At 73.7% G+C, this 54,307-nt stretch carries 55 protein-coding genes (1 of these 55 only partly in view); 20 read left to right on the top strand and 35 right to left on the bottom strand.

Annotated features, from left to right (window positions below; translation table 11 throughout):
- Window positions 1-109: 109 nt before the first annotated feature.
- A complete protein-coding gene (otsB, locus tag ACZ4UX_RS30415) occupies window positions 110-979 on the bottom strand; it encodes a trehalose-phosphatase (RefSeq protein ID WP_465708989.1) in 870 nt (289 codons plus the stop codon).
- Between the two features lie 87 nt (window positions 980-1,066).
- Window positions 1,067-1,306, bottom strand: coding sequence for a DUF3263 domain-containing protein (locus ACZ4UX_RS30420; RefSeq protein WP_329489143.1), 240 nt, complete (start codon window positions 1,304-1,306; stop codon window positions 1,067-1,069).
- A 104-nt stretch (window positions 1,307-1,410) separates the two neighbouring features.
- Here ACZ4UX_RS30420 and ACZ4UX_RS30425 point away from each other — a divergent pair, with 104 nt between their 5' ends.
- Complete coding sequence (locus tag ACZ4UX_RS30425) at window positions 1,411-1,755, top strand: cupin domain-containing protein (protein WP_329489142.1); 345 nt, start codon at window positions 1,411-1,413, stop codon at window positions 1,753-1,755.
- 31 nt (window positions 1,756-1,786) lie between these two features.
- On the opposite strand, the gene ACZ4UX_RS30430 is transcribed toward ACZ4UX_RS30425, so the two are convergent.
- Window positions 1,787-3,058 carry an extracellular solute-binding protein gene (locus ACZ4UX_RS30430; RefSeq protein WP_465708990.1) on the bottom strand — a complete coding sequence of 424 codons (1,272 nt, stop codon included), beginning with the start codon at window positions 3,056-3,058 and terminating at the stop codon, window positions 1,787-1,789.
- 311 nt (window positions 3,059-3,369) lie between these two features.
- On the opposite strand from ACZ4UX_RS30430, the gene ACZ4UX_RS30435 reads away from it, so the two are divergent.
- Both ACZ4UX_RS30435 and nagA read left to right on the top strand, forming a co-directional pair.
- Complete coding sequence (locus ACZ4UX_RS30435; RefSeq protein WP_329489140.1) at window positions 3,370-4,317, top strand: ROK family protein; 948 nt, start codon at window positions 3,370-3,372, stop codon at window positions 4,315-4,317.
- The gene (gene nagA, locus ACZ4UX_RS30440; protein WP_465708991.1) at window positions 4,314-5,516 is read left to right on the top strand and encodes an N-acetylglucosamine-6-phosphate deacetylase; all 1,203 of its coding nucleotides are present in this window, start codon (window positions 4,314-4,316) and stop codon (window positions 5,514-5,516) included. Before ACZ4UX_RS30435 ends, nagA begins: the two co-directional genes overlap by 4 nt.
- A 67-nt stretch (window positions 5,517-5,583) precedes the next feature.
- On the opposite strand, the gene ACZ4UX_RS30445 is transcribed toward nagA, so the two are convergent.
- Window positions 5,584-6,606, bottom strand: coding sequence for a carbohydrate-binding protein (locus ACZ4UX_RS30445; protein ID WP_329489138.1), 1,023 nt, complete (start codon window positions 6,604-6,606; stop codon window positions 5,584-5,586).
- Window positions 6,607-6,780: 174 nt separating this feature from the next.
- Window positions 6,781-8,580 (bottom strand): GGDEF domain-containing protein, encoded by a 1,800-nt coding sequence (locus ACZ4UX_RS30450; protein ID WP_465708992.1) that lies wholly within the window; start codon window positions 8,578-8,580, stop codon window positions 6,781-6,783.
- A gap of 367 nt (window positions 8,581-8,947) precedes the next feature.
- Between ACZ4UX_RS30450 and ACZ4UX_RS30455 the strand changes: the two genes are divergently transcribed.
- Window positions 8,948-9,475, top strand: a complete 528-nt coding sequence (locus tag ACZ4UX_RS30455; RefSeq protein ID WP_329489136.1) for a flavin reductase family protein — start codon at window positions 8,948-8,950, stop codon at window positions 9,473-9,475.
- 14 nt (window positions 9,476-9,489) lie between these two features.
- Here ACZ4UX_RS30455 and arfB read toward each other — a convergent pair whose 3' ends face one another.
- The gene (gene arfB / locus ACZ4UX_RS30460) at window positions 9,490-9,921 is read right to left on the bottom strand and encodes an alternative ribosome rescue aminoacyl-tRNA hydrolase ArfB (protein ID WP_329489135.1); all 432 of its coding nucleotides are present in this window, start codon (window positions 9,919-9,921) and stop codon (window positions 9,490-9,492) included.
- 83 nt (window positions 9,922-10,004) lie between these two features.
- Between arfB and ACZ4UX_RS30465 the strand changes: the two genes are divergently transcribed.
- Both ACZ4UX_RS30465 and ACZ4UX_RS30470 read left to right on the top strand, forming a co-directional pair.
- Window positions 10,005-10,502, top strand: a complete 498-nt coding sequence (locus ACZ4UX_RS30465) for a hypothetical protein (protein WP_380393001.1) — start codon at window positions 10,005-10,007, stop codon at window positions 10,500-10,502.
- A gap of 125 nt (window positions 10,503-10,627) precedes the next feature.
- On the top strand, window positions 10,628-11,203 hold the full coding sequence (locus tag ACZ4UX_RS30470; RefSeq protein ID WP_329489133.1) for a TerD family protein: 576 nt from the start codon (window positions 10,628-10,630) through the stop codon (window positions 11,201-11,203).
- Between the two features lie 175 nt (window positions 11,204-11,378).
- On the opposite strand, the gene ACZ4UX_RS30475 is transcribed toward ACZ4UX_RS30470, so the two are convergent.
- The 7 genes from ACZ4UX_RS30475 to ACZ4UX_RS30505 all read right to left on the bottom strand — a co-directional run bounded on the left by ACZ4UX_RS30475 (window position 11,379) and on the right by ACZ4UX_RS30505 (window position 18,025).
- Window positions 11,379-12,563, bottom strand: a complete 1,185-nt coding sequence (locus ACZ4UX_RS30475; protein ID WP_465708993.1) for a hypothetical protein — start codon at window positions 12,561-12,563, stop codon at window positions 11,379-11,381.
- Window positions 12,564-12,685: 122 nt separating this feature from the next.
- On the bottom strand, window positions 12,686-13,177 hold the full coding sequence (locus ACZ4UX_RS30480; RefSeq protein WP_329489130.1) for a DUF3180 domain-containing protein: 492 nt from the start codon (window positions 13,175-13,177) through the stop codon (window positions 12,686-12,688).
- 236 nt (window positions 13,178-13,413) lie between these two features.
- On the bottom strand, window positions 13,414-14,013 hold the full coding sequence (folK, locus tag ACZ4UX_RS30485; RefSeq protein ID WP_329489129.1) for a 2-amino-4-hydroxy-6-hydroxymethyldihydropteridine diphosphokinase: 600 nt from the start codon (window positions 14,011-14,013) through the stop codon (window positions 13,414-13,416).
- A gap of 58 nt (window positions 14,014-14,071) precedes the next feature.
- Window positions 14,072-14,431 carry a dihydroneopterin aldolase gene (gene folB / locus ACZ4UX_RS30490; RefSeq protein WP_329492204.1) on the bottom strand — a complete coding sequence of 120 codons (360 nt, stop codon included), beginning with the start codon at window positions 14,429-14,431 and terminating at the stop codon, window positions 14,072-14,074.
- A 246-nt stretch (window positions 14,432-14,677) separates the two neighbouring features.
- Window positions 14,678-15,160 (bottom strand): nuclear transport factor 2 family protein, encoded by a 483-nt coding sequence (locus tag ACZ4UX_RS30495; protein WP_329489128.1) that lies wholly within the window; start codon window positions 15,158-15,160, stop codon window positions 14,678-14,680.
- A 31-nt stretch (window positions 15,161-15,191) separates the two neighbouring features.
- On the bottom strand, window positions 15,192-16,097 hold the full coding sequence (gene folP, locus ACZ4UX_RS30500; RefSeq protein WP_329489127.1) for a dihydropteroate synthase: 906 nt from the start codon (window positions 16,095-16,097) through the stop codon (window positions 15,192-15,194).
- 89 nt (window positions 16,098-16,186) lie between these two features.
- A complete protein-coding gene (locus tag ACZ4UX_RS30505) occupies window positions 16,187-18,025 on the bottom strand; it encodes a phosphatidylglycerol lysyltransferase domain-containing protein (protein WP_465708994.1) in 1,839 nt (612 codons plus the stop codon).
- 373 nt (window positions 18,026-18,398) lie between these two features.
- On the opposite strand from ACZ4UX_RS30505, the gene ACZ4UX_RS30510 reads away from it, so the two are divergent.
- On the top strand, window positions 18,399-19,559 hold the full coding sequence (locus tag ACZ4UX_RS30510) for an alpha/beta hydrolase (RefSeq protein ID WP_465708995.1): 1,161 nt from the start codon (window positions 18,399-18,401) through the stop codon (window positions 19,557-19,559).
- Window positions 19,560-19,690: 131 nt separating this feature from the next.
- Window positions 19,691-20,479, top strand: coding sequence for a ferritin-like domain-containing protein (locus ACZ4UX_RS30515; RefSeq protein WP_465708996.1), 789 nt, complete (start codon window positions 19,691-19,693; stop codon window positions 20,477-20,479).
- A 59-nt stretch (window positions 20,480-20,538) separates the two neighbouring features.
- Here ACZ4UX_RS30515 and folE read toward each other — a convergent pair whose 3' ends face one another.
- From folE to dacB, 6 genes are all read right to left on the bottom strand, one after another.
- On the bottom strand, window positions 20,539-21,144 hold the full coding sequence (gene folE, locus ACZ4UX_RS30520; RefSeq protein WP_329489123.1) for a GTP cyclohydrolase I FolE: 606 nt from the start codon (window positions 21,142-21,144) through the stop codon (window positions 20,539-20,541).
- A gap of 109 nt (window positions 21,145-21,253) precedes the next feature.
- Entirely contained in the window at window positions 21,254-23,305 is a 2,052-nt protein-coding gene (gene ftsH / locus ACZ4UX_RS30525; RefSeq protein WP_329489122.1) for an ATP-dependent zinc metalloprotease FtsH, read from the bottom strand.
- A gap of 231 nt (window positions 23,306-23,536) precedes the next feature.
- Window positions 23,537-24,091, bottom strand: a complete 555-nt coding sequence (gene hpt, locus ACZ4UX_RS30530; RefSeq protein WP_030059589.1) for a hypoxanthine phosphoribosyltransferase — start codon at window positions 24,089-24,091, stop codon at window positions 23,537-23,539.
- A gap of 71 nt (window positions 24,092-24,162) precedes the next feature.
- Window positions 24,163-25,287 (bottom strand): tRNA lysidine(34) synthetase TilS, encoded by a 1,125-nt coding sequence (gene tilS / locus ACZ4UX_RS30535; protein ID WP_465708997.1) that lies wholly within the window; start codon window positions 25,285-25,287, stop codon window positions 24,163-24,165.
- A 327-nt stretch (window positions 25,288-25,614) separates the two neighbouring features.
- Window positions 25,615-26,790 carry a zinc-dependent metalloprotease gene (locus ACZ4UX_RS30540; RefSeq protein ID WP_465708998.1) on the bottom strand — a complete coding sequence of 392 codons (1,176 nt, stop codon included), beginning with the start codon at window positions 26,788-26,790 and terminating at the stop codon, window positions 25,615-25,617.
- Window positions 26,791-26,950: 160 nt separating this feature from the next.
- Window positions 26,951-28,621: a D-alanyl-D-alanine carboxypeptidase/D-alanyl-D-alanine endopeptidase gene (gene dacB, locus ACZ4UX_RS30545; protein WP_465708999.1), complete on the bottom strand. Its 1,671-nt coding sequence runs from the start codon at window positions 28,619-28,621 to the stop codon at window positions 26,951-26,953.
- A 76-nt stretch (window positions 28,622-28,697) separates the two neighbouring features.
- Here dacB and ACZ4UX_RS30550 point away from each other — a divergent pair, with 76 nt between their 5' ends.
- Window positions 28,698-29,189 (top strand): inorganic diphosphatase, encoded by a 492-nt coding sequence (locus ACZ4UX_RS30550; protein WP_329492202.1) that lies wholly within the window; start codon window positions 28,698-28,700, stop codon window positions 29,187-29,189.
- Window positions 29,190-29,413: 224 nt separating this feature from the next.
- On the top strand, window positions 29,414-30,085 hold the full coding sequence (locus ACZ4UX_RS30555; RefSeq protein WP_329489118.1) for a biliverdin-producing heme oxygenase: 672 nt from the start codon (window positions 29,414-29,416) through the stop codon (window positions 30,083-30,085).
- Between the two features lie 115 nt (window positions 30,086-30,200).
- Here ACZ4UX_RS30555 and ACZ4UX_RS30560 read toward each other — a convergent pair whose 3' ends face one another.
- Both ACZ4UX_RS30560 and ACZ4UX_RS30565 read right to left on the bottom strand, forming a co-directional pair.
- Window positions 30,201-31,868 carry an HtaA domain-containing protein gene (locus ACZ4UX_RS30560; RefSeq protein WP_465709000.1) on the bottom strand — a complete coding sequence of 556 codons (1,668 nt, stop codon included), beginning with the start codon at window positions 31,866-31,868 and terminating at the stop codon, window positions 30,201-30,203.
- 40 nt (window positions 31,869-31,908) lie between these two features.
- Window positions 31,909-33,429, bottom strand: coding sequence for an HtaA domain-containing protein (locus ACZ4UX_RS30565; protein ID WP_465709001.1), 1,521 nt, complete (start codon window positions 33,427-33,429; stop codon window positions 31,909-31,911).
- 155 nt (window positions 33,430-33,584) lie between these two features.
- On the opposite strand from ACZ4UX_RS30565, the gene ACZ4UX_RS30570 reads away from it, so the two are divergent.
- From ACZ4UX_RS30570 to ACZ4UX_RS30580, 3 genes are read left to right on the top strand one after another with little or no spacing between them, the layout of a single operon-like run.
- Window positions 33,585-34,616: a heme/hemin ABC transporter substrate-binding protein gene (locus ACZ4UX_RS30570; protein WP_465709002.1), complete on the top strand. Its 1,032-nt coding sequence runs from the start codon at window positions 33,585-33,587 to the stop codon at window positions 34,614-34,616.
- A complete protein-coding gene (locus tag ACZ4UX_RS30575; protein ID WP_465709003.1) occupies window positions 34,613-35,680 on the top strand; it encodes a FecCD family ABC transporter permease in 1,068 nt (355 codons plus the stop codon). Before ACZ4UX_RS30570 ends, ACZ4UX_RS30575 begins: the two co-directional genes overlap by 4 nt.
- Window positions 35,677-36,498 carry a heme ABC transporter ATP-binding protein gene (locus ACZ4UX_RS30580; protein WP_465709004.1) on the top strand — a complete coding sequence of 274 codons (822 nt, stop codon included), beginning with the start codon at window positions 35,677-35,679 and terminating at the stop codon, window positions 36,496-36,498. Before ACZ4UX_RS30575 ends, ACZ4UX_RS30580 begins: the two co-directional genes overlap by 4 nt.
- A gap of 9 nt (window positions 36,499-36,507) precedes the next feature.
- Here the strand turns inward: ACZ4UX_RS30580 and ACZ4UX_RS30585 are convergent, their stop codons facing one another.
- From ACZ4UX_RS30585 to ACZ4UX_RS30595, 3 genes are all read right to left on the bottom strand, one after another.
- On the bottom strand, window positions 36,508-36,723 hold the full coding sequence (locus ACZ4UX_RS30585; RefSeq protein WP_329489112.1) for a dodecin: 216 nt from the start codon (window positions 36,721-36,723) through the stop codon (window positions 36,508-36,510).
- A gap of 142 nt (window positions 36,724-36,865) precedes the next feature.
- The gene (locus ACZ4UX_RS30590) at window positions 36,866-37,825 is read right to left on the bottom strand and encodes an asparaginase (protein ID WP_465709005.1); all 960 of its coding nucleotides are present in this window, start codon (window positions 37,823-37,825) and stop codon (window positions 36,866-36,868) included.
- 76 nt (window positions 37,826-37,901) lie between these two features.
- Window positions 37,902-38,522, bottom strand: coding sequence for an RsiG family protein (locus ACZ4UX_RS30595; protein WP_465709006.1), 621 nt, complete (start codon window positions 38,520-38,522; stop codon window positions 37,902-37,904).
- Window positions 38,523-39,001: 479 nt separating this feature from the next.
- On the opposite strand from ACZ4UX_RS30595, the gene dtd reads away from it, so the two are divergent.
- The gene (gene dtd, locus ACZ4UX_RS30600) at window positions 39,002-39,451 is read left to right on the top strand and encodes a D-aminoacyl-tRNA deacylase (RefSeq protein WP_329489109.1); all 450 of its coding nucleotides are present in this window, start codon (window positions 39,002-39,004) and stop codon (window positions 39,449-39,451) included.
- 25 nt (window positions 39,452-39,476) lie between these two features.
- Here the strand turns inward: dtd and ygfZ are convergent, their stop codons facing one another.
- From ygfZ to ACZ4UX_RS30615, 3 genes are all read right to left on the bottom strand, one after another.
- On the bottom strand, window positions 39,477-40,439 hold the full coding sequence (ygfZ, locus tag ACZ4UX_RS30605; RefSeq protein ID WP_465709007.1) for a CAF17-like 4Fe-4S cluster assembly/insertion protein YgfZ: 963 nt from the start codon (window positions 40,437-40,439) through the stop codon (window positions 39,477-39,479).
- 10 nt (window positions 40,440-40,449) lie between these two features.
- Window positions 40,450-40,914, bottom strand: coding sequence for a Fur family transcriptional regulator (locus ACZ4UX_RS30610; RefSeq protein WP_329489107.1), 465 nt, complete (start codon window positions 40,912-40,914; stop codon window positions 40,450-40,452).
- A 164-nt stretch (window positions 40,915-41,078) separates the two neighbouring features.
- Window positions 41,079-41,681, bottom strand: coding sequence for a heme-binding beta-barrel domain-containing protein (locus ACZ4UX_RS30615; protein WP_329489106.1), 603 nt, complete (start codon window positions 41,679-41,681; stop codon window positions 41,079-41,081).
- Between the two features lie 288 nt (window positions 41,682-41,969).
- On the opposite strand from ACZ4UX_RS30615, the gene ACZ4UX_RS30620 reads away from it, so the two are divergent.
- A complete protein-coding gene (locus tag ACZ4UX_RS30620) occupies window positions 41,970-42,353 on the top strand; it encodes a DsrE family protein (RefSeq protein WP_329489105.1) in 384 nt (127 codons plus the stop codon).
- Here ACZ4UX_RS30620 and ACZ4UX_RS30625 read toward each other — a convergent pair.
- The 7 genes from ACZ4UX_RS30625 to ACZ4UX_RS30655 form a co-directional block, all read right to left on the bottom strand.
- On the bottom strand, window positions 42,347-42,595 hold the full coding sequence (locus ACZ4UX_RS30625; RefSeq protein ID WP_380385530.1) for a hypothetical protein: 249 nt from the start codon (window positions 42,593-42,595) through the stop codon (window positions 42,347-42,349). The genes ACZ4UX_RS30620 and ACZ4UX_RS30625 overlap by 7 nt on opposite strands.
- Window positions 42,596-42,779: 184 nt before the next feature.
- A complete protein-coding gene (locus ACZ4UX_RS30630; RefSeq protein ID WP_093861460.1) occupies window positions 42,780-43,070 on the bottom strand; it encodes a DUF1416 domain-containing protein in 291 nt (96 codons plus the stop codon).
- A 40-nt stretch (window positions 43,071-43,110) separates the two neighbouring features.
- On the bottom strand, window positions 43,111-43,944 hold the full coding sequence (locus tag ACZ4UX_RS30635; RefSeq protein ID WP_352293668.1) for a sulfurtransferase: 834 nt from the start codon (window positions 43,942-43,944) through the stop codon (window positions 43,111-43,113).
- A gap of 220 nt (window positions 43,945-44,164) precedes the next feature.
- On the bottom strand, window positions 44,165-44,245 hold the full coding sequence (locus ACZ4UX_RS30640; RefSeq protein ID WP_350517234.1) for an Ms5788A family Cys-rich leader peptide: 81 nt from the start codon (window positions 44,243-44,245) through the stop codon (window positions 44,165-44,167).
- A 298-nt stretch (window positions 44,246-44,543) separates the two neighbouring features.
- Window positions 44,544-45,260: an LmeA family phospholipid-binding protein gene (locus ACZ4UX_RS30645; protein WP_465709008.1), complete on the bottom strand. Its 717-nt coding sequence runs from the start codon at window positions 45,258-45,260 to the stop codon at window positions 44,544-44,546.
- A 226-nt stretch (window positions 45,261-45,486) separates the two neighbouring features.
- A complete protein-coding gene (locus ACZ4UX_RS30650; protein ID WP_465709009.1) occupies window positions 45,487-47,058 on the bottom strand; it encodes a hypothetical protein in 1,572 nt (523 codons plus the stop codon).
- A 5-nt stretch (window positions 47,059-47,063) separates the two neighbouring features.
- Window positions 47,064-47,357, bottom strand: a complete 294-nt coding sequence (locus tag ACZ4UX_RS30655) for a MoaD/ThiS family protein (protein ID WP_465709010.1) — start codon at window positions 47,355-47,357, stop codon at window positions 47,064-47,066.
- A gap of 718 nt (window positions 47,358-48,075) precedes the next feature.
- On the opposite strand from ACZ4UX_RS30655, the gene ACZ4UX_RS30660 reads away from it, so the two are divergent.
- The 5 genes from ACZ4UX_RS30660 to ACZ4UX_RS30680 all read left to right on the top strand — a co-directional run bounded on the left by ACZ4UX_RS30660 (window position 48,076) and on the right by ACZ4UX_RS30680 (window position 53,683).
- Entirely contained in the window at window positions 48,076-48,807 is a 732-nt protein-coding gene (locus ACZ4UX_RS30660) for a response regulator transcription factor (RefSeq protein WP_329489099.1), read from the top strand.
- Between the two features lie 124 nt (window positions 48,808-48,931).
- Window positions 48,932-49,990, top strand: coding sequence for a LacI family DNA-binding transcriptional regulator (locus tag ACZ4UX_RS30665; protein WP_359803847.1), 1,059 nt, complete (start codon window positions 48,932-48,934; stop codon window positions 49,988-49,990).
- A gap of 106 nt (window positions 49,991-50,096) precedes the next feature.
- Window positions 50,097-51,239, top strand: a complete 1,143-nt coding sequence (locus ACZ4UX_RS30670) for a S1C family serine protease (RefSeq protein WP_465709011.1) — start codon at window positions 50,097-50,099, stop codon at window positions 51,237-51,239.
- A 162-nt stretch (window positions 51,240-51,401) separates the two neighbouring features.
- Window positions 51,402-52,175, top strand: a complete 774-nt coding sequence (locus tag ACZ4UX_RS30675) for a response regulator transcription factor (RefSeq protein ID WP_465709012.1) — start codon at window positions 51,402-51,404, stop codon at window positions 52,173-52,175.
- Window positions 52,172-53,683: a sensor histidine kinase gene (locus ACZ4UX_RS30680; RefSeq protein WP_465709013.1), complete on the top strand. Its 1,512-nt coding sequence runs from the start codon at window positions 52,172-52,174 to the stop codon at window positions 53,681-53,683. Before ACZ4UX_RS30675 ends, ACZ4UX_RS30680 begins: the two co-directional genes overlap by 4 nt.
- Before the next feature lie 72 nt (window positions 53,684-53,755).
- Here the strand turns inward: ACZ4UX_RS30680 and ACZ4UX_RS30685 are convergent, their stop codons facing one another.
- Window positions 53,756-54,307, bottom strand: partial view of a bifunctional metallophosphatase/5'-nucleotidase gene (locus tag ACZ4UX_RS30685; protein WP_465709014.1) — the end only. 1,242 nt of this gene lie beyond the right edge of the window; 552 of the gene's 1,794 nt are visible here — the last part of the coding sequence; its start codon lies beyond the right edge, outside the window; its stop codon occupies window positions 53,756-53,758.

Raw genomic sequence — 54,307 nt, forward strand, 5'->3', positions numbered from 1 at the left:
CCCCTCCCCCCCCCCCCCCGCCTTCCCCTCCCCCCCCCCCCCCCCCCCCCCCCCCCCCCCCCCCCCCCCCCCCCCCCCCCCCCCCCCCCCCCCCCCCCCACGGCCGACTCTAGGAGCCCTGGGCCCGGTCCCCGAGCGCCGCTCCCAGCGCCGTCAGCAGCCCCACCACGCCGGCCGGGCCGGCGACCACCAGGTCCGCCCGGTCGGCGAGCTCCCGCACCGGCGCGTCGCCGTCGACCGTGCCGCTGCACACCAGCAGGCCGGCCAGCCCCTCGCCGCGCAGCTTCTCCACGGCCGCGAAGGCCGCCACGTCCCCCAGGTCGTCCCCCGCGTAGAGCACCGCCCGGGCGCCCCGCTCCCGCAGGAACCCGGTCAGCGCGGCGCCCTTGTCCACCCCCGGCGGCCGCAGCTCCAGCACCAGCCGGCCCGGCTCCACCACCAGCCCGTGCTCGGCGGCCAGCGCCTCCACCGGGGCGCGCAGCAGCTCGAACGCCTCCTCCGGCGCCTCCGTCCGCCGGGTGTGGACGGCCAGCGAGCGCCCCTTGTCCTCCACCCACGTCCCGGCCGGCGCTCCGACCCGCGCCAGTACGCCGTCCAGCGCGGCCCGCGCCCGTGCCACTCCCGGGTGCGCCGGCGGCGCCGTCAGCTCGCCGCCCTCCCAGCGCTCGGCCCCGTAGTGCCCGAGCACCACCACGCCGTCGACGTCGCCGAACCCGCCGTACTCCACCGCCAGGGCGGCCGGCCGGCCGGTCACCACCACGATCGCGCCGACCCGGGGCGCCAGCTCCGCCAGCGCGCCCGCCGCCCCCGGATGCGCCCGCGCCCGGCTCGGATCCGCCACGATCGGCGCCAGCGTCCCGTCGAAGTCGAGCGCCACCACCGCCTCCCGGGGCGCCCGGAGGATCGCCTCCAGCCCCGCCCGTCCGGCCTCGTTCCCCGGCTCCGCCATCTCCTCAAGACCCATGTGCTCAAGACCCATGTCCGGAACCTACCCAGCCTTCCGGGCCCGACCCGCCCCCGGCCCCGGGAACGCCCCGGCAGCCCGAGCGGCCCGGGACCGCCCGGGCTACCGGGCCGCGCGCCGTGCCTCCCGCACCCGCCGCAGCCGGTTCACCAGCACCGGCGCGTGCGCCAGCGCCGCCGGCCGGTCCAGCAGGGCGTTCAGCAGCTGGTAGTAGCGCGTGCTGGAGAGCCCCAGCTCCTCGCGGATCGCCCGCTCCTTGGCCCCGGCCGTCCGCCACTGCCGCCCTTCGAGCTCCAGCACCGCCGTGTCCCGCTCGTCGAGCCCGTCCGTCCCCGCACCCATCCGCGACCCACCTCCGTCCAGCACTACGGAGTGTCATTCTCCCCCGGCGAGGCGACACACCTTGCGCCCCCGCCGGCGTCCCCGCCCGGGCTAGCGTCACCCCCATGACGCCCAGCTTCGCCGTGCACATCCCGACCGCCGAGCTCGAACCCGACCCGCTCGACCCGGCCCAGATCGTCTCCGGCACCCCCGAGGTCTCCGGCCGCGTGCTCTCCGAGTCCCCCGACGGCCGCCAGCTGCGCGGCATCTGGCAGATCACCCCCGGCGTGGTCACCGACGTCGAGGCCGACGAGATGTTCGTGGTGCTCAGCGGCCGGGCCACCGTCGAGATCGACGGCGGCCCGACCCTGGAGGTCGGTCCGGGCGACTGCGCCGTCCTGCGGGCCGGCGACCGCACCACGTGGACGGTCCACGAGACCCTCCGCAAGGCCTACGCCATCACCCTCTGACGTCCGCACCCGCCGCCCGGCCCGGGATCCGTCACTTGCGGACCCGGGCCGCCTCCTTCACCGCGGACTCCTGGAGCCCCTCCAGCACCTGCTTGGCGTCGCCCGTCACGGCGCCGCCGATCCCCGCCTTGATCCGGTTGCTGACGTCCGCCCAGGCCGGGTCCCCGAAGGGGTAGAAGCTCGCGTTGGTCAGCCCGGCCGCGAACTGCTTGAGGTCCTCGTGCCTCCCGTCCTTGGTCACCGCGGTGAAGGCGTCCTGGGTGACCGGCAGCAGGTTGTACGTCTCGTCGAACTTGAGCTGGTTGTCCTTGGCGTACACGAAGCTGAGGAACTTGCGGATCTCGTTGCGGTGCCCGTTCGCCTTGAACGCCATCATCCAGTCGGCCACCCCGAGGCTGCCGGTCTTCGCCAGCCCGTCCTTCTTCGGGATCGGCGCCGTGCCGAAGTCGATCTTGCCCTTGGCCGCCATCCGCAGCAGCGTCGGGTGCCCGTTGAGCATCGCGACCTTCCCGGCCGCGAAGTCGGTGAACATCGGCGTGCGGTTGGTCTTCCCGGGGTCGGGGTTGGTCAGCTTGGTGTCGACCAGGTTGGTGCGCAGCCAGCTGAAGGTGGCCTGGTTCTCCGGGCTGTCGATGGTGTAGTTGCCGACGTCGTCGGAGAGGCTGCCGCCACCGCTCAGCGTCCACAGCATCGACTCGGCCGGGGCCTCCTCGGGGCCGAGCGGCAGCCCGTACGGCGTGACCCCCGGCACCTTGGCCTTGATCTTCTCGGCGGCCTGCCGGAGCTCGTTCCAGGTGGCCGGCGGCTGGGTGATCCCGGCCTTCTGGAAGACCGCCTTGTTGTAGAACAGCACCCGGGAGGAGGAGACGAACGGGATGCCGTACTGCGTCCCGAGCACCTGGCCGGCGTGCGCGAACGACTCCATGATGTTGGCCTGGGTCTCCAGCGAGAGGACGTCACCCGCCGGGTACAGCCGGTTCGCCACCGCCTGGTCGGCGAAGCCGCCGGTCTGCAGCAGGTCGGGCGACTTGCCGCCGGCCACCAGGTCGTCGACCCGCTTGCCGATGTCGGTCCAGCTCGTCACCTCGACGTCGATCCGGATGTCCGGGTTGGCGGCCTCGAAGCGGCGGGCGACGTCGTCCCAGTACAGCTTGGAGCTGGTGGCCGCGTCCTCGCCGTAGTCCGCCGCCACCAGCTTGAGGGTGACGGTCTTGTCGTCCTGGCCGCCGCAGCCGGTGAGCAGCAGCGCTCCGGCCAGCGCGGTGCCGAGCAGCCGGGTGGGGGCCTGGGCGCGCCTGATCAACGCGGGTACCGCCTTCGGGGGGTGAAAGGAAGCGGGGGGCCGGAGGGGGGAATCCGGCGGAGGGGAGGCGGCAACCCTGCCAAATGCGGTGCACAGTGGTCCACACCTGTGGGCCGTCCCCGCCGGGTAGTTATCGAAGTGCGGAGGTCATTGCACGATGCGCAATGAATCGGCGTGAAAACCGCCCTCTCCGGGCGGCCGCAAAGTGCCGCACACCACATGGTTCTGCGACAAAGCTCACCTACTTTGGACCAGACCAATCCGACAACTGGACTAGACCTCTCCGACCCAGCCAAGGGAAACTGTCCTCCGTGAAGCACGTCATCGCACTCGATGTAGGCGGCACCGGCATGAAGGCCGCGCTGCTCGCCCAGGACGGCTCCGTGCTGTTCGAGGCACGCCGACCGACCGGGCGGGAGCACGGCACTGATGCCGTCGTCGCCGCCATCCTCGACTTCGCCGCCGACCTGGCGGACGAAGGTCGCAGCCGCTTCGGCGTCGCCCCGCTGGCGGCGGGCGTCGCCGTCCCGGGGACGATCGACGAGAAGAACGGCATCGCGGTCTTCTCCGCCAACCTCGGCTGGCGGGACCTCCCGATGCGCGAACTGCTGGGCGCGCGCCTGGCCGGGGCGGGCGGCACCGCGATGCCGGTCGCGCTCGGCCACGACGTGCGCTCCGGCGGGCTCGCCGAGGGCCGCCTCGGCGCCGGGCGGGGTGTGGAGCGCTTCCTGTTCGTCGCGCTGGGCACCGGGATCGCCGGCGCCATCGGCATCGGCGGCCGGATCGAGGCCGGCGCCCACGGCTACGGCGGCGAGATCGGCCACGTCGTGGTCCGCCCGGGCGGGCCGCAGTGCGGCTGCGGCGCCCGGGGCTGCCTGGAGACCCTCGCCTCCGCCTCCGCCGTCTCCCGGGCCTGGGCCGCGGCCAGCGGGGACCCCGACGCCGACGCGGCATCCTGCGCCGTCGCGGTGGACGCCGGGGACCCCCGCGCGGTCGCGGTCTGGCAGCACGCGGTGGACGCCCTCGCCGACGGCATCGTGCTCGCCCAGAGCCTGCTCGACCCGTCCACGGTGATCGTCGGCGGCGGCCTCGCCGAGGCCGGCGACACCCTCTTCACACCCCTGCGCGCGGCGGTTTCCGAGCGGCTGACCTTCCAGATGCCCCCCGAGGTCGTACCCGCCATGCTCAAAGACACCGCCGCGTCCCTGGGCGCCGGCCTGCTCGCCTGGGATCTGCTCTCCATGGAGGTGACCGCGTGACCACCGCGCGAATCGAATCGGCGGCCCGGCCCGCGGGCATCGCCCTGGCCGGCGCCCGGCTGGTCCTGCCGGGCGGTGTCGTCGAGGGCGACCGGCTCACGGTCGAGGGCGACCGGATCGCCGGCATCACGGGCGGCGCAGCGCGGCCGGGCGATCTCGACCTGACCGGGTACACCGTCGTCCCCGGCTTCGTGGACCTGCACGTCCACGGCGGCGGCGGCGCCTCCTACGCCTCCGGGATCGCCGAGGAGGCCCTGCGGGCCGCCCGCGTCCACCTCGAACACGGCACCACCACCACGGTCGCCTCCACCGTCACCGGCGAGATCGACGAGGTCGCCCGCCAGGCCGGCGTGCTGTCCGAACTCGTCGAGGACGGCGTCCTGGCCGGCATCCACTTCGAGGGCCCGTTCATCTCCCACAACCGCTGCGGCGCGCACCGCCCCGACCTGCTCCGCGACCCGGACCCGGCGCTGGTCCGCAAGCTCGTCGACGCGGCCCGCGGCCACGCCAAGATGGTCACCCTCGCCCCCGAGCTGCCCGGCGGCCTGGAGTCGGTGCGGATGCTCGCCGACCTCGGCGTGATCGCCGCCGTCGGCCACACCGACTCGGACTACGCCAAGACCCTCGAAGCCGTCGACGCCGGCGCCACCGTCGCGACCCACCTGTTCAACGCCATGCCCGGCATCGCCCACCGCGCCCCGGGCCCGATCGTGGCGCTGCTGGAGGACGAGCGGGTCACCGTCGAGCTGATCAACGACGGCGTGCACCTGCACCCGTCCGTCCTCGACCTCGCCTACCGCACGGCCGGCGCCTCCCGGGTCGCGCTGATCACCGACGCCATGGGCGCCGCCGGGATGGGCGACGGCCTCTACCCCCTCGGCCCGCTCCAGGTCGAGGTCAAGGACGGCGTCGCGCGGCTGGTCGAGGGCGGCGCGATCGCCGGCTCGACGCTCACCCTGGACGTCGCGTTCAAGCGCTCCGTCACCGTCAACGGCCTCTCCCTGGCCGAGACCGTCGAATCGCTCTGCACCGTCCCGGCCCGCCTGCTCGGTCTCGCCGACTCGACCGGCTCGCTGGAGGCCGGCAAGAACGCCGACCTCGTCGTCCTCGACTCCGACGGCTACGACCTCGTCGCCGTCATGCGCCGGGGCGAGTGGATCACCGGCGGCGACACCTTCGCCGCGGTGCGGCCCGCCTGACACCGGACGCGCGACGGCCGCCCGCTCCCCCTCGGGAACGGGCGGCCGTTTCGCGTCCGCGCGCCGGTCAGCCGCCGTACGGCTCGACGGTCAGCTGGTCGATCAGCACCGGGCCGCCGCTCGGGTTCATGATGGCGACGGTGTTCGAGCCCGCCTGGAACTGCGGGAGTATGAACGTGGTGTACCAGGAGGACGCCGGGTCCTTGCCGGGCGAGTAGTTCTTGAGCGACAGCCCGCTCGGCCAGTCCTTGCCGTTGACCGCGGCCGAGGCCTTCACGTCGCTGCCCGCGTTGTTGAAGTGCACGGTCAGCTTGTACGTGCCGGCCGTGGCGATGTCGCCGGTCCAGCTCACGGTCGCACCCGGCTGGAGGGTCAGGTAGCTGCCGTCCGCCGACTTGGCGCCCTTGACGGTGTTGCCGGACGGGGCGTTCTGGCCCTGCAGCTGGCCCGCGTCGACGGTGGCCGGACCCGAGGTGGCGGTGGCGCCGGGCGAGGCCGTGCCGGAGGCGGACGGGCCGGCGGTGGTGGCGCTCGGGGCCGGCGGGGCGGTGGTCTGGGTGCCGCTCTTTCCGCTCTTGCCGCCGTCCGGGTCGCCGGTGGAGAGCGCTATGCCCGCGCCGATCGCGATGGCCGCGACCACCGCCACCGCGCCGATCACCGCGCCCTTGCTCCTCCCGCTGCTCGCCCGCTCCTCACCCGGCTGCGGCCGGGAGCGCTCGGCGTACCGGGTCTGCTGGGTGGGCGCGTCGCCGCCGTACTCCAGGTGCTGCGCGGGCTGGTGCGGCACGGGCGGCTGGTGCTGCGTGGGCGCACCGCCGTACTCGGCCTGCTGCGGCGGGTACGGCTGCCCCTGCGGGTAGCCCTGCTGCGGCGGGTACGGCTGCTGGCGCTGCTGCCCGTACTGCGCACGGCCGACCTCCATCGGCCGGTTGTACGACGTACGGGGTACGCCCTGCTGCGGCTCGGCCGGCTGCGCGGCGCCGCCGCCGGCCGGACGGTAGAGGTAGCCGAAGGGATCGTCGTCCTGGGGGGCACCGCCCTCCGGGCCCTCGGGCACTCCGTTGCTGCCGGCGGTCGTCACGGTGGTCAACTCCCCATCGCGGTGGCGCCGCCGGACTTCCCCGCCGTCGGCGCACGTGGTGGTCGCTCGTACCCGGGAACCCTACCTGCCGCAGCCGATCCGCCGAAAAGACCCCTTGACAACCTGCGAGTAGCTTTCACCTCACCGCCACGGGACACCGGGCGCCCGGGCCGCCGTCCGGGGCTAACCCGCCCGGCGGTGGGAGCGTTCGCCCCGGGCCCCGCGCACCGCGCCGCCCCGGGCCCGCTTCTCGTCGTACATCCGCTCGTCGGCGGTGTGCAGCACCTCCTCGATGCTCATCCCGCAGCCGGCCCAGCCGACGCCGAGGCTGACCCCGACCCGCATCCCGCGGCCGTCGATCCGCATCGGCGGGATGATCGCGTTGCGCAGCCGGTGGGCGAGGTCCTTGGCCTCCTCGCGGCCGATGCCGTCGGCCAGCACCACGAACTCGTCGCCGCCGAGGCGCGCCACCGTGTCGCCCTCCCGGACGGCCTGGCTCAGCCGGCGGGCGACCTCGACCAGCACCGCGTCGCCCGCGTTGTGGCCGAACCGGTCGTTGATCGACTTGAAGCCGTCGAGGTCGCAGAAGAGCACCGCGAGCCCCTTGTCCGCCGCGGTCGCGCCGCCCGACCGGAACGGGCCCGACCAGACGTCCCCGCCCGGGCCGTGGTCGGCGGGGACCACCGCGTGCTCGTGCTCGCCGTAGCCGGCGGCCGCCACCGGGTAGCCGTCGGGCAGCCCGTAGCCGTGCGTCCCGCCGGTCCGCGGGTCGGCCCCGTCCAGCCCCTCGTAGGCGGCGTGGGCGCTGTAGGAGTCGACGGCGTAGCCGCTGTACGCCGGCGAGTACGCCCCCTCGCCCTGTCCGGCCGGGTGTCCGGCGACGGCGCCGACCGTCTGCGGTTCGTTGCAGAGCCGCCGGCCCAGCCGGGCCTTCAGCTCGGCACCGTTCGGCAGCCCGGTGAGCGCGTCGTGGCTGGCCCGGTGGGCGAGCTGGAGCTCGTGGCGCTTGCGGTCCTCGATGTCCTCGACGTGGGTGAGCAGGAAGCTCGGGCCCTCGGCCGCGTCCGCGACGATCGAGTTGCGCAGGCACACCCACTGGTATCCGCCGTCCCGGCGGGACAGCCGCAGCTCGGCCCGGCCGCTCTCGGCACTGGTGCGCTCCAGCAGGGCCCGGTCGTCGGGGTGGACGAGGTCGGCGAAGCTCTGCTGGCGCAGCACCGCGCGGGGGCGGCCGAGCAGTCGACAGAGCGCGTCGTTGACCCTGGTCAGCTGGCCGCGCCCGGCGCCGTGCAGCTCGGTGATGGCCATCCCGCTGGGCGCGTACTCGAAGGCCTGGCGGAAGCTCTCCTCGCTGGCCCGCAGGGCCTGCTGCTCCTTCTCCAGGCGGGCCAGCGCGCGCTGCATCTCGGCCCGCAGCCGGGCGTTGCCGATCGCGATGGAGGCCTGCAGCGAGAACATCTCCAGCGCCTCGCGGGTCCAGGCCCCGGGTCGCTTGCCGCTGCGCGGGCGGTCCACCGAGAGCACGCCGAGCAGGTCGCCGCCGGCGCTGTACATCGGGGCGAGCAGCCCGTCCGCGGGGTGCCAGTCGTTGGCGTAGACGGGCATCGGGCCGTCACCGATCCAGCGCGGGATGTCGCTGGCCACGGCCCAGCCGCGGTCGTAGGGCAGGAAGCGCAGGGTGCCCCAGTGGTCGCTGACGCCGAGCAGCCGGTCCCAGGACTCGCGCGAGCCGACCTGGCCCAGCAGGACGGAGGGGCCGCCCATGGCGCTCTCCTCCAGCTCCCAGACGGCCGCCACCACGAGGTCGCCGTCCGGACGGACCAGGCTGACCGCCGCGGCGTCGAATCCGAGCCCGTGGACCGCACCCTCGACCACAGCCTGCAGCGTGCCCGCCAGGCTGCGGGCAGCGTTGAGGTCCGCCACGACCCGGTGCAAGGTGCGGAGGGTCGCGAGGCGGACGTACGGCTCCGACTCGGCTTCCATGCGGGGGCTCCCCGGCTGCTTCGGATAGTTCTTGAATGGTTATCGTCCGATTGCCAGAAGAACTGAATCACAGGGAGCACAGCGTTCGGCACGCTCGGTCAGCAATAGGCCACCACTTGTGACTTAAATCACACGACACTTATGCGCCCTTAATCAGCTCATCCGCCCCATAACGGGACATAAGGCTTTATAGGAACATTTCTGGTGGTCGGCCGCATTGCCCGTGCACTGAAGCCGCCTGCCGCCCGGCAGTCCCTCCACTTCACCCCTGAGGGTGAGCCTCGGCGCGGAACGTAACCTCTGCGCCGATGGTCCTACGACCACGGCCCGATGCCGTTTCGCGCGGCCGCCGACTACCGTGCGGTACGTGTACTCGGCTCCGCAGCCCGAAGCTGCCTCCCAAGCGACGCCCGACGAGTTCCGGGCGGCCCTCTCCCAGCTCGCCTCCGGCGTGAGCCTGGTGACCGTCCACGACCCGGAGGACGGCGAGGACGTCGGCATGACCGCCACGTCCTTCCTCTCCGTCTCGCTGGAACCGCCGCTGGTGCTGATCTCCGTCCGCGAGGACTCCCGGATGGACGAGGTGCTCTCCCGCGCCGACACCTGGGCGGTCTCCCTGCTCGCCGAGGAGCAGAAGGCGCTCGGCTCGCGGTTCGCCATGAAGGGCCGGCTCAGCGACCGGCTGCTGTTCGCCGACGCCCCGCACCACCGGGGCCGGCGCAGCGGAGCGCCGCTGATCGACGGCGCGCTCGCCACCGTGGAGTGCCGGACCGAGCAGCGGATAGCCGCCGGCGACCACACCCTGCTGCTCGGCCGCGTCCTGGAGGCCGCGGTACCGAACGCCGGCGGCCGCCCGCTGCTCTACTTCCACGGCGGCTACCGGCAGCTCGGCTGACCGCGGCCGACGCGCTACTCGCCCTTCGGCGAGCGCCGGCCCTGCTTCAGCTCGGCGCGGTGCCGCTTGTTGGTCAGCCGCCGCTCCACCATGCCCCGGCTGGGCTTCGTCGCCCGGCGGGCCTTCGGCGGCGGTGCGGTGGCCTCCCCCAGCAGGGACGCCAGCCGGGCCGCGGCGACCTCGCGGTTGCGCCACTGCGAGCGGTGCTCCGACGCGCGCACCACGAGCACCCGCCCGTCCACCAGCCGCCCGGCCAGCCGCTCCAGGGCGCGCTGCTTCCACACCTCGGGCAGCGCCGCGGAGGCGGCCAGGTCGTAGCGCAGCTCGACCTGGGTGTCGGAGGTGTTGACGTGCTGGCCACCGGGGCCGGAGGAACGGGAGAAGCGCCAGACGAGCTCGGCGTCGGGGACGACCACCGATCCCCGGACGCGAATGGGCTCGGGCATGCGCCCATCATCCCGTGCCCCGCGCCCCCGGTCACGCGGTTATCCGGTCACCCGGTCATCCGGGACCGCCCGCAGCCCCGACAATGGCGTACGTGATCGAGCTCGGCTACTCCCTCTCCAACCGCTTCCCCGACCCCCCGCAGACCGACTACCGCAGCGCCTCGGTGCACGCCCTGCGGTACGACCTCTTCTGCGGCGACGTCTACCTGGACGCCGACGGCACGGAACTCTCCACCGCCTGGGGCTGGGTGCCGGTGCTGGACTTCGCCTGGGCGCTCTGCGACATCGTCGAGGAGCTGGACCGGGACCCGGACGGCGGCCGCGCCGCCCGGGTGCAGGCCTGCGACCTCGACTTCACCCAGAACACCGAGCTGCTGCGGTTCGCCCGCCGGTTCAACTGGGTCGAGGTGAGCGCCACCTGGCTGCCGGACGAGGCGCCCGCGGTGGTCCGCCACGGCGACCTGCGCCGCGAGGCCCGGGATTTCCTCCAGGACACGCTGGCCGATCTCTTCGACATGCACCCCGAGCTGGCCGACAATCCGAACATCTGGTCACTTCAGGGCCGCTTCCGCCGAATCTGAGCGAGCTCGGCCCCGGCCATTGCCCACCGGTCATCCGCTCCGAAGAATGTGTGCCGCGCGGCGTGGAACCAAGTCCACGGTCTCCCGCGTTATCCCGGCAAAGCAACGAAGGGACAGCAAACACCATGCCAGTGAGCCTCTCCAAGGGTGGCAACGTCTCGCTGACCAAGGAGGCCCCCGGCCTGTCCGCGGTCACCGTCGGTCTCGGCTGGGACGTCCGGACCACGACGGGCGCCGAGTTCGACCTCGACGCCAGCGCGATCGTGCTGAACGCCGACGGCAAGGTGCTGTCCAACAGCCACTTCGTCTTCTTCAACAACACCAGCACCCCGGACAGCACCGTCGTCCACACCGGTGACAACCGCACCGGCGAGGGCGCCGGCGACGACGAGGCGATCAACGTCAACCTCGCCGGCCTGCCGGCCGAGGCCGTCAAGATCACCTTCCCGGTCTCGATCTACGACGCGGTCGCCCGCTCGCAGAACTTCGGCCAGGTCCGCAACGCCTACATCCGCGTGATCAACGCGGCCGGCGGTGCCGAGATCGCCCGCTACGACCTCTCCGAGGACGCCGCCACCGAGACCGCCATGATCTTCGGCGAGCTCTACCGCAACGGTGCCGAGTGGAAGTTCCGCGCCGTCGGCCAGGGCTACGCCTCCGGCCTCGCGGGCATCGCCCAGGACTTCGGCGTCCAGCTCTGACGCCACGCTGAAGCGCCCGGCCTCCATCTCGGAGGCCGGGCGCTTCGCCGTTCCCGCGCCGCGCGCCACCCCGGGGGTGCGGCCACGAACGCCCCGGCGCGCGTCCCACGGCCGGACCGGGGGGACGCGCGCCGGGGCGGCGGCGGAGGCGGCGCGGGGCGCCGCCCGGGCTGGGTCAGCGGGAGGCGCGCAGCTCCGGGAGCTGGAGCAGCTCGGTCTCCTCGTCCGGGGTCAGGTCCACCACGGTCGGCTCGACGCCCTCCAGCTCGGCGTCCTGGTCCGGGTCGGCCGGTACGGCGTCGGCCCCACCGGCCTCGGGGTCGAGGTCGGCCGGCTCGACCGAGGGCCGCACCCGGTCCGGGAGGGCGGCCGGCGGCACGGCCCTGACCGCGGCCACCGCCTCGTCGCCCACCACGTCCGCCAGGTCGGCGCGCTCGCCCAGCTCGGCGACGCTGCCCAGGGCCGGCGCCGGGGCCGCCGGACGGCCGGCCGCTCCCGAGCGGCCGAAGAAGCTGAAGCCCTGCCCGCGGGCCTGCGGCGGGCGCGGGCGCTGCCGCTCGGCCGCCACCACGGGAGCGCTGGGCGTCCCACCCAGCTGGCCCACCGTCGCCGTCAGCGCGGGCCGCGGCGCGGGCGCCGGAGCGACGGCTGCCGGGGCGGCCGCCGCGGGCACCGACGCGGCCGGCGTGGGGACGGCCGGAGCCACCGGCGCCGGCACTGGGCGGGCGGGCGCCACCGGCGCGGACGCCGGGACGGTCGCCGGCGCGGTGCGGGCCCGCAGCGCGACCTCCGCACCGGCCGCGCGCTCACGCTGGGCGTCCCGGGCCGCCGCCTGCCGCTGCAGCTGCCGCAGCACGGCCGCGGCGCGGACGAACGCGGCCGGACTGGCCGGGTACTTGGGGCGGGCGGCGGCGAGGGCCCGCTGGGCCGCCTCGGCGTCCTTGAGCGCCTGCTCGGCGACCGCCACGGCGCGCTCGCGCAGCAGCCTGGCGATCTCCGTCTCGGCCTTGGCCAGCCGCGACTTCTCGGCCGTCAGCCGCCGCCCGAAGCGGGTGGCCCGCTCCTCGGCGACCTCCGCCGCGTACTCGGCCTCGGCGAGCTGCTCCTCGAAGCGCTCCTCGGCCCGGAGCCGCTGCGCGACGGACACCTCGGCGGCCGCCCGGGCGGCCCGGTCGCGCTGGCGCAGCAGCACCGCGATCCCGAGCGAGGCCAGCACGGCGGCGACGCCCACCGAGCGGACCAGGACGGTGTCCTGACTGAAGAGCAGCGCGGCCACCGCGGCGACGATGAGCACGCCGGCGGCGGTGGGAGGAAGGATCCGGCCGAGGACGGAGGAATGACGGTGGCGTCCGCGAGACATGCCAAGAAACTAGCGTGCGAATTGGGGCCGTGTCAGCCCAGGGTCCGCTTTGGCCCTTGACACTGCGCAAGCTTTACCGCTTGTACCCGGGCCCTCACCCAAGATCACCGAAGCGGGTCCGCTCAGCGGTGCGAGGTCGCCGCCGGGCCGCTCGGGTCGTCGTGGTCCTCCGGCAGCTTGCACACGTGCTGCAGCCAGAGCGCCGCCGCGATCACCGCCACCCCGGCCAGCACCGCGAAGCCGGCCGTGACGGCCTGGTCCTGGCGGGCCTGCACGTCCAGTTCGCCGAGCAGGTAGATGCCCGCGCCCGCGTAGATGCCGGTGACCACCGACGAGACCAGCGCGCTCGCCTGCGCCAGCACCACCGCCCGGGCGGCGCCCAGCGGGTCGACGCCCTTCGCCCCGGGCTGGCGCTCGCGCGCCGCCTTCAGCCGGGAGCGCAGCGAGATCGCCGTGGCGAGCAGGATCACCGCCACCGCGGCCAGCACCACCGGAGCCGCACCCGGCACCGCGGGCAGGGTGTCCAGAGAGGCCCACAGCTTGGCACCGGCCCAGGACAGCGCCGTGGTCGCGGCGGTGATGCCGACCAGCAGACGGAGGCGAAGCAGCTTCACTCGGACGTGGTCCTTCCCGGGGTTGCGGTGTCGGGCGGCCGCCCCCGGGCCCGGCCCTGCTCCCCCCGGCCGACGGCTGGGAGGCGCCCCGGCCCGGCGACGGGGCGGGGCGGACGGTACGGCGGCGCCAGGCCACCGTACCGGGCCCGGGCCGGCGGGCACCCGCGCGGATGGCGGACACCTACTCGTACGGCCGGGACCTCGTCCGAGTTCCCGGCCGTACGGGCGGGCGGGGCCTACTCCGGCAGGGTCAGCCCGATGTCCTCGCGCCGCCGGACGCCCTGGGCGTCGGCGCCGCCGAGCGCCTGGAGCAGCGCGGCGACCTGGCCGTGGCCGGGCACCTCGGCCTCCGGCTGGGCGTCCAGCCAGGGGGCGAGCACGAAGGCCCGCTCGTGCGAGCGCGGGTGCGGCAGCAGCAGCTGCGGGTCGTCGCTGGTGACGCCCTCGTAGGCCAGGATGTCGACGTCCAGCGTCCGCGGGCCCCAGCGCACGGTGCGGACCCGGCCGAAGGCGTCCTCGATCGCGTTGCCGCGCTCCAGCAGGTCGCGCGGGGGCAGGGTGGTGCGCAGCACCACCACCGCGTTGTAGTAGTTGGGCTGCTCGTCGGGGCCGCCGAGGGCCTCCGTCTCGTACACGCCGGAGACGGCCTTGATCTTGAGCCCGGGGGTGTCGGCGAGGGCGTCCACGGCGCCCTGGAGGGTGTCCAGGCGGTTGCCCAGGTTGGAGCCGAGGGCGATCACGGCGCAGCGCTGGCTGTGCAGCGTGGCGTCGGCCGAGTCCACCCGGTTCTCCAGGTCGAACGTGCTCGGCGAGGCGGTCGGGTCGCTGGTGCTCATCGGGCTTCCCCTACAACTGGAACGGGCTCTGCGGCTGGCACGGGGTACGCGGTGCGGGTCATGCGCGGCCCCGGTGGATGGTCACGGTCACGTCGTCGAACGGCACGGTGATCGGGGCGTCGGGCTTGTGCACGGTGACCTCGACCTCCTCGACCGCCTCGTGCGCCAGGCACTGGTCCGCGATGCGCTGCGCCAGGGTCTCGATCAGGTCGACCGGCTCGCCGGCGATGATCGCGGTGACCTCCTCGGCCACGACGCCGTAGTGCGCCGTGCGGGTGAGGTCGTCGCCGGACGCGGCGGGGCGGGTGTCCAGGTGGAGCACGAGGTCCACCACGAAGGTCTGGCCCTCGACGCGCTCGCGCTCGAAGACACCGTGGTGACCCCGGGCACGCAGGCCCCGCAGGGTGACGCGGTCCAGCAAACGAATCACTGCTCCCACTCGGACGGGCCCTGCCCCGGAAAGCGGGGGGAAGGCAGGGCGGAGGCGGACACGACGGCCGCCACTGCGTTTCGAATCTACCCGCGAGCGCCGACAACGCCTGACCGTCCTACCCGGCACGAACCGACGCCACGCACGCCGGATCGGCGATTGACGTGAACGTTCGGCGGCCGTCCGGGAATTCCCGGGCCGCCTCCGGCGGGCATTCCCCCAGCGGCCCCCGGGTCAGTCCTCGTCCTCGTCGTCCCCGCTGGTCAGAACGGGTGAACCGTGGTGGGACCAGAGCTTCCAGCCCGCCGGGGTGCGGCGGAAGAGATTGGTCGAGACGACCTTTCCGCCGACCAGCGGGCCGAGTTCGCCCTCCTCCTCCGCCTCGCCGCCGGAAAGGATGTTCTCGGTGCACGTGACAAGGGCCACATCCCCCTGAACCTCGGCCTCGACGTCGGTCAGGATGAACTGGATGTACTCCGTGTTCGCCATGATCAACATGTAGGAGCGGGTCACCTGGGCCCGCCCGCGCAGCACCGGCCAGCCGGGGTGCACGCAGACCACGCCGCCCTTGTCGTCGGCCTCGTCGGCCCCCAGCCAGGCCTCCTCGACGGCCTCCAGATCGCCGTTCTCCAACGCCTCGTACAGCGCCCGGTTGGCCTCCAGTACGGCCTCCCGGTCCGCTTCCCGGGCGCGCTGACCCGCGGTCTCGCCGCTCACCCTGCCGTCACCTGCCACAGACCCTCCCGTTTCACCTGCCGCTCCGGCCCGCCGACGGGCCGGAGGGGTCCTGCCGGGCCGCCCGCTGCCAGGCGGCGACCACCCGGACGGCGTCCGCCGTGCCGGCCACGTCGTGCACCCGCACCGCCCAGGCCCCGGCCCCGGCCGACAGCACCGACACCGCGGCGGTCGCGTCGTCGCGCTCCCTGGCCGGGCGCAGTTCCCCGGTTTCCGGGTCGGCGAGCAGCGTACCCAGGAACCGCTTGCGCGATGCGGCGACGAGGACGGGACGGCCGAGCGCGGTGAGCGCCGGGAGCCCGCCGAGCAGGGCCCAGTTGTGCTCGGCGGTCTTGGCGAAGCCCAGGCCCGGGTCCAGGATGAGCTGCTCCTCCTTGACGCCGGCCGCCAGCAGCGCGTCCATCCGGGCGGTGAGCTCGCCGACCACGTCCGCGACCACGTCGCCGTAGACGGCCAGGCTGTCCATGTCGGCGGACTGCCCGCGCCAGTGCATCACCACGAAGGGCACGCCGGTCTCGGCCACCACCCGGGCCATCGCGGGGTCGGCCAGGCCGCCGGAGACGTCGTTGATGATCCGGGCACCGGCCGCGACGGCCCGCTCCGCGACGGAGGCGCGCATGGTGTCGACCGAGACGACCACCCCGGAGTCGGCCAGCTCGCGCACCACCGGCAGCACCCGGCCCAGCTCCTCCTCCTCGGGCACCCGCTGCGAGCCGGGGCGGGTGGACTCGCCGCCGACGTCCACCAGGTCCGCGCCGCGGGCCCGGAGCGCCAGGCCGTGGGCGATGGCCCGGGCGGGGTCGTGCCACATCCCGCCGTCCGAGAAGGAGTCGGGGGTCACATTGACCACGCCCATCACGGAGCAGCGGTCGAGCCGCGGCAGTCCGGCAGGCAGCGAGAAGGACAGCGAAGTGCTCATAACCCCATTATCAGTTCAAGTCCCCGCTCCCCCGGAGACGACCGGACCCCCGCCGGGTCTCCGACGGGGGTCCGGGGGCGGGCACCGGCCTAGGCGGCCTCGGTGACCTCAGGGCGGCCCGGGGCCGGCAGCGGGCCCTTGCGCTGCGGCTTGCGGCCGAAGCGCGGCATGCCGAGGGTGATGAAGGCCTCCGCCTGCATCGCGGCGAACCCGATCCGGGGCAGGTCCCGGGTGTTCGGGAAGACCAGGAACCGCGGCTCCCACTCGGGCTGGAACTTGGCGTTGAACTTGTACAGCGACTCGATCTGGAACCAGCGCGACAGGAACACCAGCAGCCCGCGCCAGGCCCGCAGCACCGGGCCGGCGCCGATCCGCTCACCGCGCGCCAGGGCCGAGCGGAACATCGCGAAGTTGAGCGAGACCCGGCGCACGCCCATCGCCGGCACCGCCTGCAGCGCGGCGACGATCAGCAGCTCGTTCAGACCGGGGTCGGCGGCGCGGTCGCGGCGCATCAGCTCCAGCGAGATGCCGTCCGGCCCCCAGGGCACGAAGTGCAGCACGGCCTTCAGGTCGTCGCCGTCCTCGCCCTCCTCCGGCGCCTTGTGCGCGGTGACCACCACGCAGGCGTCGTCGCCCGGGTCGCCGAAGCGGCCGAGGGCCATCGAGAAGCCGCGCTCGGTGTCGGTGCCGCGCCAGCGGGAGGCGGCGTCGGCGATCCGGTACTTCTCGTCCGGCGTGAGGTCGGCGACCCGCCGCACCTGGCAGGAGTAGCCGTTGCGCTCGATCCGCTTGACCATCTGGCGCACGTTGCGCATCGCCCGGCCGGCGAGCGAGAACGTCCCGGTGTCGACGATCGCCTCGTCACCCAGCTCCAGCGCGTCCAGCCCCGCCTCGCGGGTCCAGACCTCGCCGCCCACCTCGCTGCAGCCCATCACGGCCGGCACCCAGGCGTGCTCGCGGGCCTCGGTCATGAAGACCTTGATCGCACCCGGCCAGGCCTCGACGTCGCCGACCGGGTCACCGGAGGCGAGCATCACGCCGGAGACCACCCGGTAGGAGATCGCCGCCTTGCCGGAGGGCGAGAACAGCACGCTCTTGTCCCGGCGCAGCGCGAAGTAGCCGAGCGAGTCGCGGTCGCCGTGCCGGTCGAGCAGCGCGCGGACCTTCTCCTCGTCCTCCGCGGTCAGCTCCGGCTTGGGCTTCTCCGGCCGCAGCGCCAGGTAGGCGGTGGTGAAGGCGGTGATCAGGCCCAGCCCGCCGAGCAGGTAGGCGACCTGGTCGGAGACCCGGTCCGAGCTGTAGTCGACCGGCCCTTCGAAGCCGAATAGTCCGTACCCGACGTGCTCAAGCCGGTGGAACAGGCTCGGGTCGCCGATCTCGTACCCGGTCCGGGTGGAGACCACCAGCAGGCCGAGCGCGACGCTGATCGCCCCCATCACGACCAGGTTGACCACCGCCCGCCAGCGGGTCCGGGGGTCGGCCTTGGCGTAGAACTCGCGCCGGTGCACCAGCATCACCGCGAACAGCACCAGCGAGACGACCGCCGGGCCGATCTGGTGCCAGCGCAGGATGTGCAGCGCCGCGCCGACCGGCAGCAGCACGCAGACGGCCCGCCAGGCCCGCCGCTTGCGGCGGCGCAGGGCGTGGGCGAGCAGCACCAGCAGCAGGCCGACCATCAGCGTGCCGGCCGCGGCCAGGGTCGTGGTGCCGCCGGGCAGCTGCCCCGCGAAGTCGTGCACCTTGGTGTGCCGGAGCTTGGGGAACACCGCGCTGGCGGTGTCCACCAGACCGATCAGCAGACAGGCGTAGCCGACCGCGCCGGGGAGCCAGGCCCGGGGGACGGCGGCCGCTTGGGTACGAAGCGTCTGCAGGCCGCGGCGGCGGGGCGGCTGCTCGGGGCTCGGCTCAACGGACACGGGAACGCTCATGGAAGCTCAGCGTAGAGGCTGCGGACTGCAGTCCTGTCACTCCGGGGGAGGAGTTGTGAGGGACCTTCATGCCTTTTCCTTCATCGGGCAATGCGCACACCAAACATCCGGCAACGGAGGGTAAACCGGTGTTCGGCGGACGCTGTGGTTGAGCCGAGGGGTGGGCGCCGGAGCCTTCCCGCCGCGTGGCGCGACGGACCCCCGCATACCCGGTACGTACGGTGGACGCCGCGTTCCGGGGGACCGGTTGCGTCGGATCGCCCCGGACTCCGCCTGCCCCGACGTCCGGACAGCCTAGCCGCGATGGCCGTGGCTGACGCACCGCCAGACGATGAAGCCTGCACCGAGAGTTTCCCACCGGAAGGCCGACGGCATGGAACTGACCAGCGACGCGCTGGTGAACTCGCTGCTCGCGCTCGGCGCGGCGGCCCTGCTCACCACCCTCTGGCTCTGGCCCCGGCTGGCCCGGCAGCGCCCGCTCCCGGTACTCGGGCGGATCGGGCTGCTGACCGTCACTCAGGTCTCGGTGCTCGCGGTGCTCGCGCTGTCGGTCAACAACTCGTTCGGGTTCTACACCTCATGGGACGACCTGCTCAGCCCCGGCGGCGCCAAGCTCGCGCTCACCAGCAGCGAGCGCCACCACAGCGGCACCCCGGTCTCCGACGCGCTGGTCCAGCCGACCGAGGAGGGCGGCCTGGAGACCGTCACCGATCTGCCCAAGGGCCCCCCGGAGGAGGTCGGCAAGATCGAATCGGTCCGGGTGGCGGGCAAGGAGACCGGCCTCTCCGACCAGATGTTCGTCTACCTGCCACCCGAGTACTTCGACCCGAACCTCGCCATGGTGCGCTTCCCGGTGCTGCTGACCATCGCCGGCTTCCCCGGCACCACCATGCACCTGCTCAAGGACCTGCCCGTCCCGCAGACCGCCTGGGAGCTGCGCAAGGGCGGCAAGATGGCTCCCACGATCATCGTGATGGCGCGGCCGAGCGTCGCCCCGCCGCGCAACACCGAGTGCGTCGACGTCCCCGGCGGCCCGCGCACCGAGTCCTGGTTCGCCAAGGACGTGCCCGAGGCGCTGCGCTCGGCGTACCGGGTCAGCCGCTCGCCCTCGTCCTGGGGCGTGCTCGGCTTCTCGACCGGCGGCAGCTGCGCGATGCGGCTCGCGATGCGCTACCCGGACGTCTACGGCAACGGCGTGGGGATGCACGGCGACTTCAAGGTCGCCGAGGACCAGTTCACCGGCGGCAACCTCTTCGGCGGCGACAAGGCGCTGGCCGACCAGAGCGACCTCGCCTGGCGGCTGCAGAACCTCCCCGCGCCGAACCTCTCGCTGCTGGTGATCAGCACCCGCAAGGAGACCGACTACCCGGAGACGGTGAAGTTCGTCGACCTCGCCCAGCAGGTCGCGGCCGCCAATCCGCAGTTCAAGGTGGAGTCGCTCTACCTGGACGACGGCGGCCACAACTTCGACAGCTGGATCCGCGAGCTCCCCGCCGCCCTGGAGTGGATGAGCGCCCGGCTCACCTGGACCTGACCGCCGGCGGCGACGGCCGCCGGACGAGTGGTTACCGGCCGGTGGGGCCGGTTCGCCGCCGCCACGGGGAACGTATCGCGACCGCCCGGCCGAACGGCCCGGGTCGACACCTGATCCGTGCAGGAGGCCCCATGCTCAGCACCCGATCGCTCTTCACCGAGATCTACCGCAACGACGAGGCCTATCAGCTCTTCTGCAGCATCGCGGCCGGCGGCGAGGACCAGGGCGGCTGGGAGAACGAGCGGATCACCGCCCTCACCCGCGACCCGGTCCTCGCCCCCAAGATCGCCCGGCACGGCGCCGACGAGCGCAAGCACGGCCGGATCTTCACCCAGCTGCTGCACAAGCGCGGCCTGCCCAGGATCGACGTCCCCGCCGAGGCCGACTACTGCATGCTGCTGGAGCGCCAGGGCGTCGGCCTCTCGCACGAGCGGCTGAACAGCGAGGTGCCGCTGGTCGAGCGGGAGATCATCACCTACCTGGCGCACAGCCGGGTGACCGAGCAGCGCGCGGCCGAGCAGATGCGCCAGCTGGTCAAGGTGTACGGCGACAACCCGGACCTCGGCCGGGCGATGCGGATGATCTCCGCCGACGAGGACAACCACCTCGCCTACTGCCACGAGGAGCTGCTGCGGCTGGTCGCCGAGGGCCACGGCCCGTACGTCCGGCACACCCTGGAGACCAGCGCGCGCGGCGAGATCCGCACCCACCGGGACGTCGGGCTCGCCGTGACGGCCCGGATGGCGCGGATCCTCGGGTGGCCGCGCTGGCAGCGCGCCGTGGTGACGGCGGGCGTCCACATGCTCTACCTGTACGACCGGGCGTTCGGCTGGCGGCGGATGGTGACCCTGCGGATGCCCCGGCGCCGCAACGCCCTGGGCACCCCGGCCCCACCGCACGCGGAGCACCAGCTGCTCTGAGCCGGCGCGGGCCGGGGGGGGTGCCGACGGGGCTGCGGGGCCGTGGGGCCGTGGGGCCGCTAGCGACCGATGATCAGGCTCATCGCCTCGGCCCGGGTGGCCGGGTCGCGCAGCTGGCCCCGCACGCAGGAGGTGATGGTCTTGGCGCCGGGCTTGCGGATGCCGCGCATCGACATGCACATGTGCTCGCACTCGATCACGACGATCGCGCCGCGCGGTTCGAGGATCCGCATCAGCGCGTCCGCGACCTGGCTGGTGAGCCGCTCCTGCACCTGCGGACGGCGGGCGTAGACGTCGACCAGCCGGGCCAGCTTGGACAGGCCGGTGATCTTTCCGTTGACCGACGGGATGTAGCCGACGTGCGCGACGCCCCGGAACGGCACCAGGTGGTGCTCGCAGACCGAGGTCAGCTCGATGTCCTTGACCAGCACCATCTCGTCGTGGCCGAGGTCGAAGGTGGTGGTGAGGACGTCCTCCGGCTCCTGCCAGAGGCCCGCGAATATCTCCTTGTACGCCCTGGCGACCCGGGCCGGGGTCTCCAGCAGACCCTCGCGGTCCGGGTCCTCGCCGACGGCGAGGAGCAGCTCGCGGATGGCGTTCTCGGCCCGCTTCTGGTCGAAGGTCCCGACGGCGGACGGACCGTCGAGCGTCACCGGGTCGATCATGCGGGCCTCGCTAACTAGGGGGACGACTTGGCTGAACAGCACGGATGCCGCGCCTCCAGAGTACAAACCCTGGTGGCGCGGCATCCATTCCGTCCCTGTGCTGGCGCGATCAGCCCTCGGCGGGCGGCTCCACCGGCAGCGGCGGGAGCTTCACCACGTCGACCGGAGCGGCCTCGACGGCGGCGGCGCCATTGGTCAGCGCCAGCTCCTTCGGGGACTGCACCGGCGGCCGGGTGGACGGCGTACGACGGGACGAGCCCGTCCAGGCCGGCCGGGCCGGGCGCTTGACGATCGGGGCGAAGATCTCGGCGATCTGCTCCTTGTTCAGGGTCTCCTTCTCCAGGAGTTCCAGAACCAGGTTGTCGAGCACGTCGCGGTTCTCGACCAGGATCTCCCAGGCCTCGTTGTGCGCGTTCTCGATGAGCTTCTTCACCTCTTCGTCCACCAGCCCGGCGACCTCTTCCGAGTAGTCGCGCTGGTGACCCATCTCGCGGCCCAGGAACGGCTCCGAGTTGTCCGAACCGAACTTGATCGCGCCGAGCCGCTCGGTCATCCCGTACTGGGTGACCATGGCCCGCGCGGTCGCGGTGGCCTTCTCGATGTCGTTCGAGGCGCCGGTGGTCGGGTCGTGGAAGACCAGCTCCTCCGCCGCGCGCCCGCCCAGCATGTACGCCAGCTGGTCGAGCATCTCGTTGCGGGTGGTGGAGTACTTGTCCTCGTCCGGCAGCACCATGGTGTAGCCGAGCGCCCGGCCGCGGGACAGGATGGTGATCTTGTGCACCGGGTCCGCGTTGGGGGAAGCCGCCGCGACCAGGGCGTGACCGCCCTCGTGGTACGCGGTGATCTTCTTCTCCTTCTCGGACATGATCCGGGTCCGCTTCTGCGGTCCGGCCACGACGCGGTCGATCGCCTCGTCCAGCGTGAAGTTGTCGACCAGCTTCTTGTCCGAGCGGGCGGTCAGCAGCGCCGCCTCGTTCAGGACGTTGGCCAGGTCGGCACCGGTGAAGCCGGGGGTGCGCTTGGCGACGGCCTTGAGGTCGACGTCCGGCGCGACCGGCTTGCCCTTCTGGTGCACCTTGAGGATGTCCAGACGGCCCTGGAGGTCGGGGCGCTCGACCGCGATCTGCCGGTCGAAGCGGCCCGGGCGCAGCAGCGCCGGGTCCAGGATGTCGGGGCGGTTGGTGGCCGCGATGAGGATCACGCCGCCCTTGACGTCGAAGCCGTCCATCTCGACCAGCAGCTGGTTGAGGGTCTGCTCACGCTCGTCGTGACCGCCGCCGAGACCCGCACCGCGGTGCCGGCCGACGGCGTCGATCTCGTCGACGAAGACGATCGCCGGAGCGTTCGCCTTGGCCTGCTCGAAGAGGTCGCGGACGCGGCTGGCGCCGACACCCACGAACATCTCCACGAAGTCCGAGCCGGAGATCGAGTAGAACGGGACCCCGGCCTCGCCCGCGACGGCACGCGCCAGCAGGGTCTTGCCGGTACCGGGCGGGCCGTAGAGCAGCACGCCCTTCGGGATCTTGGCGCCGACCGCCTGGAACTTGGCCGGCTCCTGCAGGAACTCCTTGATCTCGTGGAGCTCCTCCACCGCCTCGTCCGCACCGGCGACGTCCGAGAACGTCGTCTTCGGCGTGTCCTTGGTGAGCAGCTTGGCCTTCGACTTGCCGAACTGCATGACGCGGGACCCGCCGCCCTGCATCTGGTTCATCAGGAACAGGAAGACCAGAACGATGATCACGATGGGCAGCATCGACAGCAGGAGGCTGACGAAGGTGCTCTGCTTCTCCGGGCTGACGGTGTAGCCCTCGGAGAGCGAGTTCTGGTCGTTGTCGTTGATCTGGGCCTGGAGCTTGTCGGCGAGCGCGACACCCTGGTCGCCGATGTACGAGGCCTGGAACTTGCTGCCGGACGGGGTCTTGCCCGTGCCGGCGTTGGACAGCGTGGCGCCGTCCTTCAGTTGGATCTTGATCGTGTTCGAGTCACCAGTGGTGATCTGCGCCGACTTGACCTGCTTGGCGTCGATCGCTGCGACGACCTGCCCGGTGTCCACCGTCTTGTAGCCGTTCGAGTCAGAAACGACCTGCATCAGCACGATGACGGCGAGGACGGCCAGCACGATCCACATGATCGGCGCACGGAAGTATCGCTTGACGTCCATCCATGCGGGGCGTTGCCGCCCCGTCCCTCCTGCCACTCGACGGCGCCGCGGGGCCTGGGCCGCCGGCGCATCCGGTTCTGCTCATGTGAAGAGCGGTTTTACTGGACCGTACCGCAGTCCGACCCGCCGGTGGCGGGAGCACAGCGACACGACCTACTTCTATTTCCCCCGATGCAACGGGCGAGAACGGTCCACTGTTCCCGTCCGTAGCCCGAACGGGCCCCGAAACCCTCAGCCGCCGTAGACGTGCGGGGCGAGGGTGCCGATGAAGGGGAGGTTGCGCAGCTTCTCCGCGTAGTCGAGCCCGTAGCCGACCACGAACTCGTTGGGAATGTCGAACCCGACGTACTTGACGTCGATCTCGACCTTGGCCGCGTCGGGCTTGCGCAGCAGCGTGCAAACCTCCAGCGAGGCCGGGCCGCGCGAGCCCAGGTTGCCCAGCAGCCAGGACAGCGTCAGCCCGGAGTCGATGATGTCCTCGACGATCAGGACGTCACGGCCGGCGATGTCGGTGTCGAGGTCCTTGAGGATCCGCACCACACCGGAGGACTTGGTGCCCATCCCGTACGAGGAGACGGCCATCCAGTCCATGGTCACCTGCGAGTGCAGGGCCCGGGCGAGGTCGGCCATCACCATCACGGCACCCTTGAGGACGCCGACGATCAGCAGGTCCTTGCCTGCGTAGTCCCGGTCGATGCGCTCGGCCAGCTCCAGGAGCTTGGCGTCGATCTCGTCCTTGCTGATGAGCACCTTCGCGAGGTCAGCGCCCATGTCGTTCTGGTCCACCGGGGATACGTCCTCAAACGTTCGGGGTCTGGATGGCCGGCGGCCCGGCGCCCCGGGAGCATGCCTGCCCGTCAGTCGCCCTGCCGCCGAAAGACCAGCGTGCCACACCTACGGGTGGCTTCGACGCCCCCGGGTAGGTGCAACGGCCCCTGGCCGCGCCAACCGGTGACCAGCAGATCGATCGTTTCGAGGTGGCGCGCGAAGAGGTCCCCGGCCGGGCAGCCCGCCCGCAGCGCGGCCCTGCGCAGTACCCGGCGGCGCACCGCGGGCGGCAGTTCGGCCAGCTTCCCGACGTCCAGGGCGCCCTCGCCGGTACGGAGATCGCGCTCGGCGAGCGCGGCCCACTGGTCCAGCGCGTCGGCGTCGTCGCGGAACAGCCGGGCGGTCCGGGCCAGCGCCTCGACCACGCCGCCGCCCAGGTGCTTCTCCAGCACCGGCAGGACCTCGTGCCGCACCCGGGAGCGGGTGTAGGCGGGGTCACAGTTGTGCGGGTCGTCCCAGACCGGGATCGCCTGGGCGGAACAGGCCTGGAGGGTGGCGGCCCGGTCGAGCTCCAGCAGCGGGCGGCGGTAGCGGCCCTTCTGGGCCGGCATGCCGGCCAGCGAGCGGGCACCGGAGCCGCGGGCGAGGCCCAGCAGGACCGTCTCCGCCTGGTCGTCGCGGGTGTGGCCGAGCAGGACGGCCACGGCGCCGTGGCGCTCGGCGGCGGCGTCCAGGGCGGCGTAGCGGGCGTCCCGGGCGGCGGCCTCGGGGCCGCCGGCGCGGCCGACCCGGACCGGCACGGCCTCCACCGGGTCGAGCCCGAGCGAGCGGAGCCGCTCGGCAACCTGGGCGGCGCGGTCGGCGGAGCCGTTCTGGAGACCGTGGTCGACGGTGACGGCGCCGACCCGCAGGCCCAGCTTGGGGGCCTCGAAGGCGGCCGCGATGGCCAGCGCCATCGAGTCGGCGCCGCCGCTGACGGCGACCAGGACCAGCGGCGAGCCGGGGGCGGCCGGGGTGCGCGGCAGACCGGACGGGTGGCGGTGGGCGTTGCCGATCAGGGTGGTCCCGACGGCGGCGCCGACCAGCGGCGCACCGCTGGGGCGCTCGCGGGGCTCGCGGGGTGCGGCGAAGGTGGTGCCGGCCTCGGCGGCGAGGTCGGTGAGCGTGCGGCGTACGGCCAGGCGTATCGCGGCGACAGCGGGGTGTGGGCCCACGGCGGACGACTCCTTGACGGAGGGGACAGGACGGCGGTGGGCGCGGCGGGGGCCGCGCATCTGTGAGCGCCGTGTTACCGGGCGCTCACAGATGGTGGCAGAAAGGAGGCACCCGCTACGCCACCCGCGCCACCGGTACGACCACCGTCCCACGTACGGGTGAATGGAGAAACGTATCTTCACCCGCCATCTGCACGATTGGACCACTCGTACGAACGGCTTTGACCGCTGCCGACCGCCTCCGGCCCCGCCCGAAGTGCGCACACGGAGAGCGACCGCGGCGAGTCCCCGGCCACCCCGGGCCGAAGGGACGCTCCGGCGGGCGAGTCACCTCGCGACGCGGGCCACCCAGGCGGCGGGGTCGTGGATCTCGTCCTTGGTGGGCAGGGTGTTCGGGGACGTCCAGACCCGGTTGAAGCCGTCCATCCCGACCTGCTCCACCACGCCCCGCACGAAGACCGCGCCGTCCTGGTACTGGCGCAGCTTGGCGTCCATGCCGAGCAGTCGGCGCAGCACCAGGTCGAGCCGGTTGGCACCGCGGTCCCGGCGCTGCTGGAACTTCTCCCGGATCTCGGCCACGCTCGGCACCACGGCCGGGCCCACGCCGTCCATCACCACGTCCGCATGGCCCTCCAGCAGCGACATCACGGCCGTCAGACGGCCGAGGATCTCCCGCTGGGACGGCGACTGGACGATCTCCAGCAGTCCGGTCGACCCGCCCGCCTCGCCCCGCCCTCCGAGGCCGGGCAGGCCGCCGAGCGTGCCCGCCGCGTCCCGCAGCCGGTCCAGCAGCGCCCCCGGGTCGACGTCCGTCTCGGCCAGGAAGGACTGCACCTCGGACTGGATGTGGTCGCGCAGCCACGGCACCGCGGTGAACTGGGTGCGGTGGGTCTCCTCGTGCAGGCAGACCCAGAGCCGGAAGTCGGCCGGGTTCACGTCCAGCTCCCGCTCGACGTGCACGATGTTCGGCGCCACCAGCAGCAGCCGGCCCGGGCCGGGGCCCTCGGGGCCCAGCCGGGGCTTGTCGAAGAGCGCGGCCGGGCTGTCCGGCGCCTCCAGCGAGGGCTCGGCCGGGGCGAAGGTCTCGTACTGGCCGAGCACCTTGGTCGCCAGGAACGCCAGCAGGGCGCCGACCTCGATGCCGGTGGCCTTCTCCCCCACCGCGCCGAGGACGCCGGCCGCGGCGCTGCCGCTCCGGCGGGCCTGGAGCTTCTCCACCAGGGGCTGGACCACCGTCCGGAAGCCCGCGACGTTGGCCCGCACCCAACCGGGGCGGTCCACGATCAGCACCGGGGTCGCGGTGGCCGCACCGAGGCTGCTGGAGCGCATGCCCGTGAACGCCCGGACGTGCTCCTCCGCCTCCAGGGCGTGCCTGCGCAGTTCGGCGACCACGGCCGCCGCCTCCGCGCGGCTCACCTCCGGCCCCGGCCGTACCAGCCTGGTCGCGGTTGCGACCGCGAGATTCCAGTCGACCATGTCAGCACCGCCGCTCGCGCTCGTCATGCCCTCACCGTACGTGCTCCGGCCCATCGGGGGGAGCCACGGGAGCCCACGTCCTGCCGGACGGGTGCCCGGACGGCCGGACTCCGGGCGGCGGCCGTGCGGGGCCGAACCCCCCGCCGGTGTACGGGGATCGGCCCCGGTCGGCGTCGCCGCGGGTGACTCAGTGGCAGCCGCACGCCGCCAGTCTGGCCACGACGCGGTCCATCGCGGCGCGGGCGGTGTCGGCGGCCGCGGTGGTCTTCGTCATCACGGCGAAGGCGAGCAGCCGGCCTTCGGCGTCCACCACCGTGCCGGCCAGGGTGTTGACGCCGTTCAGGCTGCCGGTCTTGGCCCGGACCAGACCGGCCGCCTCGGCCGCGCCGGAGCCGGCGCCGAAGCGCTTGCCGAGGGTGCCGGTGAATCCGGCGATCGGCAGGCCGGTGAGCACCGGACGCAGCGTCGGGTGCTGCTCCGAGGCGGCCAGCGCGAGCAGTTGGACGAGGACGGCGGGCGGGATCGCGTTGCCCGTGCTCAGCCCGCTGCCGTCGCCCAGCACCACCCCGGTCATCGGCACGCCGAGCCGGGCGAGCTCCTGGGTGACGGCGGTGGCGGCGCCCTCGAAGCTGGCCGGCTGGTGCGCGGCGAGCGCGGCCTGACGGGCGATCGCCTCGGCGAGGGTGTTGTCGGAGGTGGTGAGCAGGCGCTCGACCAGCCGGGCGACGGTCGGCGAATCGACCCGGCCGAGGACCGGCGCGGTGGCGGCCGCGGGGGCGGCGGCGGGCTTGGCCTTGCCGTCCACGGTGATGCCCTGGGCCTTCAGCTGGGCGGCGAAGGCGTCGGCGGCCTGGCCGGCCGGGTCGGCCACCCGGGCCGGCGCGTCCTCGCGGCTCTTCGGGTCGACCTTCCCCTCGTCGATCATCAGCGGGGTGACCAGCGCGATGTTGGCGGCGTCGTAGTTCTTGTGCTGGGGGCTGCCCGCGTAGAGCGAGAGGTCGTAGTCCAGCTTGACGGCGGTGGTGCCGGCCGCCTTGAGGGCGTCGGCGGTCTGCCGGGCCAGGGCCTCCAGGGAGGCGGGGGCGGTGTCCGCGTCGGCGGGCGCGCCGCCGATCTGCACCTGGTCGGCGGGCAGCGCGGTGAGGGTCGGGTCACCACCACCCACGAGGGTGATCTCGCCGGGGTTCGCACCCTTGACGACCCGGGTGGCCAACCGGGTGTCGCCGGGAATCAGCGAGAGCGCCGCGACGGTGGTCGCCAGCTTGGTGGTGGAGGCCGGGGTGGCGGGCGCGTTCTCCCCCGAGCCGTAGAGCACCCGGCCGTCCGCCGCGTCCGCGACGGCGAAGCTGACGGTGCCCAGGTTCCGGTCCGCGAGCGCGGCGGCGAGCGCCTGCTGGAGGCCCTGGGCGGTCGGCAGCGCGGCGCCCGGTCCGGCCTCGACCGAGGCCAGGACGGCCCCCGCGACCGGGGCCGGGCGGCCGGCGGCCGGGGTGGCGGGCGTCCCCGTGGGCGAACCGGCGGGCCCGGCGGGCGCGGTGCCGGGCGGCGGGGTGGTGGACGGCCCGGCGGCCCCGGTCGGGCCGGTCGGCTCCGCCGCTCCCACCCGGTTCCGGCCCTGGTCGCCGCCCCGGTCGCCGCCGCGGTCGTGCCCGCGGTCGCCGCCCTGGTCACCGTCCCCGCCGTCGTGCTTCTTCCCGTCCTCGCCGTGGCCCGCGCTGTGCCCGCCGGCCGGAGGGGAGGGCTGGGCGTACGCGCCGCCGCCCGAGCCCAGCACCGTGCCGGCGACCAGTAGTGCCGCCCCGAACAACCCTGCGGCCGTCCCCCTGCGGCGGTCTCCCGCCCCGACCACTGCTCCCACCGACCGGCCCCTTTCCTGAGCACCCGCTCCCGTAGGAGACACTTGGATTCTGTCAGTCCCTACCTTGGAGGAACCGTTGGAGTTCGACGTCCTTATCGAAATCCCTAAGGGCTCGCGCAACAAGTACGAGGTCGACCACGAGAGCGGTCGCCTTCGTCTTGACCGGATGCTGTTCACCTCGACGCGCTACCCGGCCGACTACGGCTATGTCGAGGGCACCCTGGCGGACGACGGCGACCCCCTGGACGCCCTGGTCATCCTGGAGGAGCCGACCTTCCCCGGTTGCCTGATCAAGTGCCGCGTCATCGGCATGTTCAAGATGACGGACGAGGCCGGCGGCGACGACAAGCTGCTCTGCGTCCCGGCGACCGACCCCCGCTGGGAGCACCTGCAGGACATCCACCACGTGTCGGAGTTCGACCGTCTGGAGATCCAGCACTTCTTCGAGGTCTACAAGGACCTGGAGCCCGGCAAGTCCGTCGAGGGCGCCAACTGGGTCGGCCGCGCCGAGGCCGAGGCCGAGGTCACCGCGTCGATCAAGCGGCTTGCGGAGCAGGGCGGTCACTGAGCCCTCGTACCGATCTCGTTCGCAGGGCGGTTCGAGGTAGGTCGGGGCAGTCGGGGGCCGGGGTTCGCGGATTCGTCCGCGACCCCGGCCTTCGCCGTTCCCTGCCGCGCCCGGAGGCTCCTGCGTTGTTCCCCGACCGGTTTTGCCGACACTCTGTCGGCATGATGGGGACTTAGGTTAGGCTAACCAAAAAGTCGGAGCCCGTTCCGATCCCTGGAGGCCGCATGCCCACGCCCGAGCAGCCCGTCCCGTTCTCCACCGTGCTCCGCACCGCCAGCAGCGAGGAGCACGAGGCCGCGGAGCAGTCGTCCTTCATGAGCCGCCTGCTGGGCGGACGGCTCGGCATCGACGCCTACGCCGACCTCACGGGCCAGCTCTGGTACGTCTACCGGGCCCTGGAGGGCCGGACCGCCGAGCTGGCGGACCACCCGGTGGCCGGACCGTTCATCGACCGGGCCCTGCTGCGCACCGCCGCCATCGAGCGCGACCTGGAGCACCTGCGCGGGCCCGGCTGGCGCGAGGGGCTCGCGCCGCTGCCCGCCACCGCCGCGTACGTGGCACGGGTGGAGGAGCTGGCGGCCGAGTGGCCGGCCGGGTACATCGCGCACCACTACACCCGCTACCTCGGCGACCTGTCGGGTGGTCAGATCATCCGCGGCATCGCCGAGAAGACCTGGGGCTTCGAGCGCAAGGGCGACGGCGTGCGCTTCTACGTGTTCGAGGAGGTCGACAACCCGGCCGCCTTCAAGCGCGACTACCGGGCCAAGCTGGACGCCGCCGGGCTCGCGCTGGACGACATCGAGCGCCGCCGGGTGGTCGAGGAGTGCAAGCGCGCCTTCGTGCTCAACGGCGCGATCTTCCACGACCTGGACGGGCGTTACCCGCTGAGCGCCTGACCACCGCCGCGCGGGAACGTCCCCGCGCCGGTGCGCCCGCGCCCGACCGGACGGCGAAGCACCGGGCCCCGGCGAGCGGTTGCTCGCCGGGGCCCGGTGCTTCCCGGGTGCCGGATCAGGCCTGCGCGGCGGTCCGGCGGCGGGCCAGCACCGTGGCGCTGCCACCGAGCAGCAGCAGACCGGCCGCGGTGGCCAGCAGCGGCACCACCGGGGTGTCCGCGCCGGTGGAGGCCAGCGAGGCGCCGCCACCGGTGGTCAGCGAGGCGCCCCCGCCGCTCCCCGCGGCGCCGCCGGAGCCACTGCCCGCCCCCGTACCCGTCCCCACACCCGTGCCGGCACCGGCCGCCGGGCCGGTGGGCAGCTGGGCACCCTTGTCGAAGGCCAGCGCGACGGTGACCGGGTCGAGGGCCTCGCCGGCGGGGTAGCTGCCGAACGCGGGCACGCCCTCGGCGGTCAGCGTGGCCGGCACCCCGGAGAGCGTCACCACGCCGTCGACCGGGGCGAAGCTCGCCCCGGAGAGGTCCAGCCTGGCGATCCGGACGCCGGTGAGCGCGGTGTCGCCCTTCCCGTCCCGGGACTTCGCGTTGACGTCGGCGGTCAGGTAGGCGCCGTCCTTGTCGATCTTCAGGCCGAACCCGGCGAGGGTGGTGTCCAGCTGGTAGCCGCCGCCCTCCGGGTGGCCGAGGAAGCGGACCGAGCCGTTGAAACCGGCCGACACCGCGTGGGTCGCGGTGTCGTAGCTGCCGGTGCCGCCGCCGAAGCGGTAGTCCGCGGCGCCGCCGCCGAACTCCACCTTGCCGTTGGCCATCGTCGTCAGGTACTTGCGGAAGCTCTCCTTGACCGACCAGTCCAGGGTGGCGTTCACGATGGCGAGTTCGCCGTTCGGCGCGGCGGTGGCCGACGGCGAGCCCGGGGCGCTCGGCGACTTCGAGACGGACGGCGAACCGCTCGCGGAGGGCGAGCCCGAGGCGGACGGCGAACCCGAGGCGCTCGGGGACTGCGAGGCCGACGCCGAACCGGTGGCGCTCGGCGACCGGGTGGCGGAGGGCGAACCGGTCGCGGACGGCGACCCCGTGGCGGACGGGGACTGCGAGGCGGACGGCGAGGCCGGGGGCGCGACCGTCGCCGTGGCGGTCGGCGACGGCGTGGCCGGGCTCTGCTTCAGCAGCAACGCCAGCGGGTCCATCGCGGTCCCGGCCTGGTAGAAGCCGGCGAACGCCTTGGCACCCTGCTCGGTGAGCGCGGCCGCCGTCGGCACGCCCGTGGTGGTGTCCCGGCCGACCGTGAACGTCACCAGCGGCACGTCCTCCCGGCGGGTGACCTCGGTGGCACCCATCGACTCCTTGGAGGCGGTGTCGGCGGTGAGCGTGCCGGTCGTCCCCGAGGTGGAGATCTTCAGGTCGCTCAGACCGACGTCCAGCGCGCCGTGGTGGGCGGTGAACCGGACGCCGCCGCTGAAGGCCGAGGTGAGCGCGTGGGTGGTGAGGTCGTAGGACGCGCTCGCCAGGCCGAAGTGGAAGCTGCCGTCGGCGTTGGTGGTGGCGCCGCCGGTCAGCTCCACGCTGCCGCCGCCGACCGGGCCGGTGACGTAGCCGCGGAAGCTGGCCTTGACCCCCCAGTCCAGCGCGCCGGTGTCGTACGTGACGCTGCCGGGCCCGCCGGCGCCGAAGGCCAGGGCGGGAGCCCCGAAGGCGGTCAGGCCGAGGCCCGCGGTGGCGGCGGCGAGGGCGGCCAGCCGGGTGCGGTTGCGGCGGCCTGCGGGCATGGCGGAACTGCGGGACATGGTGGGACTCCGTTCGGTGGGCGGGGGACGGGAACCGACGTCAGGCCGCGTCGGTGGGGGTGGCCCGGCGCCGGCGCCGGGCGAGCACCGCGGCGGTCGCGCCCAGTGCGACCACCAGGGCGCCGCCGACCACCGCCACCGCCGGGACGCCGCCCGAGGAGGAGGACGCGGCGACGGGGGCGGCGGAGGCCGTGGTGGCGGCGGGGCCCGGCGCGACCGGCGGGGCGCTGCCGATGTCGGGCAGCGGGGGGAGCGCGGCGGCCGGGTCGAGGGCGACGGCGAAGCTCAGCGGGTCCATCTCGGTACCCGCCGGGTAGAGCGTGCCGAAGGCCTTGGCGCCCGCCTCGGTGAGCTTGAGCGGGAGTTCGGCGGCCTTCAGCAGGCCCGCCTCGGACGTGAGCCCGGCCGGATCGAAGGCGGCCAGCTCGACCCCGGTCAGCGCCTGCGAACCGCCGTCCGGCGTACGGCCGGAGACGTCCGCGACCAGCCGGCCCCGACCGCCGGCCACCGTCACTCCCGGGTTGGCGAGGGTGAGGTCGAGCCCGTAGCCGTCGCCGCTCCGCATGCCGGTGAAGCGGACGCTGCCGGAGAAGGCGGCGGTGAGGATGCCGGCCGCCGGGTCGTACCCGCCCTTGGCCGGGGTCCAGCGGAAGAACGCGCCGCCGTCCGCCGCGCCGCCGGCGAGCTCCCAGCGGCCCTGGGCGATCGCGCCGGTGACGTAGTCGCGGAAGGTCCGGCGCACCCCCCAGTCGAGGGCGCCGTTCGCGAACTCCGTCCGGGCCAAAGGCGCGGGGGCGGCCGCCGACGGGGGCGTCGACGCCGGGGCGGCCGTCGGCTGTTCCGGCATCGCGGTCGGCCGCTCGGTGGTCGGGGCGGCGGCCGGCGCGGCCGGCGCGGACGGCGACGGGGCCGCCGGGACCGGCTGGGCCGCCGGCAGGTTGACCGAGAGGTTGACCGGGTCAAGCGCCGTCCCGGCGGTGTAGAAGTTGCCGAAGGCCTTCGCCCCGGCATCGGTCAGCGTCGCGGGCACGTTGCCGAGCGTCAGGGTGCCGGCGGCGCCGCGCAGGTCGACCCCGGCCAGCGAGAGGTCGGCGAGCTTGGCCTGGCTCACGCTGCTGACCCGGCCGGTCTCCTTGGACTTGCTGCTGACGTCCGCGTACAGCCCGGCGCCACCGCCCGCGGCGGCCCGGAAGGTGAGCCGGCCGATGCTCAGGTCGAGCGCGTCGACGCCGTTCTCCTGGTGCCCGGTGAACCGGACCCCGCCGGAGAACGCGGCGCTCAGCGCGCCGGTGGCCGGGTCGTACGCGCCGGTGGCCGAGTGGAACCGGAAGGTGCTCCCGCCGACCGTGGCGGCGCCCCCGGTGAGCGCCCAACTCCCCTTGGCGATCGGGCCGGTGACGTAGGTCAGGAAGGACTGCCGGATCCCCCAGTCCAGTCGCCCGCCGGACACCCGGCCCTCCGCCGCCCCGGCCTGGACCGGCAGCAGCGCCACCGTCAGGAGGGCGGCGAGGGTGGCCACCAGGGTGGCGGCCAGGCGACGGAGCCGTCTGGGCAGAGGCACGGCGGATCACTCCTCGGCACGACTGGGGAGGGGTCGGCGCGGCGCCGACCCCCTTGCGAAACTCAGGTAAGGCTAACCTAATATATGAGTCAAGAGTCCCGCCGATCTCCCCGGCCCGCCGCCGATGGCGACGACAACTCCCAGCGAAGGGACGCATGTTGAGCAGCAGCACGATCCGACCCCGGGTGGCCCGCGGCCCCCTCCTGCTGCTGGTGGCCCTCGGCATGCTGCTCGGGCTGACCGCCTGCGGATCGGGCGCCGGCGCCACCGGAGCGGCCGGCCGGGCCGCCGCCACCCGCGCCCCGGACACCGTGGAGCCACTGGCCGAGACGCCCGCTCCCCGGCTCCCGGCCACCGCCGCCTCCGCCGACGGCCGCCAGGTCACGGTGACCAGCGCCGAGCGGATCATCCCGCTCAACGGGAGCCTCGCCGAGATCGTGTTCAGCCTCGGCCTCGGCCCCAGGGTGGTCGCCCGGGACGTCTCCACCACCTTCCAGCAGGCCGCCGCGCTCCCGGTGATCACCCAGGCGCACGACGTCTCCGCCGAGGGCGTGCTCTCGCTGCACCCGACCGTCGTCCTCGCCGACCGCTCCACCGGCCCGACCGAGGCGATCGCGCAGATCCGCGCGGCGGGCGTCCCGCTGATCGTCCTCGACGACGCCAAGAAGCTCGCCGACGTCGGCCCCCGGATCGACACCGTCGCCGCCGGCCTCGGCGTCCCGGACGCCGGACGGCAGCTCAAGGAGCGCACCGAGCAGCGGATCACCGAGGCGAAGGCCGCGCTGCCCGCCGCCGGCCGGCACCCCAAGGTCGCCTTCCTCTACCTGCGCGGCAGCGCCTCCGTCTTCCTCCTCGGCGGCCCGGACTCCGGCGCCGGCTCGCTGATCGAGGCCGTCGGCGGCGCGGACGCCGGCCAGGACGCCGGGCTCACCGGCGACTTCACCCCGCTCACCAGCGAGGCCCTGGTCAAGGCCGCCCCCGACGCGATCCTGGTGATGAGCAAGGGCCTGGAGTCGGTCGGCGGCGTCGACGGCCTGCTGAAGCTGCCCGGCGTCGCCCAGACCCCGGCCGGGCTGGACCGCCGGATCGTCTCGATCGAGGACGGCCAGCTGCTCAGCTACGGCCCGCGCACCCCGCAGGTGCTCCGCGATTTCGCCGACCAGCTCTACCGGGCGGCCGCCAAGTGAGCACCGCCGTACGGAAGAGGGCCCTCGCACTGCCCGGACCCCGGCGCACCGCCGTGATCACCGCCGGTCTGGCCGCCGCCCTGGTGCTCTGCGCCCTGCTCGCGGCCGGCATCGGCGCCTACCGCATCCCGCTCGGCGACATCCTCGCCTCCTTCGGCCACCGGCTCGGCCTCGGCGGCCACCCGCTCGACCGCGTCCCGGAGTCGGTGCTCTGGAACGTCCGCCTCCCCCGGGTGGTGCTCGCCCTGCTGGTCGGCGGCTCGCTCGGCTGCGCGGGCGCGCTGATGCAGGGCGTGTTCGGCAACCCGCTGGCCGAGCCCGCCGTGATCGGCGTCTCCTCCGGCGGCGCGGTGGGCGCGGTCGGCTGCATCGTGCTCGGCCTCGACGCCTTCGGCAACTGGACCGTCACCGCCTTCGCCTTCGCCACCGGCCTGCTGACGGTCTTCACGGTGTACGCGATGTCCCGCTCCGGCGGCCGCACCGAGGTGGTCACGCTGATCCTCACCGGTGTCGCGGTGAACGCCTTCTGCGGAGCGCTGATCGGCCTCTTCCTGTTCACCGCCGACTCCGCCGCGATCAGCCAGGTGACGTTCTGGCAGCTCGGCTCGCTCTCCCAGGCCACCTGGGGCAAGGTGCTGGCGGTACTGCCGTTCGCACTCGTCGGCCTGGCGCTCGCCCCGCGCTACGCACGGCAGTTGGACCTGCTGGCGCTCGGCGAACGGCCGGCCCGCCACCTCGGCGTGGACGTCGAGCGGATGCGCCTGGTGCTGATCACCCTGGTCGCCCTGCTCACCGCCGCCGCCGTCGCGGTCAGCGGCATCATCAGCTTCGTCGGCCTGGTCGTCCCGCACCTGCTGCGGATGCTGGCCGGACCTGGCCACCGGTTCCTGCTGCCCGCCTCCGCCCTCGGCGGTGCGCTGGTCCTGGTCGTCGGCGACCTCGCCGCCCGCACCCTGGCCGAGCCTGCCGAACTGCCGCTCGGCGTGCTCACCGCACTGATCGGCAGCCCGTTCTTCTTCTGGCTGCTGCGCCGCACCAGGACCAAGCAGGGAGGCTGGGCATGAGGCTGCGGACCCGACCCGAGGTACCCGGACGCCCCGCCCCGGGCACCGAGCTGCTCGCCGCCGAGGGCGTCCGGCTGACGGTCGGCGGGCGCGAGCTGCTGGCCGGCGCGGACGTCCGGGTGACGGCCGGCGAGGTGGTCGCCCTGCTCGGGCCGAACGGCGCCGGCAAGTCCACCCTGCTCTCCGTACTGGCCGGCGACCTCGCGCCGACCACCGGCACCGTCCGGCTGCTCGACCGCCCGCTGGCCGGCTACCGGCCGGCCGAACTCGCCCGGCACCGCGCGCTGCTGCCGCAGTCGGCCGCCCTGTCCTTCCCGTTCCCCGCCGACGAGGTGGTCCGGATGGGCCGGGCCCCCTGGGCCGGCACGGCGGCCGCCGCCGAGGACGACGCGGTGGTCGCCGGGGCGATGGCCGCGACCGAGTCCACCGCCTTCGCCGGGCGGCCGTTCACCGCGCTCTCCGGCGGCGAGCGGGCCCGGGTGGCGCTGGCCCGGGTGCTGGCCCAGCGGACCGCGCTGCTGCTGCTCGACGAGCCCACCGCCGCCCTCGACCTGCGTCACCAGGAGCTGGTGCTGCGGGTCGCCCGGGCGCGGGCCGCCGCCGGGGACGGTGTGGTCGTCGTGCTGCACGACCTGTCGCTGGCGGCGGCCTACGCGGACCGGGTGGTGCTGCTGACCGCCGGTGCGACGATCGCCGACGGCCCGGTGGCCGAGGTGCTGCGCGCGCCGCTGCTCAGCGAGGTCTACGGGCACCCGGTGGAGGTGCTGGCGCACCCGCGCACGGGCGTCCCGCTGGTCCTGCCCGAGCGCGACCGCTGAGGGCCCCGGTCAGGCGTCGTCGTCGAGCCGGAAACCGACCTTCAGACCGACCTGGTAGTGCTGGATCCGGCCCTCCGCCAGGTGCCCCCGGACCTGCGTCACCTCGAACCAGTCGAGGTTGCGCAGCGTCCGGGAGGCCCGCTCCACCCCGTTGCGGATGGCGGCGTCGATGCTCTCGGTCGAAGACCCGACGATCTCGGTCACCCGGTAGACGTGCTCGCTCATGACGGACTCCCTCACCTGTGCGACGGCCCCCGTCCACCGTGCACCGCCACCGGCCGGTCCGCACTCCGGCGCCCGCCGGGCGGGCCCCGGCCCCGCCCTCGGGCGCGCGGCGCCGCCCGTGGCGGGGAACCCGGGCACGGGCCTAGAAGGCCGCCCGGATCTCGCCCACCGGCACCCCGCCGCCGAGCAGCGGCGCGGCCGCGATCCGCTCCACCGTGCCGTCCGCCGTGGTCACCCCGAGCCGGCGCAGCGCGGCCGCCAGGACCGGCCCGCGGGCCCGCTCGGCACCGTCGTCGATCTTGAAGGCGAGAGCCCGGCCGTCCGGCAGCGCCACCGCCTGCACGGCCTCGGCCCCCATCTTGGACAGCGCGCCCGGCACCGCCCGCATCAGCCAGGTGTCGGCCCGGCGGGTGCCGGCCACGTACTCGGGGTGGGCGCGCATGGCATCGGCCACCCGGCGCTGCGGCGTCCCCGGCTCGGCGCCCAGCAGCGCCCGGTAGCCGCGGGCCAGGCCGGTCAGGCTGACGGCCAGCAGCGGGGCGCCGCAGCCGTCCACCCCGGCGTGCGCCGCCGGCTCGCCGGTGGCCTCCGCCATGGCCTCGCGGACCAGCACCTGGAGGGGGTGCGCCGGGTCGAGGTAGCTCTCGGTCGGCCAGTCGTTGGCGACGCAGGCGGCCAGCCAGCCGGCGTGCTTGCCGGAGCAGTCCATCAGGATCGGTGCGCGCCCGCCGCCGGACCGCAGGTGCAGCTCGGCCTCGGTCTCGTCGAGCGGCAGGTCGGCCGGGGTCCGCAGGGCGGACTCGTCCAGCCCCGCGTCACCCAGGATCCGCCGTACGCCGTCCAGGTGAAACGATTCCGCGGAGTGGCTGGAGGCGGCCAGCGCCAGCAGCTCGCCCTCGATCGCCAGGCCCGCCCGCAGGGTGGCCACCGCCTGGAACGGCTTGGCGCACGAACGCGGGAAGACCGGGGCGTCGGGGTCGCCCAGCGCGAGGTCCACCGAGCCGTCGGCGGCGAGCAGGACCAGCGATCCGTGGTGCCGGCCCTCGGTGAAGCCGGAGCGTATGACCTCGGCGAGCACGGGCAGGGCGACGGAGTGGGACATGGCGGAAGCCTTCCGGGGTGAGGGTGGGCCGGGGGCGAGCCGGACCGCCCGCACCCGCCCCGGACGCCTCACCCGGTCAGAGCGGGCCGCCCGCGAGCAGGTCGTCGACCCGCGCTTCCCCATCACGGTACCTGCGGGTGATCTCGGCACTGCAGCCGTCCGCCGTCCGCAGCAGCAGCTGCCGCCGGCCGGACACCTCGCGCTCGTGCGCGCGCAGCCGGTCCAGCGCGGCCAGCAGCTCCTCGGGCGGGTGCGCGGCCAGGTCGGCCAGCTGGACATCGCCCATCAGGGCGTCCGCCTCCAGCTGGGACTGCTGGCCGCGGGGCGGCCCCAGGGTGACGTGCCGGGCGGAGCGGCGGACCGTCGACGGGGCATCGGTGAGGATGGCCGGCAGCCGGTCCAGCAGCGCGCCGCCCGCCGGGCTCTCACCCCCGGCCGCCACCAGGAGCGCGCCCGGCCGGCGGTCGAGTTCGGCCCGCAGGATGTCCATCCGACCGTGCAGCAGGCGCCGCAGATAGGAGAGGTCCGCCTCCTGCTCCAGGGTCTCCCGGCGCAGGGTGCGCAGTTGCTCCAGGCCCAACCGCCCCAGATCGGGCTCACCCTCCGTACCCGCTGCCGGGCCGGAGTAGCCCCCCACCGGCTCCGGCCCCTCGGGCGTCTGCCCGGACCGGCCCCGTGCCGTGCTGCTCGCGTCCATCAACCAACCACCTGCCGTCGTCCGATCCCGCCCGCTCGCGGCACCCCGTCGCCTGCCGCCGGTCCGACCCGTCCCCCCGGGCGGGCCGTCGCGCGTACCCGCCGCGCACACCCGTCCGATGGCACGCGCGATCGCCCCCGAAAGGTTCCCGCCCCCGCCGATGCCACCCCACGGGGCGACACCACCAGAACGCCTGACCTACCGACTCGACCACCCGGCCGAACGGACCCGGCGCGGCGGACCTCTGGCGCCCCGGACCCTCGTACCGCCCCAGCGTGCCACCCCGCCCACCGCCGGTGCACCGCTCGTGCACCCGAACGGCCCCCTGGCGAACGGGGGTGGCTGATATGACCGGGGCTTTTCGCAGCGAGAGCGGCATCCCCTGGCGCGCAGGCGCGCACCACCCGGCGCGTACGGGCCTGCCGCACGCCCCTCAGGGGGCCGCCGGAACGCGCCGCCCGCTCCGGCACAATGGCCGCATGCGAGCAGTGGTGCAGCGAGTGACCGAGGCCAGGGTGACGGTGGCCGGCGAGACCGTCGGCGCGATCGAGGGACCGGGGCTCTGCGTCCTGGTCGGCGTCACCCACGAGGACACCCCCGCCAAGGCGGCCCAACTGGCCCGCAAGCTCTGGACGCTACGACTGCTGGAGCCGGACGAGGCCCGGGCCGACGGGGTCGAGCAGTCCTGCTCGGACCTGGGCGCGCCGCTCCTGGTGATCAGCCAGTTCACCCTCTACGGGGACGCCCGCAAGGGCCGCCGCCCCACCTGGAACGCCGCCGCCCCCGGCCCGGTCGCCGAGCCGCTGGTGGACGAGGTGGTCGCCCAGCTGCGCGCCCTGGGCGCCAAGGTCGAGACCGGCCGCTTCGGCGCGGACATGCGGGTCGCACTGGTGAACGACGGCCCGTTCACCGTCCTGGTCGAGGTCTGACCGGACCGGGGCCCGACCGGCCCGGCTACTGCGGGACGATCACGTCCTGCGTCCCCGGCACCGTCCCGGCCAGCAGCACCGCGTCCACCGGGACGTTCCGCTTGACGATCGCCAGCGCGATCGGCCCCAGCTCGTGGTGGCGCGCCGAGGACGTCACGAAGCCCAGTGCCCGGCCGTCCGGGTCCGAGGCGAGCCGCACCTCGGTACCGTGCGGGGGCAGCGTCTCCTCGGTGCCGTCCAGGTGCAGGAAGACCAGCCGGCGCGGCGGCCGGCCCAGGTTGTGCACCCGGGCGACCGTCTCCTGGCCGCGGTAGCAGCCCTTCTGCAGGTGGACGGCGGTCGTCAGCCAGTCCACCTCGTGCGGGATGGTCCGGTGGTCGGTCTCGAAGCCGAGCCGCGGCCGGTGGCCCTCGATCCGCAGCGCCTCGTACGCCCAGATCCCGGCCGCCGGGCCGTAGCTCCCGGTCAGCGCCGCCAGCTCGGCACGCGGCAGGAAGAGGTCCCGCCCGTAGGCCAGCTCGCGGACCGCCGCCGCGCCGTCCGCCGCGGCGGTGGAACCGGCCGGCAGGTGGACCACCGCGTAGTCGGCGGTCGCGTCGGCGACCTCGACCCGGTAGAAGAACTTCATGCTCTCCAGGTAGCCGAGCAGCGCCTGCGCCGTGCCCGGCTCGACGTGCGCCCAGGTGGTGGTGCCGTCGTCGACCAGGTACAGGGCGTGCTCGACGTGTCCGTTCGGGGAGAGCACCAGCGCCTCGGTGGCCTGCTGCACGGGCAGCTCGCTGACGTGCTGGGTGAGCAGCAGGTGCAGCCAGGCCAGCCGGTCGTCGCCGGTCACGGTGATCACGCCGCGGTGCGAGAGGTCCACGAAGCCGCTGCCCCGCGCGAGGTTGCGTTGCTCGCGGAAGATGTCGCCGTAGTGGGCGGCCACGCCCTCGTCGGTTCCCTCGGCGGGGACGGCACCGGGCAGCGCAAGCAGCGGGCTCTTCATACCGGCCAGCTTACGGCCGGTCCTCGGCGAGCTTGGCGGTGCAGTCGGCGCAGCGGCCGAAGATGGCGAAATGCTTGAGGTCGGTGTCGAAGCCGTGCTGCTCGCGCAGGCTCTCGATCAGCGGGCGGGCGATCTCGGTACCGGTCTCGGTGACCTTCTCGCAGTCCCGGCAGACCAGGTGCAGGTGGTGGTGACGGCCCGCCAGGTGGTACGTCGGAGCGCCGTGGCCGAGGTGCGCGTGCGACACCAGGCCGAGCTCCTCCAGCAGCTCCAGGGTCCGGTAGACGGTGGAGATGTTGATGCCGCTGGCCGTCCGGCGGACGTGCCCGAGGATGTCGTCCGGGGTCGCGTGGTCGAGCACGTCGACCGCCTCCAGGACGAGCTGGCGCTGGGGCGTGAGGCGGTAGCCGCGCTGACGCAGATCGGCCTTCCAGTCGCCGGAGAGCTGCCAGTCTGTGGTGCCGGTGTCCGCCACGGTGCTGTCCCTGCCAAGGTCGGGGGTCCTGATGCAAGTGTAGGGACCGGCCGTCGGCCGGTCCCTACCTCGTGCGCGGTGGGCTGTGGGCTGTGCCCGGCGGTGAGTCGTGCTCAGCGGTGCGCCGTGCTCAGCGGTGCGCCGTGCTCAGCGGTGCGCCGTGCTCAGCGGAAGAAGGCGATGCCGTCGTCCGGCAGGTCGTTGATGTCCTTGATCAACTGGGCCGGGCTGAGCACCTTCTTCAGCTGCGCCGACATGTACGGGCGCAGCGGCACGTTCGGGGCGGCCTTCTCGCCGACCCAGAGCAGCTCCTCGTTGACGAAGCCGAAGAGACGCTTCCCGCCCGAGTACTCCGGCGAGCCCTCGATCCGGGCCACCGCGTCGGTGGAGACGTCGATCTGCGGCTTGCCGTCGGCCAGCTCGCCGTACCAGATCTCGACGGCGCCGTCGTCCCGGACGGAGGAGATCTCGATCCCGCGGGCACCGCTGGTGCCGTGCTGGTTGCTGGTCACGCGCCAGAACGCGTGCTCGTTCTCCAGCGGGCGGACCTTCTCGCCCTCGCTGTCCAGCACCCAGGTGCGGGAGCGGAACTCCAGGAACGGCCGGCCGTCGTGCCGGAAGACGATCTCCTGGCCGAAGTTGCACTTCTCCGCACCGGCGGCCTCCTCGCCGGGCAGCGGCGCGTAGACGCCCGCGCCCTCCCAGGTGCCGAGGAGGAAGGCGAGCGGGACGACGTCCTTGTGGAGGTCAGAGGGGATCTCGATCATGTTCCTGGTCGCTGTCGTCGACGATGTGGGGCAGCTTCAACCGTACGGCAGCCGGACTCAGCGCTGGCCCTGGTACAGCTTCATCACCGAGAAGATGGCGAACCAGGTGATCAGCACGGCCATGAGGGCCAGCAGACCGTCGAAGAAGATTTCCAGACCGGACACGGGGGGCTCCCAGGGCGGCGACAGTGTGGTGGATTTTGCTGGCGCTCACTCTATCCGCCGGGTGACGACGGGTCTCGGTGAGCCCCACCACGTCGGCATTTCGCCGGGATCTAGGGTGTCGGCATGTCCTCCGATACGAAGTCCGACTCGAAGAAGCTCGTCATCAAGGTCACCGCCGGTGCGGACGCGCCGGAGCGCTGCTCGCAGGCCTTCACGGTGGCGGCGGTGGCCGTCGCCAGCGGGATCGAGGTCTCGCTCTGGCTCACCGGCGAGTCGTCCTGGTTCGCCCTGCCGGGGCGGGCGGCGGAGTTCGAGCTGCCGCACGCGGCGCCGCTCCCGGACCTGCTGGAGTCGATCCTGGCGGCCGGCACCGTCACCCTCTGCACCCAGTGCGCGGCCCGGCGCGGGATCGAGCAGAAGGACACCGTCGAGGGCGTCCGGATCGCGGGCGCGCAGGTCTTCGTCAGCGAGATCATGGCGGACGGCGTGCAGGCCCTCGTCTACTGATCCGGCCCCCGCCGCCCCTCGTGGTCCGGGTGGTCCCGGTCGTGACCGGGGTCGTCCCACTTCGGGTCCTCCCAGCGCGGGTCGTTCCACCAGTCGTCCTCGGGGTCCCGCTTGTTCGCGAACACCGCGGCGGCGGGCGGGATCACCATCGCGACCACGCACATGCCGATCGCGGCCGGGACGGACCAGAACCGGACCACGCCCCAGGCCAGGACGAACAGCCCCAGGCAGACGCCCATCATGGCGAAGTAGTAGCGATGCCGCCGGCTCCCCTGCACGCTTCCACCGTACGACCGAGGGCCCCTGCGGAAGCAGGGGCCCTCGGGATCGGATCCGGCCGTTTCGGGCCGGATCCGGCGCACTCGGTCACCCGGAGCGCTCGGCGTGCGAAGCGCACGCGGGGCGCTCGGAGCGGCGTCAGAGCGCTCAGACGGCGATGGCGACCTCGGTCAGGTTGCCCTGGGAGGCGACCACCTGGCGGTCCACGGTCTGCCCCGGGACGAGCGCGCGCAACGTCCACTTGCCCGGGCGGGCGAAGAACCGGAACTGGCCGGTCGCCGAGGTGGGCACCTCGGCCGTGAACTCGCCGCCCTCGTCGAGCAGCCGGACGTAGCCGTTCACCGGCTCGCCGTCTCGGGTCACGGAACCCTGGATGATCGTCTCGTTCGCCACGTCAACTCCTGCCAGGTCCGGCCCACCGGCCTTCGCACCGCACATGTCTTGTCTTCCCTTCAGCCTTACGGGTGGAGCCGGCGGTTCAGTTGCCGAGCTCGATCGGCACGCCGACGAGGCTGCCGTACTCGGTCCAGGAGCCGTCGTAGTTCTTCACGTTCTCCTGGCCGAGCAGCTCGTGCAGCACGAACCAGGTGAGCGCGGAGCGCTCGCCGATGCGGCAGTAGGCGATGGTGTCCTTGGCCAGGTCGATGCCCTCGGCCTCGTACAGGGCCTTCAGCTCGTCGTCGCTCTTGAAGGTGCCGTCGTCGTTGGCGTTCTTGGCCCACGGGATGTTGCGGGCGCTCGGCACGTGGCCGGGGCGCTGCGACTGCTCCTGCGGGAGGTGGGCCGGGGCGAGCAGCTTGCCGGAGAACTCGTCGGGCGAGCGGACGTCGACCAGGTTGAGGGTGCCGATGGCGGCGATCACGTCGTCGCGGAAGGCACGGATCGAGGAGTCGACGGCCTGCGCCTTGTACTCGGTCGCGGGGCGGGCCGGCACCTCGGCGACCAGGTCGCGGGAGTCCAGCTCCCACTTCTTGCGGCCGCCGTCCAGCAGGCGGACATCGCCGTGGCCGTACAGCTTGAAGTACCAGTAGGCGTACGAGGCGAACCAGTTGTTGTTGCCGCCGTAGAGCACCACGATGTCGTCGTTGGCGATGCCCTTGGCGCTCAGCAGCGCCTCGAAGCCGGCCTGGTCGATGAAGTCGCGGCGGACCGGGTCCTGGAGGTCGCTCTTCCAGTCGATCCGGACGGCGTTGCGGATGTGGTTCTTGTCGTAGGCGGAGGTGTCCTCGTCGACCTCGACGATGACAACCTTCGGGTCGTCCAGGCGGGCCTGGACCCAGTCGGCGTCGACCAGGACGTCGCTGCGGCTCATGGTGGTGTTCTCCATCCGAGGGCGGTTTGCGGAAGGTGCTGCTGCGGGTGCTCGTCGGCGGCCGTTCCGAATTCATGTCCGAATAATGGGACGAACCAGGGAGGCGCACTGTTCCGAGCGGTGGACTGCGGTGTGCAGCGGGGACGGCCGGTACGGGGTACCGGGCCAGATCACCGGGAAAATCGGCGGCGGGCGGGAAATGCCCTGCAAAGACGCCGAGTTAGCGCATTCGACACAGACAGGCGGCCACGCGGCACAGGTCTACCGCCCGCCGCTTCGTGAGGTCCGTCTGTCGCTTCATGCCGACGATGCTAGGGACACGGGGCACCCGCTGTCACCAGCGTATCGAATATTGAGATCAGATGGCTCAGATAACGAGATTTGACCTTCTCATGGTGGGCGGGAACCGGCCAACCGCCGTTCGGGGCCTCCCCGGGGGACGGCCGGGGGCGGGAAGCACACCGCTCCACGGTCGGCGCTGGACAGCGCGTCTCGCGGAGCGGAACAGGGGCAAGGAGTGCGGGGTACGGCGGTACGGGGTACGGCGCGGTGCGGGCCGGTGGCGCGGCAGGCGGTGCGGGCCGGCGGTGCGGCCGGCGTCAGCCGATCAGGGTCACGCCGTCACCCTGGAAGGACAGCTGGAGGCCCTCCTCCTTCGGGGTCACCCCGGACAGCTTCAGCCCGGCCGGGAGCTGGTCGAGGGTGAAACTGACCGGATCCACCTTCTGGTTGGTCAGGCCCGCCACCATCGCGGCCACCCCGCTGAGCTGGAACCCGTCCGTCGTGACGGTGTTGCCCTGGCTGTGCACCGAACCCTCGCCGACCGCGAGCGGGCCCAGCGCCGCCTTGATCCTGCCCGGCCCGCCGTACGACAGGCTCAGCCGGGCGTTGGGGGCCACCGGCAGCTTCCCGGCGGCGGGCACCATCTCGGCGGCGGGCGGCAGCAGCTGGGCGAGGTCGGCGTAGGAGATCAGGCCGCTGCCGCTGCCCTTGGCCACCGTGGCGCTGCGCAGGCTGTCGCTCACCGCGACGCCGGACAGCCGGGCCTCGAAGGAGTGCAGCGCCACCTGGTGGGTACCGTCACCGACGGTCAGCCCGTCGGCCGAGATCCGGAGGTCGTCCACCTTCTTCGACAGCAGATCGGTGAGGAACGGGACGTCGCCGATCGACACGTCCGGCCGATGGCTCATCCGGCCGCTCTTCACCAGTTGCTCGGCGACCTCGTCCTCGGCCAGGCCCACGGCGATCCGGTCCGCGCCCACCAGCAGGCCGGAAAGGACCACCAGGCCGATCGTCGCCTTCAGCCAACCGCGCATCGCTCTCCCCCGTCGTCGCCCGCCGCTGTCGTCGTACGCGTCGTTCTCTTCGTCGATCTCGTCTTACCGGTCGGTCCGGTCCTACTCGTCGGTCCGGTCGGCGCCACCGGGCCCGCGAGCGCGCCGCCCGGCCGGCCGCCGCGACAACCGCGCTCGCACGACCGTACGACGCCCGGCTCCGGACCATGGTTCCGGAGCCGGGCGTCGCGGGGCGTGCCGCCGGACCTCAGCCGGCCAGCAGCCGGGTGGCGATCCAGATCAGCGGCGAGGCCACCGCCAGCGGCAGGGCCACGCCCGCCGTCATGTGCACGAAGCGGGACGGGAAGTCGTACCCGGCCACCCGGCGGCCGACCAGGGCGCCCAGACCCGCCAGCACGCCCAGCGCCAACGGGGCGCCGACGACCAGGCCGAACACCACGGCCGCCAGCAGTCCGAGCACCGGGCCCAGCTGCTTCGGACCGGGCAGCGGCGCCGCGGCCAGCACGGTGGCCAGCGCGACCGCGCCGACCGCCGCCGGCACCCAGTCCGCCAGCAGCAGCGCAGTGCAGAGCACCGTCACCACGCTGGCCGAACCGAGCACGGTGAGCGCGTAGAACCGCTCCTTCGGGTCCGAGGGGCGGAACGTCTGGAGCACCAGGACCAGCAGGAAGAACCCGCCCAGGGTGCCGACGACGGCTGCCGCCCCGCCGTCCGAGTCGGCCAGCAGCACCGCCACGTCGGCGGTGAGACCGGCCAGCACGGCGAGGGCGATGCCCTGGCGGGCCGGCCACATGCCGTTCAGCCGGAACCAGCCGGCCGCGGTCAGCACCTGGAGCAGCGCGACGACCAGCGCCAGCGCCGGCTGCCCGATCGCCGCGCCCCCGGCCAGCAGCGCGGCCGCACCGGCGGTGATCAGGGCGGGCTGCAGACCCGGGTCGATGATCGGCGAACCGGTCCGGACGGGCGCGGCGGAACCGGGCGCGACCGGTCCGGGCGCGACGGTGCCTGGTCGACCCGGCACACCGCCGTGCGGGGCACCGGCGCGGCGGCGGCCGGTGGGGGCACCGGGGCCGTCGGCGGGGGCTGTCGGGCGCTTGAGCGTCATGGTCGGCGAGTCGAGGACGTGCGCCGGGGCCGGGTTCGCGGCCGGGGCCGGCGCGGGCGGCATCGCCCCCGACACCACCACCGGCGGGAGCAGCGTCGTCGGCGCGTCGTCCATCGGCGGGACGGGCGGGAGCAGGGCCGTCGCCGCGTCGTCGACGGGCGGCTGGGCGTACGGCTGCTGCCCGTACGGCGGCTGTCCGTACGGCTGCGGCTGCTGCCCGTACGGCGGCTGTCCGTACGGCGGCTGTCCGTACGGCTGCGGCTGCTGCCCGTACGGCGGTCCGGCCTGCTGCGGTCCGGCCTGCTGCTGACCGCCCGGCCGGGCCTGCGGACGCTGCTGCCCGTACGGCTGCTGCGGAGGCCGGGGCTGTCCGTACGGCGGAGACTGCGGGGGCTGCTGCCCGTACGGCTGCTGGGGCGGCTGCTGCGCGGGGCCGCCGCCGTACGGCGGCGGCTGCCCGGGAGCACCGGCCGGCGGCCGGCTCCCCGGGTGCTCCGGCTGCCCCGGCTGCCCCGGTGCCCGGCCCGCGACGGGAGTGGGGGCGGGGGCGTACGGCCGGGCCACCTGCTCCTGCGGCTCCGGCGCGTACCCCTGCTGGGGGGCGTACGGATGCTGGGACTGCGCCTGCGGATGCGGCGGCTGCTGCGGCTGCTGCTGCCAGCCGCCCGGGCCGGTGCCCTGCGGGCCGCCGTTCACGTTGTTCGGGTCCGTCACGCCGCTCACCCTCCCGCGAACGGCGGGAGCACCTCGACCGTGCCGCCCTCGGTGAGGGACACCGTCGCGTGGTCACGGCCGCCGACGGGAGAGCCGTCGACCAGGTAGGAGCAGTGTCCGAGCAACCGGACGAGCTTCGGCCGGTCGGCGTGCCGCGTCCTGGCCGCCGCGAGTGCCTCCGCCAGGGTCGCCGCCTCGTACGGCTCCTCGGCCAGCCCGGCCTCCGACTTCGCCGCCGCCCAGTAGCGGATCGTCCCGCTCACCGGAGCGGCGCCCGCTGGTTCGGTGGTCGCGCCCATGGCAACCCCTTCTCGTCGTCCTCGCCCGGGCCCGGTGCCCCGGGCGGGTCCCCACCGGCGGCCGAACACCACTCGAAAGAGGTACGCGTACGGTGCCGCCGATACGCGTCCCATGATGGCGTGTCCGCCGACCCGACCGGCAATCGCCCTGGCCGCGCGGGTGCCGGCGCCCGCGCGACGCTGTGGTCAGGCTCACCCCCGGCGTGCCCGAAAAGGCCGAACGGCCGCTTTCGAGCCCTCCCGGCGAGAGTGCAGGTCGGCTATCCTCGACCCCTGAGGGATCCGGGCAGAGTCGCCCCCGGATCCTTTCGTGCTTTCAGGACGCCAGTACGGACGTTCTTGCGATTCGTCGGCCCACCCCCGGCGCGGAGCAGGAACCGCCCCGCCATTCCCGGCACAACGACGTACCGGGACCAGGACGGGGTGTCGGATCCCGGCTCCGGGCCGCCGCCCGGGACGGGACAGACCGGAAGGTTCACGGGATGGGCAGGGCAGAAACGGTGCACCAGGGGTTGCGGGACCTCCGACGCACGCCTCGTTCTGCCGTGCACGCCGGTGAATCCTCCGGTGAACGCCTGGCCTCCTCCCCCACCTCCCTCGCGTCGCCCGCCGCCGCCCCACCCGGGGCCCGCGCGCGACACCTCCTCGCACGTGCGCCAACCGGCTGTGGCGGCAGCCGTCACGCGACCGCGACGACCCGGAAAGGGGACTACCGGGTATGAGTTCTCTGCTCCTCCTCACCAACGCGCTGCAACCCTCCGCGGAGGTACTGCCGGCCCTCGGCCTGCTGCTCCACAACGTCCGGGTGGCGCCCGCCGAGGGCTCCGCCCTGGTGGACACCCCCAGCGCGGACGTCATCCTGGTCGACGGCCGGCGGGACCTGCCGCAGATCCGCAGCCTCTGCCAGCTGCTCCGCTCCACCGGCATCGGCTCACCGCTGATCCTGGTGGTCACCGAGGGCGGCCTGGCCGCCGTCACCGCGGAGTGGGGCATCGACGACGTCCTGCTGGACACCGCCGGCCCCGCCGAGGTGGAGGCCCGGCTGCGGCTCGCCCTCGGCCGCCTCCAGGTGACCACCGACGACAGCCCGATGGAGATCCGCAACGGCGACCTCTCGGTCGACGAGGCCACCTACTCCGCCAAGCTCAAGGGCCGGGTGCTCGACCTCACCTTCAAGGAGTTCGAGCTGCTCAAGTACCTCGCGCAGCACCCCGGCCGGGTCTTCACCCGGGCGCAGCTGCTCCAGGAGGTCTGGGGCTACGACTACTTCGGCGGCACCCGGACGGTCGACGTCCACGTCCGGCGCCTGCGGGCCAAGCTCGGCGTCGAGAACGAGCAGCTGATCGGCACCGTGCGCAACGTCGGCTACCGCTTCGTCGTCCCGGAGAAGCCGGACAAGGGCGAACGGCCGGACCTCGCGCAGCGCTCCTCGGCCTCGCTGGAGGCCTGACCGCCGGCCGGGCGGCCGACCGCCGCCCGGCCTGTCCGGATTCGCCCCGCGCTGTCCTGCCGGCATCCGCCGAGCAGCCGAGCTACCACTGCCCGGGCGGACGCCACACGCGTAGACTCCTCCCGTGGCCAAAGTGACGCGCGACGATGTAGCCCGACTGGCTGGTACCTCGACCGCGGTCGTCAGCTACGTCATCAACAACGGGCCGCGCCCGGTCGCGCCCGCGACCAAGGAGAAGGTGCTCGCGGCGATCGAGCAGCTCGGCTACCGGCCGAACAGCGTCGCCCAGGCGATGGCCTCCCGCCGCACCAACCTGATCGGCATGGTCGTCCCCGACGCCCGCCAGCCGTTCTTCGCCGAGATGGCGCACGCCGTGGAACGCGCCGCCTCCGAGCGCGGCAAGCTCGTCCTGATCGGCAACTCCGACTACGTGGACGACCGCGAGGTGCACTACGTCCGCGCCTTCCTCGGCATGCGGGTCTCCGGCCTGATCCTGGTCAGCCAGGGCCCCTCGCAGCGGGCGGCCGAGGAGTTCGCCGCGATGGAGGGCGCCAAGGTGGTGCTCCTGCACCGCCGGCCCGAGGCGATCGACGACGTCGCGGTGGTCACCGACGACGTGGCCGGCGCCGAGGCCGTCGTCCGCCACCTGCTGGAGGAGCACGGGCACCCGTACGTGGCCTGCTTCGGCGGCCCGGTCGAGTCCCCCGCCCCCGGCGACCCGGTCATCGACCACGTCGAGGGCTGGCAGCGCGCCATGGACGCCCACGGCCTGCCCACCGAACCGCACCTGATCGACGCGCCCTTCCACCGCTACGGCGCCTACGAGGTCGCGCTCGGCCTGCTGGGCTCGGCCGAGCGGCCGCCCGCCGTCTTCTGCTCCACCGACGACCAGGCGATCGGCGTGCTGCGGGCCGCCCGCGAGCTCGGCCTGCGGGTCCCGGAGGACCTCGCGGTGGCCGGCTTCGACGACGTGCCCGAGGCCGCCTTCGCCGACCCGCCGCTGACCACCGTCGCCTCCGACCGCGACGCGATGGCCCGGGCCGCGGTGGACCTCGTCCTCGACGACTCGCTGATGGTGCCCGGCTCGGACACCGAGCGGGTCCGGAAGTTCCCGTCGCGCCTGGTCATCCGCCGTTCCTGCGGCTGCCGGCCGAGCGCGCCGCAGGAGACTCGGCCGTCCTAGCGGCGGTCCCGGCCTGACCAGGCTTTATGAGAAGTCAACGGGCTTCTCGGGGGCTTCTGACCCCGTTCTCATCGGATCCTCATCCGGCGGGCGGACGTTGGTCGGCATGAGCGATCAGCAGCACGGCAGCGAGCAGTACGACCCGTACCGGGCCCCGCACGGACACCCGCACCCCGCCGAGGGACAGGTCGTCCAGGGCACCGTCCTCGACAGCACGACCACCGGGTACCCGGCCGCCGGCCACCCCTCGGTCGGCACCCCGCCCCCTCCCCCGCCCGCGGCCCCGCCGATGCCGCCGGCGCCCCCGGCCGCCGACGGACCGACGTCCCACGGCGGGCACGGCGGCCGGGGCAGGCGCGGCCTCCTGCGCCGCCGGGTCGCGCTGGTCACCGCCGTCGCGGCGGTCGCCGCCGTCCTCGGCGGGGTGACCGGCGGTGTGGTCGCCGCCCAGGAACACGGCTCGGCCACCCGCACCGGCACCATCGCCAGCCCGGTCTCCGCCCGCTCGGACGGCAGCGCCGACGTCGCCGCGATCGCCTCGGCCGTCTCGCCGAGCGTCGTCCAGATCACCGTGAAGACCGCGAACGGCACCGCCACCGGCACCGGCGTGGTGCTCGACAAGGACGGCCGGATCCTCACCAACTACCACGTCGTCTCCGGCGCCTCCGACGGCGGTCAGGTCACCGTCACCTTCAAGGACGGCTCCACCGCCAAGGCCACCGTCACCGGCACCGACAAGTCCCTGGACGCCGCCGTGATCACCGCGAGCGGCGCCAAGAACCTCAGCCCCGCCACCCTCGGCGACTCCTCCACCGTCGGGGTCGGTGACGCGGTCGTCGCCATCGGCAACCCGGAGGGCCTCACCGGCACCGTCACCTCCGGCATCATCAGCGCCGAGAACCGCGAGGTCACCGTCCAGGTCGACGAGGGCACCACCAGCGGCAACGGCGGCTTCGGCTTCCCGAACCTGCCCGGTCTGCGCGGCAGCACCCCGCAGCAGAACAGCGGTGAGACCGCGACCTACAAGGCCTTCCAGACCGACGCCGCGCTCAACCCCGGCAACTCCGGCGGCCCGCTGATCAACGCGAACGGCCAGGTCATCGGCATCAACTCGGCGATGTACTCGGCCGGCGGCTCCAGCTCCACGGCCGGCGGCGGCACCGCCGGCAGCGTCGGCCTCGGGTTCGCCATCCCGATCAACGACATCAAGCAGGTGCTGCCCGAGCTGCAGGCCGGGCAGAACATCTAGACGGACAATTACTCCGAGCAGGTCACCTCAGCACCCGAGCAGCGCCCCCGGCAGTTCCCGCAGCACCAGAGCAGCACCCGAGCAACACCCCAGCAGCAGCACTCCAGCAGGCTCCCGACAGGCTCTCCGCCGAGGAGAGACGACGAGAAAGGGCAACCGCCCATGACCCCGGCCGCCGACGACCGCACCCCCGCCGAGCCCGGACCGGCCTCCGCCCGGCTCCTCGTGGTCGACGACGAACCCGCCCTCCGGGACGCCCTGGAGAGCAGCCTCGCCTTCGAGGGCTACGAGGTCGCCACCGCCACCGACGGCTACGAGGCGCTGGAGACCGTCGAACGGGAGAAGCCCGACCTCGTCCTGCTGGACATCATGATGCCCCGGATGGACGGCCTCACCGCCGTCCGCCGGATGCGCTCGCGCGGCGACACCGTCCCGGTCCTGATGCTCACCGCCCGCGACGCCGTCGGCGACCGGGTCACCGGCCTGGACGTCGGCGCCGACGACTACCTCGCCAAGCCCTTCGAACTCGACGAACTGCTCGCCCGGGTCCGCGCCCTGCTCCGCCGCAACGCCCTCGCCACCGAGGCCGCCGCCCGCGCCGCGGCCGTCGAGGACGACAGCGAGGTCCTGGCCTTCGCCGACCTCCGGATGAACACCGCCACCCGCGAGGTCACCCGGGCCGGCAGGCCGGTCGAGCTGACCCGCACCGAGTTCATGCTGCTGGAGATGTTCCTCTCGCACCCCCGCCAGGTGCTCACCCGCGAGCAGATCCTCAAGGCGGTCTGGGGCTTCGACTTCGAGCCCTCCTCCAACTCCCTGGACGTCTACGTGATGTACCTGCGCCGCAAGACCGAGCAGGGCGGCATGCCCCGGATCATCCAGACCGTACGCGGCGTCGGCTACGCCCTCCGCCCGGCCGCCGGCACCTCGGCGTGAGCGACACCGCCACCCCGCCCCCGCCCCTGCTACCGCCCCGCGTCCACCGCCGGCAGCGGCTCGCCCGCTGGTACCGCGCCCAGTCCCTGCGCAGCCGGCTCACCTTCCTGACGGCGGCGGCGGTGGCGGTGGCGATCGCCCTGTCGGCGCTGGCCTGCTGGTTCATCGTGGAGAAGCAGCTGTACGGACAGGTCCGCAACGACCTGCAGAACGTGCCGCCTCCCCGCGCGGCCCCGCTGAGCCTTCCGTGCGCCACGACCCCGGAAGCCGCCCTGAAGATGGTCCAGCAGGCCAAGGAGGCCGGGACCCTGCCGGAGCCTCCGGGCGGTGGCCCCGCCGCCCGGGACACCCAGTTCGTCTGGGCCGACCCGGCCTGCGTCACCCTGCCGGCGAGTGCCACCAGGGCGATCGTGATCCAGCCGGAGGACGCCCGGGCGTTCGCACTGAAGCCGAATCAGTCGATCATCCGCGACGGCCGCTTCACCAACGGTGATCCCGCCACGGTCAAGATCACCACAGCCGTCGCCACCAACCACTCCTCCGTGCTCATCATGGTCGCCTCCCCGACCAAGTCGACCGAGGAGTCCCTGCAGAACCTCGCCCTGATCCTCGGGGGCGTGGCCCTCGGCGGCATCATCCTCGCCGGGGTCGCCGGCCGGTTCGTGGCCCGCTCGGCGCTCAAGCCCGTCGACCGGCTCACCGACGTGGTCGAGCACATCGCCCGCACCGAGGAGGTCGGCAGCACGATCCCCGTGCACGGCAGCGACGAGATCGCCCGGCTCTCCGCCTCGTTCAACTCGATGAGCACCGCGCTCGCCAACTCCCGCGACCGCCAGACGCGGCTGATCGCCGACGCCGGGCACGAGCTCCGCACCCCGCTCACCTCTCTGCGCACCAACGTCGACCTGATGATCCGCAGCGACGACACCGGCCGGCCGCTGCCCGCCGCGACCAGGACCAAGCTGCTCGGCAACATGAAGGCGCAGATGCAGGAGCTCACCGTCCTGATCGGCGACCTGCTCCAGCTCTCCCGGCCCGACACGCCGAAACCGGGCCGGATCCTGGCGGTGGTCGCCCTGCACGAGCTCGCCGACCGGGCCGTCGCCCGGGCGAAGCTGCGCGGTCCGGGGCTGGTCTTCGAGACCGACATCGAGCCGTGGTTCGTCCAGGGCGACGCCGCCGCGCTGGAGCGCGCCGTGATCAACCTGCTGGACAACGCGGTCAAGTACAGCCCGCCCGGCGCCGCGATCGACGTCCGGCTCCACCAGGGCGTGCTGACCGTCCGGGACCACGGCCCCGGGATCCCGTCGGACGAGCTGCCGTACGTCTTCGACCGCTTCTGGCGCTCGCCGTCCTCGCGCCAGCTCCCCGGATCCGGCCTGGGGCTGTCGATCGTCGCGCAGAGCGTGCGGGAGGCGGGCGGCGAGGTGTCGCTCGGCCCGGCGCACGACGGGGGCCCGGGTGCCCTGGCCACCGTCCGCCTGCCGGGCGGCCCCTCGGCCGGCTAGCGGCCGGGCCCGGACGGACGGAACGGGCGGGGCGCCCCGACAGCGCCCCGCCCGTTCCTCCGTCGGCTCCGGTCAGTCGTTGTCGACGCCCGGGCCGATGACCTTGATGCGGTCCTGCGCCGGCGCCTTCAGCGGCGCGGCCGCCGAGCTGTTGGCACCGAGGTAGGTGGCGAAGACATCCAGGTCGGAGGCGCCGACCAGCTTGTCGGTGCCGGCCGCGAAGGCCGGGAAGCCGTCGCCGCCGCCGGCCAGGAACTCGTTGGCCGCGACGCGGTACTTCGCGGCCGGGTCGATCGCCGCACCGTTCAGCCGGATCGAGTCCACGAGCACCCGGTCCGCACCGGCCTTGCGCATGTCCAGGGTGTAGGTCAGGCCCTTGGAGGACTGCAGGATCTTCGGCGAGGCCGCGTTGGCACCGCTCACCTGCTGCTGGAGCAGCTGGACCAGCTGGGCGCCGGTCAGCGTCTTGACCTGCATCATGTTGGTGAACGGCTGGACGGTGAACGCCTCGCCGTAGGTCACCACGCCGTCGCCCTCGGCCCCACTCGCCTTGTAGACCAGGTCCGAGCGGATGCCGCCGGGGTTCATGAAGGCGAGCTGCGCCCCGCCCTTGTCGGCGGGCGC

Source organism: Kitasatospora sp. NPDC028961, from assembly GCF_055564815.1.

What these genes read in the sequence shown, in the direction of transcription:
- ACZ4UX_RS30645 (WP_465709008.1), bottom strand. Translation starts at nt 45,260, where the DNA reads ATGCGCGGTTGGCTGAAGGCGACGATCGGCCTGGTGGTCCTTTCCGGC.
- ACZ4UX_RS30465 (WP_380393001.1), top strand. Translation starts at nt 10,005, where the DNA reads ATGGCGTACGTGATCGAGCTCGGCTACTCCCTCTCCAACCGCTTCCCC.
- ACZ4UX_RS30425 (WP_329489142.1), top strand. Translation starts at nt 1,411, where the DNA reads ATGACGCCCAGCTTCGCCGTGCACATCCCGACCGCCGAGCTCGAACCC.
- ACZ4UX_RS30620 (WP_329489105.1), top strand. Translation starts at nt 41,970, where the DNA reads ATGTCCTCCGATACGAAGTCCGACTCGAAGAAGCTCGTCATCAAGGTC.
- ACZ4UX_RS30590 (WP_465709005.1), bottom strand. Translation starts at nt 37,825, where the DNA reads ATGTCCCACTCCGTCGCCCTGCCCGTGCTCGCCGAGGTCATACGCTCC.
- ACZ4UX_RS30570 (WP_465709002.1), top strand. Translation starts at nt 33,585, where the DNA reads ATGTTGAGCAGCAGCACGATCCGACCCCGGGTGGCCCGCGGCCCCCTC.
- ACZ4UX_RS30635 (WP_352293668.1), bottom strand. Translation starts at nt 43,944, where the DNA reads ATGAGCCGCAGCGACGTCCTGGTCGACGCCGACTGGGTCCAGGCCCGC.
- ACZ4UX_RS30505 (WP_465708994.1), bottom strand. Translation starts at nt 18,025, where the DNA reads ATGAGCGTTCCCGTGTCCGTTGAGCCGAGCCCCGAGCAGCCGCCCCGC.
- ACZ4UX_RS30540 (WP_465708998.1), bottom strand. Translation starts at nt 26,790, where the DNA reads ATGACGAGCGCGAGCGGCGGTGCTGACATGGTCGACTGGAATCTCGCG.
- ACZ4UX_RS30555 (WP_329489118.1), top strand. Translation starts at nt 29,414, where the DNA reads ATGCCCACGCCCGAGCAGCCCGTCCCGTTCTCCACCGTGCTCCGCACC.
- ACZ4UX_RS30630 (WP_093861460.1), bottom strand. Translation starts at nt 43,070, where the DNA reads ATGTGCGGTGCGAAGGCCGGTGGGCCGGACCTGGCAGGAGTTGACGTG.
- ACZ4UX_RS30625 (WP_380385530.1), bottom strand. Translation starts at nt 42,595, where the DNA reads ATGATGGGCGTCTGCCTGGGGCTGTTCGTCCTGGCCTGGGGCGTGGTC.
- ACZ4UX_RS30420 (WP_329489143.1), bottom strand. Translation starts at nt 1,306, where the DNA reads ATGGGTGCGGGGACGGACGGGCTCGACGAGCGGGACACGGCGGTGCTG.
- ACZ4UX_RS30475 (WP_465708993.1), bottom strand. Translation starts at nt 12,563, where the DNA reads ATGTCTCGCGGACGCCACCGTCATTCCTCCGTCCTCGGCCGGATCCTT.
- folE (WP_329489123.1), bottom strand. Translation starts at nt 21,144, where the DNA reads ATGATCGACCCGGTGACGCTCGACGGTCCGTCCGCCGTCGGGACCTTC.
- ACZ4UX_RS30515 (WP_465708996.1), top strand. Translation starts at nt 19,691, where the DNA reads ATGCTCAGCACCCGATCGCTCTTCACCGAGATCTACCGCAACGACGAG.
- ACZ4UX_RS30450 (WP_465708992.1), bottom strand. Translation starts at nt 8,580, where the DNA reads ATGGAAGCCGAGTCGGAGCCGTACGTCCGCCTCGCGACCCTCCGCACC.
- otsB (WP_465708989.1), bottom strand. Translation starts at nt 979, where the DNA reads ATGGGTCTTGAGCACATGGGTCTTGAGGAGATGGCGGAGCCGGGGAAC.
- ACZ4UX_RS30470 (WP_329489133.1), top strand. Translation starts at nt 10,628, where the DNA reads ATGCCAGTGAGCCTCTCCAAGGGTGGCAACGTCTCGCTGACCAAGGAG.
- ACZ4UX_RS30675 (WP_465709012.1), top strand. Translation starts at nt 51,402, where the DNA reads ATGACCCCGGCCGCCGACGACCGCACCCCCGCCGAGCCCGGACCGGCC.
- folK (WP_329489129.1), bottom strand. Translation starts at nt 14,013, where the DNA reads ATGAGCACCAGCGACCCGACCGCCTCGCCGAGCACGTTCGACCTGGAG.
- ACZ4UX_RS30580 (WP_465709004.1), top strand. Translation starts at nt 35,677, where the DNA reads ATGAGGCTGCGGACCCGACCCGAGGTACCCGGACGCCCCGCCCCGGGC.
- ACZ4UX_RS30585 (WP_329489112.1), bottom strand. Translation starts at nt 36,723, where the DNA reads ATGAGCGAGCACGTCTACCGGGTGACCGAGATCGTCGGGTCTTCGACC.
- ftsH (WP_329489122.1), bottom strand. Translation starts at nt 23,305, where the DNA reads ATGGACGTCAAGCGATACTTCCGTGCGCCGATCATGTGGATCGTGCTG.
- folP (WP_329489127.1), bottom strand. Translation starts at nt 16,097, where the DNA reads ATGAGCACTTCGCTGTCCTTCTCGCTGCCTGCCGGACTGCCGCGGCTC.
- ACZ4UX_RS30615 (WP_329489106.1), bottom strand. Translation starts at nt 41,681, where the DNA reads ATGATCGAGATCCCCTCTGACCTCCACAAGGACGTCGTCCCGCTCGCC.
- dtd (WP_329489109.1), top strand. Translation starts at nt 39,002, where the DNA reads ATGCGAGCAGTGGTGCAGCGAGTGACCGAGGCCAGGGTGACGGTGGCC.
- ygfZ (WP_465709007.1), bottom strand. Translation starts at nt 40,439, where the DNA reads ATGAAGAGCCCGCTGCTTGCGCTGCCCGGTGCCGTCCCCGCCGAGGGA.
- arfB (WP_329489135.1), bottom strand. Translation starts at nt 9,921, where the DNA reads ATGCCCGAGCCCATTCGCGTCCGGGGATCGGTGGTCGTCCCCGACGCC.
- ACZ4UX_RS30560 (WP_465709000.1), bottom strand. Translation starts at nt 31,868, where the DNA reads ATGTCCCGCAGTTCCGCCATGCCCGCAGGCCGCCGCAACCGCACCCGG.
- ACZ4UX_RS30655 (WP_465709010.1), bottom strand. Translation starts at nt 47,357, where the DNA reads ATGGGCGCGACCACCGAACCAGCGGGCGCCGCTCCGGTGAGCGGGACG.
- ACZ4UX_RS30510 (WP_465708995.1), top strand. Translation starts at nt 18,399, where the DNA reads ATGGAACTGACCAGCGACGCGCTGGTGAACTCGCTGCTCGCGCTCGGC.
- ACZ4UX_RS30595 (WP_465709006.1), bottom strand. Translation starts at nt 38,522, where the DNA reads ATGGACGCGAGCAGCACGGCACGGGGCCGGTCCGGGCAGACGCCCGAG.
- ACZ4UX_RS30640 (WP_350517234.1), bottom strand. Translation starts at nt 44,245, where the DNA reads ATGAAGCGACAGACGGACCTCACGAAGCGGCGGGCGGTAGACCTGTGC.
- ACZ4UX_RS30660 (WP_329489099.1), top strand. Translation starts at nt 48,076, where the DNA reads ATGAGTTCTCTGCTCCTCCTCACCAACGCGCTGCAACCCTCCGCGGAG.
- ACZ4UX_RS30670 (WP_465709011.1), top strand. Translation starts at nt 50,097, where the DNA reads ATGAGCGATCAGCAGCACGGCAGCGAGCAGTACGACCCGTACCGGGCC.